Source organism: Burkholderia sp. AU27893, assembly GCF_002223205.1.
Lineage (GTDB): Bacteria > Pseudomonadota > Gammaproteobacteria > Burkholderiales > Burkholderiaceae > Burkholderia.
The window spans coordinates 1-57,503 of the sequence record NZ_NKFD01000005.1 but is presented as its reverse complement, the minus strand read 5'-3'; the positions used below and the strand labels follow the sequence as shown (position 1 = coordinate 57,503).

The window sequence follows — 57,503 nt, the reverse complement described above, 5'->3', positions numbered from 1 at the left end:
GCGGCCGCCGGCGTCATGTCAGGTAGAGGTTGATTCATGAACGTTCGTTTGTGTTTGGAATGGCGCCCGTGACAGGTTGCCGAATCGCCCGTCACGCGGCGTCTTCATTCTTCACGCGATCGGTTTCTCGTTGCATCTGTCCCGCCGTCAGCAATTGCCACGCGCCCTCCGCCTGAAGCCGGAGCACGTTCTGGTGGTACGCCAGCAGCGAATCGCGGTGGCCGACGCTGACGTACGTTGCACCGGCCAGCGCGAGTGCCCGATACAGCGACCGCTCGGTGGCCAGGTCGACAGCGCTCGTTGCCTCGTCGAGAAACACGTAACGGGCGCGCGCAGCCAGTGCGCGCGCGAAGCCGATCCGCTGCTGCTCTCCCAACGACAGCACTCTCGACCAATCGATCACCGTATTGAATCCCCCATGCCTGCGCGCGAGATCCGGCAGATTGACCTGCTCCAGCAAGGCCTGGAGCTGTTGATCCGTATGCGTGCTTTCCGTCTCCGGGTACAGGATCTGCTCGCGCAGGCTTCCCAGCAGCATGTACGGACGTTGCGGCAGGAACAACACATCCCGCGGCGGCGGCATCGTGATCGTTCCGCTGCCCGTTCGCCACAGTCCCGCTACGGCACGCAGCAATGAACTCTTGCCGACACCGGTTTGCCCCATGATCAGCAAGTGCTCGCCCCAGCCGATCGCCAGGCTCAAGCCTCGCAGCAGCGTGCGCTCGCGGCCAGGCGTCTGGAGCGTAAGACGCGTCAGTTGAATCGCGTTGCCTTCCTGATACGCGATGGTTTCCGCACGATCGGCATGGGCCGCGTTCACCGCATCGGCCTTTTCGACGATCTGGGCAAGCCGCACCACATGGGGCGCGGCGGACGCGAATATCGGCATGAACGTCGTCACGCGCTGGATGCCCTGAAGCAGCAGCGTTGCCGACGCCGTTCCTTGCGTCACCACGCCGAAACTGATCTTGCCGCTGAAGTAGAGCGGCACGAGGATGACGACCGGCAACAGCGTCCAGACGACGCCGACCAGCGACTCGGTCGACCGCATGATGAAGGCGTAGCGCGCCGTGCCCCTCGCGATGTCCACGACCTTGTCCAGCCGTCGCGCCACGCTGCGCGCCTCGGCGGATTCACCGCGGTAAAGCGCGACCGTCTCGCCATTGCTCCTGACATGCAGGATACCGAAGCGAAGCTCAGCCTCTGAAACGGTCAGGTCGAAATTCAGGCGAATGAGCGGCCGGTACAGCAGCCACGTCACCACGGCGGAAATGATGCCGTAGGCAATGACCCCATAGAACAAGAGGGGGGAAATCTGACGAAGCAGCAAGCCCTGGATGCCCAACGTGCCGGCCGAATAGATGGCGATGCGCGGCAACATCGCCGCCATGTTGCAGAACGGCCCCGCTTCCTGCTGAATGCGCTGGTCGACGTTGTCGACGTCGCCATCCTGTTCGATCCGGTAGTACGTCCGGGCCCCGAGATATCGGGACATCAGGTCATTCGTCATCCATGCGCGCCAGTGGATGGCGAGCCGGGTGTAGACGAAATCGAAGAACTGACTGAGGATGCCGTTGTTGATGACCAGGCCGATCGATGTCACGAGCAAGAACAGGCGCCAGTAAGACAGCTCGTGGCGCCCCACCAGCGCGTCACTCATCTGCCGGGTCAGGATCGAGACCTTGCCGCCAAGCAGGATCTCGAACAGCGAGAACGCGATGAAGATGCCGAGCGCCAGCCATGAGCGCGATGCGCCGGCTCTCGTCCAGTACGGGCGGGATATGTCGATGAAACGTCGAAAGAAGCGGCCGTTGAGACTGTAGTCCTTCGGGTCCGCTTGCGTGGTGGCAGTGAACATGTCTTTATTCGTACATTGATCGGGCGCGAAAGTCGTCGAAGCGAGCCGTATCGATCCTGGCTTAATGCGTTCCGCCGACCGTCACCTCGTCCAGCCGCAGTGTGGGCTGGCCGACGCCGACCGGCACGCCCTGGCCTTCCTTGCTGCACGTGCCGACACCCTTGTCGAGCGACAAGTCATTGCCGATCATGCTCACGTACTTCAGCGATTCCGGGCCGCTGCCGAGCAGCGTCGCGCCCTTCACCGGGTAGGTGATCTTGCCGTTTTCGATCATGTACGCCTCGGACGCCGAGAACACGAACTTGCCGTTCGTGATGTCGACCTGGCCGCCGGAGAAATTGACCGCGTACAAGCCGTTCTTCACCGACGCGATGATTTCCTGCGGATCCTTGTCGCCGTTCAGCATGTACGTGTTGGTCATGCGCGGCATTGGCAGCGCCGCGTACGACTCGCGCCGCGCGTTGCCGGTGACGGACATCTTCATCAGGCGCGCATTCAGCGTGTCCTGGATGTAGCCCGTCAGGATGCCGTCCTCGATCAGCGTCGTGCGCTGCGTCGGGTTGCCTTCGTCGTCGACGTTGAGCGAGCCGCGGCGGTTCGGCACCGTGCCGTCATCGACCACCGTCACGCCCTTCGCTGCAACCCGCTCGCCGATGCGGCCGGCGAACGCCGACGAGCCCTTGCGGTTGAAGTCGCCCTCGAGGCCGTGGCCGATCGCTTCGTGCAACAGAATCCCGGGCCAGCCGGCCCCGAGCACGACGGTCATCGTGCCGGCGGGCGCCGGGCGCGCGTCGAGGTTCACCAGCGCCGCGTGCACCGCGTCATCGACGTAGCGCGACAGCACGTCGTCGGTGAAGTAGCCGTAGTCGAAGCGGCCGCCGCCGCCGCCGGAGCCGCTCTCGCGGCGGCCGTTCTGCTCGGCGATCACGGTGACCGACACGCGCACGAGCGGGCGGATGTCGGCCGCGAGCGCGCCATCGCTGCGCGCGACCAGCACGACGTCATATTCGCCGGTGAGGCCCGCCATCACCTGCGTGATGCGCGGGTCGCGCCCGCGCGCCATCTGCTCGATGCGCTCGAGCAGTTTGACCTTGGCCGTCGCGTCGAGCGACGCGAGCGGATCGGACGGCAGGTACAGGTCGTGGCCCGTCACGCTCTTCAGCGAAGCGTCCGCCGTGACTTTCTGCATGCCGCCGCCGGCCGCCGCGATCGCCTTGGTGGCCGCGGCGGCTTGCGCGATCGCCGCAGGCGAGAGGTCATCGGAAAACGCGAACGCGGTGCGGTCATCCGCGACCGCGCGCACGCCCACGCCCTGGTCGATGCTGAAGCTGCCCGATTTCACGATGCCTTCCTCGAGGCGCCATGCTTCGCTGCGGCGTGCCTGGAAGTACAGGTCCGCGTAGTCGACGCGATGCGTGAAGATGTCGGCGATCGTGCGCGTGAGCAGGCTCTCGTCGACGCCGTAGGGCGTGAGCAGAATGTCCTTTGCGACGATCAGATTGCGCAAGGAGGGATCAACGGAGATCATGAATAATCGAAGGAAGGAAAGAGGTTCAAACGGAACGGGGCGCGTTCGCGCTCAGCCACGTCAACAGGGATTCCGCGACATCGGTACAGACGATTGCGGCTTGCCGCGCGCTATCCATGCTGACGACGTCGTATCGCTTCCAGAGGTCCGGGTCCTGCTCCCTGCACTGTTGAATGAATGCCCCGCGGCGCTCGATGAAGGCCGACACCCATGCCGCCCGCGCTGCGGCGTCGTCGCGCGGCGCACTTCCGATCTCGCTGTGCACCTGTTCGGTAGCGCGTTCGATCATCGCGGTGATTTTCTGCTCTTCGTCGTCACGCCAATCGGCCTTGCGGCGAAGCTCCCGATTCACGTACTTCAGGATCATGTGGAGTTTCCCATTGCCCGACCAGTCCGACATGGGACCGGCCAAGCCCTCGAGCATCTGGCTTGCCTCGAGGTCGGCCGACCCGTCACCCACGCCCAGCATCACGGCCGCGCGCTGCAACGCCTCCCATTCCTTTGCCGCGATCTTCTCGCCGGCGAGCTCGCGCGCGTGCGCTGCCTTGATGCGCAACACGATGCCGCGCTCGGTTTCACCCGTGAAGTACTGCGTGATCTCCCAGCGCGAGTGGTAAACGAGTTCATGGAGAACGTCGGTCGCGGCGCGCGCGAGATTCGCGCCCACCGGAATTGCGTGGAAGATCTTCAGCGCCGTCGCATCGGCTTCTTCCGCACCCTCCTTGACTCGGCTCAGGAACATCCAGATCGAATCGACGAGGTCCCCGAACTGCCGTGGTACCCCGACAACCTCCTCGAACTGACCCCGGGCGCCTGCCAGCCGCGTCGAGGGTTCCTGGGCGCGCTCACTGCCGCGCTGCGCATCCGAAAGCTCGTGATAGCGGCTGATGCATCTATCCTTGTGCGCTTCATCGCCGCCGAAGCTGCACCATTCCACGGCCGGTGCATCGACCGCGGCGGCCTCCGGCTCGTTGTTTCCGGCTTCGCTCGCGGCCGATTCCGGCGTCTCCAGCCCGCATTGCGCGAACCATTTCTCCATCGTCATGCGCATCCGTATGGTCGACGGTCCGGTCAGCCTGTCGTGCTCCTTGCCGTTCGCATAAAAGATCAGCGTCGGAATCGCCCTCACACCGAACTTCTTTCCGCCGTCCGGCTCGGAGTCGATGTTCAGCTTCAGGATCTTCAGTCGCCCCGCATAGTCCTTCGCAAGCCGATCCAGATGAGGTGCGAGCGCGCGGCAAGGTCCGCACCACGGTGCCCAGAAATCCACGAGTACGGCTGTTTCGCCCGACACGTCGTCGAGCAGCGTCGCGGCGGTCGTATCAAGAATTGACATCGTTCATATTCCTAAATTTATTTTGATTTCGGCTGCGTGACGAAATCGATTTTCACGAGGCCTGCGCGCTGGGCCGCCGAAAGCAGGTTGGCCACCGATTCATAACGCGCGGCCCGGTCGGCATACAGCTCGATCTCCGGCTGCGGTTGCTGGGCCGCCGCCTGATTCAGCCTGGCATCCAGTGCATCGGCTTCAACGGGCTTCTCGTCCCACATCACCGTGCCGCTCGCGTCGACCGATAAACTCACGTGCGCGGGCCGCGTATCGTTCGGACTGCTGTTCGCACTCGGCAAGTCGAGCTTGACCGCGTGATTGATCACCGGCAACGTCACCATGAACACAATCAGCAATACGAGCATCACGTCGATGAGCGGCGTCATGTTGATGTCGCTCATGACGTCGTCGTGGCTGTCGTCAAAGAACGCCATGTCAGCTCTCCTCGACCGTCGCGACGCGTTTCTGCTCGATCTTCACGCGCACGGAAGCCGTGCGATGGCGGTCCGAGTTCATCAGATACGCGTGCAACTCGTGGCGGAAGCGCGCGAGCTTGTGGACGATCATGCGATTGCCGCGGGACACCGCGTTGTAGCCGAGCACGGCCGGGATCGCGACAAACAGGCCGAACGCGGTCATGACCAGCGATTCGCCGACGGGCCCGGCCACTTGCGCGAGACTGCTCTGCCCCGCCTCGCTGATGCCGAGCAGCGCGTGATAGATCCCCCACACGGTGCCGAACAGGCCGACAAACGGCGCCGTGCTGCCGACCGATGCAAGCGCCCCAAGGCCGCTCGCCATTCGGGCAACCTGCTCTTCGAGCGCCACGCTCAGGCAGCGCTGCAGCCAGTCGTCCGGCGAGAGCACTTCCTTCAGGTGCGTATCGTTATGTCGCTCCGATGCTTCACGCGCGGCCTCCGCGAGATTCTGGTACGGGTTGCTGTGGTCGAAGCGACCCAGTGCCGCACACCCTTCCTCGATCGAACCCGCCTGCCAGAATTTTCGCTCGGCGGCTTTACTCTGCCTTCTCATGCGGATCAGTTGCGCGCCCTTGTAGAGCATGACCGCCCACGACGTCAGCGACATGACGACCAGGACCAGCGCGATGGCGTGACTGATCGTGTCGCCACGATTTACGATGTCTGCGATTCCGTAGTTCATTGCTGTACTCCTCGACGAGCTGCTTGCAGCTCAGTTGTCCAATCTGAATTCAAGTGGTTGAAGCGCACGAACGACGATCGGCGTCCCGTTCTCCAGGTACGGCTTGCAATGCCCGGCGAGCATCGCGGCACGCGCGGCCGCATCGAGTTCTTCGAAACCGCTCGATCCGGTGGTCGTCGCCTCCGTGATGCGGCCGTCGATGCCGATCGTCACGCGAAGCACCACCTTGCCTTCGTGACCCAGCCGGCGTGCAAGCGCGGGATACGGCGGACGCTCGATGTCGCATGAAACGTGCGCCACGCTCTTGGCGTCCTGCCCGCCGGCGAGCGCCATCATCTGCGCGGCTGGCGGCTGCGCCGACGGGGCGCTCTTCGCGCTTGTCTCGACGGGTTGGACGGCGGGCGGCGTAGGCACCGGCGGGTCCGGTTCATGCACTTGCGGGGTCGCCGCCTGGGCCGCACGGGGTGCGTCGTGATGCGTGGCGAGCACGGGCGCGCGGTGCGGCACGGGCGGCTTGCGCGTCACCGGCTTGACGGGTGGCCGCGGCGGAACGGGCGTCGGGGTCGGTTGCGGTGCGTTCACCAGCGTCACGCTGATCGACGATCCGGCCGACGCGAGCTTCCCGGCATGCAGGTCGAGATGGACGTCGGCCTTCCAGAACGCGACCAGCAGCAACGCATGCAGCGCCACTGCCACGCCGATTGCGACAGGCCGTCCATAACCGATACGAACCTTCCGGCCCGCTGCTGCAGGGCCGGATGCTTCCCTTGACGGCAATACGATCGAACTATCCACGACATGCCTCAGAAGTTGTAGCGTCCGGTCAGATAAATCAGTCGGCCTGGCTGCAGGCCGACGATCGCTGAAGTCATCTGGTTCTGATAGAGGGTGCGGTTGAACAGGTTCTTGACGCCCAGGGTCGCCGTCCATTGCTTCGCGTGGTAATACACGCTCGCATCGGTCTGCGCTTGCCCCGGAGCCTTGAATACCCCGAGGCGCGAGTTCGACACTTGATAGCCGCTGCGCGCCTCGACGCCCGCGCCCACCCCCCATCCATGCATACGCTCGCCCTGGAGGTCGTAAGTCATCCAGATCGTGCCGCTATGACGCGGCACTTCGCTCACACCGTCCGTGATTTGCTGCTGATTGCTGAAGGTGTAGTTCGCGAAAACGTTCAATCCTGGGAACAGACGGCCGGTGAGGCTGAGCTCTGCCCCGCGTACCACCATCCCCCCGCCTAGCGTGGCGAAGTTCGTGCCGGGAATGCCAACCAGGACGTTGCTTTGCGCCGTTCTGAATACGTCGGCCGTTGCGCTCAGGCGATCGTCGAAGAAGTTGAACTTGAAGCCTGCCTCGACCGATCGCCCGATTTGTGGAGGCGGCACACTGCCATCCAGCAGAAGCGTTCCATATTGCGGATAGAAACTGCGCAACGCGTTTGCATAAACGGCGACGTTATCCGTGAGCTGGTAAAGGATGCCGAGGTTCGGCGACCATTGCGATTGAGAGGCCGTATTGGTGCCCCATACCGTCCCGCGGGCGATGCTCGCGAGGATATGCAACCTGTCCCAGGTAATCTGATCCTGGAAGTAGACCGTGCTGGAGTACGATTTGACGGGGCTGCCGTAATATTTCGGCGTCCCGGGAATGGGCGGTGCCGAAGCCAGCGGGAATGGGGCAACGAGAAACTTCATGGGCAAACTGGTGAAATCTGTCCAATAGTCGCTGTTGCTCACGCCCACGAGAACGGTTTGCTTGACCGGGCCCAAAGAAAACTTCGCCTGTAGATGATTGTCCAGGTCGAAGCCGTAGGAACGCGAGTGGTCATTGAAGCCCAAAAAAACGGTCTTCCCGGATCCGATGCCGATCGGATCATAGAAATCACGCTGGGCAAAAGTCGATGCCTGATATTGCGCCTTGCTTTCAAACTTGAAGATCGATCCGAGTTGCTGTGTGAAATCGACCGACAGCGTGTCCATCTGGCTCAGTGAATTCTGGGATGGCGTGCTGCGCGAATGAACCGGCAGCGGGTCGTCGCCGACCCGAGGCTGTGTCAGCTGTATCGGCGGTCGGTTGACGACCTGATGCTGGTAGCCGAGAACGATGTCCGTGTTACCCGATTTCCATTCGATCGACGGCGCGACGTAGAAGTTTCTCTGGCCGTCGTAACCGCCGAAAGACTCACCGGCACGCTCGGCGGACAAGACGAACCGATAGCGGAGCGACTTGTCGCTCGTCAGTGCGCCACCCAGATCGATCGAGCTCATCCAGTCGCCATAGGAGCCCGTTTGCAGCGTCAGCTGCCGAACGGTTTCGGCGGTCGGTCTTTTGATCACGATGTTGACCACGCCACCCGGAACCATGGCCCCCGAAAGAATGGAGTCGGCACCTTTGAGCACTTCGATTCTTTCCACGCCGGCCACCGGAATATCCAGCGAATTGCTGGACCCCGTATCGTTGTGACCATTGCTCATCGTGGCCGCTGTGAAGCCCCGGACACTGACTTGAGCACCGCTACCCCAGTCCTGCACCGTGACACCGCTCACGTTGGCGAGTGCCTCGGACACCGTTTGAGTCTGCTTGCTGTTAAGCAGGTCCTTCGTGACGACCTGAATCGACTGCGCGGTCTGCGAAATCGGCGTATCGGTGCGCGTCGCCGTGCTGGTCGAGTCGGCCACGAAACCCTTATCGAGGCTGGCGCTGCTGGTGCTTTCACTGACCGTTATCGTCGGGAGTACTGAATCCTGCCCCGACTTCGACGCGCCCGGCGAAGGCGGCGGGTCGGACCGCTTGATGACGTAAGTCTTCGCGTCCACTTGCTCGACGCGCAGGCCCGTACCGTTCAACAGGCGCGCCAACGCGTCGTTCACGGTCAGCATCCCCGACACCGCCGGCGCGGCGCGGCCCGCCACGATGTTGTCGGGCGCGAGGATATTGACGCCGGCCTCGCGCGCGAGCTGTGACAACGTCGTGGAAAGCGACTGCGCGGGCAAATTGATCGACGTTTGCGCGTACAACGAAATGCTCGCCATGCCGACGACACTGGCCGCCACATGCCTTGCCAACGCCCTTGCCACAGGCTGCTTGAATTGCTTCATTGTCCCCTCTCTGTCAGTGCAAAGATGTGATTGAGCCGTGACGTTGCTATCGGTCAGGCTTCACCACTAAAGACGACGCAAGGAGCAAAAGAGACCAGCCGCGTGCTATTGAAATTTTTCATCGCGACGATAGCCAAATGCTTTTGAATCGCGCTGCCTGCGCGAGCCCGAAAGAACGGCTTGTCGGTTGCATGTCGCCATCGCGAAATCGCTCGGCGGCAGCAAGTTGTGTGGACTGGGGGGGGGTGGAGCGCCGCTGGAAGTTATCGTGCGTCGATGACGAGCGCGCGTCCGTGCTCGGGCGCACCGGGCGGTGCGACGACCGCGGACCAGGGCCGCCCGATGGAGAGCTGGCCCCTTGCCAGCGCGAAAGCATTCTTCGGCGTTTTCGTTATGCGAGGACGTGTAACGCCGGCGTCGCCTCGGCAGGCGCGAACATTGACGGCAGCGGCAACACGCGGAAGCGACGCTATCGACGCGATGCGATCACGGCGGTCCCGTCCGGCTGAAACTTCACCGTCACGGGGGCGACCATGGGCAACGATCTCAGCAAAACATCGGGATCCGAAATTGAAAACCCGCCCGTCACGCGAAACCGCGCCGCGACGTTATCCGCGAGCACGATGCGGGCGACCCGGTAGCGCTGCAATTCGCGTACGACGCCGGACAGCGGCGTGCCGTCGAATTGCAGGCGCCGATCCTTCCAGCTCACCATCGCGTCGAATTCCTGACTGTCGGATACTTCGACGATCTGCGTCCCGGTTGCCCTCGCCGCTTCGTTGGCGTCGAGATCGACGACAGGGCCGCCCGCGCGGAGCGACAGCTCGACGCGCCCTTCCAGTACCGCGACATCCACATCGGCGGGACGAACGCGTACGGAAAAGCGCGTGCCGACATCGCGGATATCGGTCGCGCCGGCAATCACATGAAAAGGACGCAGGGAATCGTGCTTGACGGCATAGAGCGCCTCGCCTTCGAGCATCGTCACTTCGCGGGACCGGAGCCGATTGACGAACCGTATCGACGTCGCGGTGTTGAGGCGCACATGGCTGCCGTCATCCAGAGCGGCGTCGACCTGCTCACCGACAGCCGACGAAAAACGCTGCTCCGACAGTACCGGATTGACCGCCCATGCGGCCACGGCGAATGCACACGCACTGAAACCGATTGCACTCGCGATTGCGGGCCATCTCGGCGCGCGTCGCGCAACTGCTTCCCGGGAAGGTGAAAGATGACGCCTGTAGCGACCGCGCAGTTCGTGCACGAAAGTGTCAACCTCTCGGTCGACGCTCATATGCTCGGCGATATACGCCAGACGTTTCGGATCGTCTCCCGCCCAGCGCTGGAGCGCAGCACGCGCAAGGGTTCGCTCCTCGCCCCGACCAAAATGGATCGTGACGAGGAGTTCGTCAGCCTCGTCCTTTTGCGACTCGGTCCATGTCATCGTTGAAAATGGCACAATCCGTAGCGAATCGAATGATTCATTCTACAGCAAGGCGATTCTGCATTCTTTCATCGCCTGGACCAGGTACTTGCGCACGACGGTCGTGCTGATTCCCATCTCCTGCGCGGTCTCGTCATACGAAAGACCGTGCAACTTGCACAACACGAATGCTTCCCTGCAACGGGGTGGCAACGCATCCAGCGCCTTGCCGAGAATCTCCATCCGCTGACGCGCAGCATAGCGTCGCTCCGGCGTGAGTTCGGACACGGGCAACTGGTCGGCGAGTCCGTCGACGTCGTCGAGTGACTGGTGCGGTACACGCTTCCTGCGTCGAGCGGAATCGATCTGCTGGTTGCGCGAGATGGCGAACAGCAGGCCGGCCGGCGACTCAACCGGGCGCTGCCCCGCATAGCGGAGCACCTGCTCGAAGGACGACTGCGCGATATCGGCGGCATCGTCAGCGCTCAACTCCCGGGTGAGAACACGGCGGAGATCGGCGTAGCCCCGCAAGAGATCATCGATAAAGCTAGCCATTTGCGTTGCTCCGTCCCACATCCAGCGATACATGGAGATCGTAAGAATTGACCGGCTGCCGCGCCGTGATCTGACCAAATCAATTTCAAGCGTTCGCCCCTAAGATGACGTCATCATAGCGACGCCAATTTAGAATGAATTTCTTTTTTTTGGCGCTTTTCACTTTTGTCGCGACATAATGTCCTACCACCTCCTCGATATATTACGTTTCACTTGATATGACGAATCAGGAACGCATAACTTCCGGCGCAACGGCTTCCGACAAGCGTGCAAGGAAAACCCCCAACGATAAGCGGCACGATCTTCATAAAGAAACATGGAAAGTATTTTTATTCTGAATCGCGTCGTCGTTACATCGATAAATTCGACATACGAATTGAAATCTTCCGAATTAAAATTAGTATGACCATGTGATTGCGTCGGCAATACAGAGCGGAGCTGTCCGACATTGCGTCACGTCTGTCGCGAGCGATGCGGGGCGCCGGCGTCTTCCGTCCTGGAGAAGTCCATTCGGTGACAAACGCTCCGCACATGATGGGCAGATACGTGACCGCCGCCGTCGGCATTGGCCATCGATCTGCAAGACGTATGGAATCCCGCACCACCGGACCAACTGAAATCGCCGACGCGTCCAACCGTCAAGCCAACGCCTTCTCGACGATCTCGCGCACGTCACGCGATTTCGCACCGGCGGCGACCTGCTCGAGCGCTTCGCGCATCCGGTCGCGCAGCGCCGGCGTGAAGCGGCGCCACAGTTCCAGCGAGCGCGCGAGGCGTGCGGCGACCTGCGGGTTGATCGCGTCGAGCGCGAGCACCTGTTCGGCCCAGAACGCGTAACCCGAACCGTCCGCCGCGTGGAATTGCGCGGGGTTGGCCGCGCAGAAGCTGAAGATCAGCGAGCGCGCGCGGTTCGGATTCTTCAGGTTGAACGCCGGATGCGCGAGCAGCTTGCGAACCTTTGCGAGCGTCGGCTGCGCGGGCGTGCCGCGTTGCGCGGCCTGCATCGCGAACCACTTGTCGATCACGAGCGCTTCCTTCTCGAAGCGACGATAGAAATCGTCGAGCGCGTGCTCGGCCGGTTCGGTCGCGCCGGCGGCCGCGGCGGACAGCAGCGCGCCGAGCGCGGCCGCGCGATCGGTCATATTGTTCGCCGCATCGTATTGCGCGCTCGCGATGCGCACCGCATCGGCCGGATCCTCGAGTTCGGCGAGATAGGCGAGCGCGAGGTTCTTCAGCGCGCGGCGGCCCGAGGCTTCCGGCGTCGGTTCGTAGGCGCCGGGCGTCTGGTGCTGCTCGTAGGCGGCGAGCCATTCCGCGCGCAGCGCGGTCGCGAGCCGGCGGCGCACGAACTGGCGTGCGCGATGCACGGCGGCCGGATCGGCTTCGGCCATCTGGTCGGCGAGGTAGGTTTCCGACGGCAGCGTCAGCGCGAGTTCGCGGAATGCCGGCGACAGGCTTTCATCAGTCAGCACGCGGCGGAATGCGGCGACGAAGTTCTCGCCGAGCGTGAGCGGCTCGTTCGCGGCCGCACGCGCGGCGAGCGTCAGCAGCGCGCGCGTCGCGAGGCGCTGGCCGGCCTCCCAGCGGTTGAACGGATCGCTGTCGTGCGCGAGCAGGAACGCGAGGTCATCGTCGCTGTAGTCGTATTCGACGATCACCGGCGACGAGAAATTGCGCAGCAGCGACGGCAGCGGTTGTTCCGGCACGTCGACGAACGTGAAGGTCTGCTCGGTGTCGGTGAAGTCGAGCACGCGCGTCGTGCCTGCGGCGGCGGCTTCGCCGTCGAGACGCAGCGGCAGGTCGCGGCCGTCGCGCCCGATCAGGCCGATCGCGAACGGGATCAGCAGCGGCCCTTGCTGCGTGTCGCGCGCGGCCGGAGACGCGTCGCCGTAGCCCTGCGCGAGCGTCACCGTGTAGCGGCGTGCGGCCGCGTCGTACGCGGTGCGCACCGACACGCGCGGCGTGCCGGCCTGGCTGTACCAGCGCTCGAACTGCGCGAGATCGCGCCCGTTCGCGTCGGCCATCGCGTGACGGAAGTCGTCGCAGGTCACCGCGTGCCCGTCGTGGCGCTTGAAATACAGGTCCATCCCCTTGCGGAAGCCGTCGCGGCCGAACAGCGTCTGGTACATCCGCACGACTTCCGAACCTTTCTCGTAGACGGTCATCGTGTAGAAGTTGTTGATCTCGACGTAGCTTTCCGGGCGCACCGGATGCGCCATCGGGCCCGCGTCCTCGGCGAACTGCAGCTGGCGCAGCACGCGCACGTCCTCGATGCGCTTGACCGCGCGGGCCGCCGATTCGAGGTCGTCGCCCGCGGCCATGTCGGCCGAGAACTCCTGGTCGCGGAATACCGTCAGGCCTTCCTTCAGGCTCAGCTGGAACCAGTCGCGGCAGGTCACGCGGTTGCCGGTCCAGTTGTGGAAGTACTCGTGGCCGACCACCGATTCGATGTTCGCGAAGTCGGTGTCGGTCGCGGTCTCGGGATTCGCCAGCACGTACTTCGTGTTGAAGATGTTGAGCCCCTTGTTCTCCATTGCGCCCATGTTGAAGTCGCCCACCGCGACGATCATGAAGCGGTCGAGATCGAGCTCGAGGCCGAAGCGTCGCTCGTCCCAGCGGATCGAGTGGATCAGCGAATCCATCGCATGACGCGTCTTATCGAGATCGGCCGGCTCGACCCACACCTGCAGCAGCTTCTCCTTGCCCGAGCCGGACGTGATCTTCTCCTCGATCGCGACGAGCTTGCCCGCGACCAGTGCGAACAGGTAGCTCGGCTTGCGGAACGGGTCTTCCCATTTCGCGAAGTGGCGCCCGTCGGGCAGGTCGCCCGAATCGACGAGGTTGCCGTTCGACAGCAGCACCGGGTACGCGGCCTTGTCGGCGCGCAGCGTCACCGTGTACGACGCCATCACGTCCGGGCGATCGAGGAAATAGGTGATGCGGCGAAAGCCTTCAGCTTCGCACTGCGTGAAGAAGTTGCCGCTCGACACATAGAGGCCCGACAGCGTCGTATTCTGGTCGGGTGCGCAGGCACTTTCGAGCGTCAGCTCGAACGTATCGGGGACGTTCTCGACCGTCAGCCCGTGTTCGTGCGCACGCACGGCGCCATGCGGCGCGCCGTCCAGCCAGGCGCCGACGAATTCGAGCGCTTCGCCCATCAGCTCCAGGTGCGGTGCGGGCGCGGCGTCCGGATTGCGGCGCACGCGCATCGTATTCCTGACGATCGTACGGGCCGGCGCGAGATCGAATTCGAGCGCGACGGCATCGATGAGGAAGGCCGGCGGCGTGTAGTCGGCGCGGCGGATCACGGTTTGGGCGATGTTTTCAGCCATGGTCATGCTTCAGGAAAGGGGTTCTCGCTCTGACATTGCTCGCATCGGCTTGGGCTGATGCGCCAGGAACGATCAAGCGGTCAACGCGAAATCGCGACGCCTGATCGGACCTTCACGCACCTGAGCATCGCGCCGTGCGCGAAACGCACTCGCGCCGCGCTCGCACGTTCAATGCGTGCTCCGAATCGCTAAAGACGATTCAGAACGGCCATTGGACCAGTCGCGCTCAATTGTAAATTTGGATTAAAAGCAGATATTTCATTTATTTTGGCTATTACGTGCCGCAGACCGCCCCTTCACAACCACTAACGCCCCTGCAGCCGTGCGCAATTACCCCGAGCTGCCGCCAGACACAAAAAAGACCGGCTCGGAAGCCGGGTCATAGTGTCGTCGGGCGCCCTCATGCCCGCGGCACGATCCGCATGCTTTGGAGCCAGGTTTCGTACGGCACGATGTATCGATGGTGGGTTTGGATGTCCGCCGCACGCGCCGAGCGGTGCTCAGCGCGCGTCATTCACAACATCCTACTTTGGCCTGGCCAGCACCCCGTTAGATCGCTCTAACCGAAAACATGCATGGAAATTACGATCTCCCCAAGTACCGCAGGCCATCCATGATCGCGATCAGGATAAGCGCACGATCGGCGGACGGGGCCGCTGCTTTTGTGCTGCGATGCTCGCCTCCGTGATCCAAGAAGCGCGCAATCATGTCGCATCGATCAACACACGTGGCCTCCACATGCTCGCGCAAGTACACATCGCGTCCTGCCTGCAGGCGGGCCTCGGCCCAAACGACTGAGTCGACGTTGCTCGAATGGCAGCGCGCATACAGCAAAGCGAGCTGCTGTTGAACAGCTCGGACGATACCGCGGCATCCTGCATTAACGTCTCCAGATTGTCTTGAATGTCGCGATGCTTGACGTGAAGCAGTTCGACGAAAAACCCGCTCGTACTCCTGGCGTTCGAGTAGAACGCGCCGCACGTGTACCCGGCGCGCGCCACGATGTCCACGACGCTCGATGCCGCCGGTCCCTTCTCGGCGATGCACGGCGCGGCAGCATCGAGCAGATCCCGACGGGTGAGCGAGCGGCTTTCCGCGCGTGTCATTCGCTTGGGCCGCATGTTCCAGAGCACGCATCGCACAAAGAACAGCGACGACGACGTCACGCCCCGCCAACGCGTCGGCACGTACGGCCGTTATCGACTGGCGACGGCCTCGGACGCCGGCCCTTGCCATCCACCGCCGAGCGCCTTGAACGCAGCCACCGACGCCCGGGCCGCTTCCGTTTTCGCCTGCACGCGCTCGTCCGACGCGCGCAGCAGGCTTTCATCGGCCTGCAACACCTCGATCAGGCTGACGACGCCTTTCTGGTAGGCCGCGAACGACGCGGCCCTCGCGCGGCCGAGCGAATCGACGCCGTCGGCGAGCACGGCCGCCTGTTCGTCGCGTTTGACGAGTGCCGAGAACGCGTTCTCGACGTCCTCGGTCGCATGCAGCGCGGCGAGCCGATACGCGGCCAGCATTTCGGCATCCTTCCCTTTGGCGTCGGCAATCTGCGCATTGATGCGCCCGAAGTCGAACAAACGCCAGCGCAGGCCGAGCACGCCGGCAGCCTGGTTCGCGCCGCCGGCAAACAGGTTGCCCGCGCCCATCGTCGTCGCGCTGCCGAGCAACCCGCTGAGCGAGAACTTCGGGTAATACTCGGCAATCGCCACGCCGATGCGCGCGTTCGACGCCGCGAGGCGCCGCTCGGCGACGATCAGGTCGGGCCGCCGCCTGAGGAGTTCGCCCGGCGCGCCCGTCGCCGCGATCCGAGGGGCAACCGGCACGTCGCCGCCGTCGAGCAATTCCGCGCGATACGTACCGGGTTGCGCGCCGAGCATCACGTCGAGCGCATTCATCGCCGTGTCCAGCGCCGCTTCGAGTACCGGCACCGTTGCGCGAACCTGAGCGAGCGCACCTTCGGCCTGCCTGACCTGAAGCTCCGCCGCGAGCCCCTTTCCATACAGCAGATTGATGGTCGACAACAGATCCTGTTCGGTCTGCACCTGATGCCGCGCGACCTTCAGCCGGCCCTGTAACCCGCGGATCGTGATGTAGATGTCCGCCGTCTGCGCGGCGACAGCCAGGCGCGTGGCGACCGCCGCTGCTTCGGAGGCCTGATAGTCGGCGAGCGCGGCTTCCCGCCCGCGGTGCAACCCGCCGAACACGTCCACCTCCCAGCTCGCGCTGAAGTCGGCCTCGTAGTCGCTGCCGTGACGGTCGAAACCGGGCGTCGAGTTCAGCACGCGCCCCAACGGCGTTTCGACCGACTGGTAGACGCGCGCGGCTTGACCCGTCACGTTGCCCGACGGCAGCAGCGCCGCATTGGCCGCACCGAGCCCGGCACGCGCTTGCGTGACGCGTGCCGCGACCTGCGCGAGATCGAGGTTCTGCGCGAGCGCGAGCGTGACGAACCGGGTCAACTGCGGATCGCCGAAGCCCGTCCACCACGTCGCGAGCTCGGCGTCGGCCGCCGCGCGCCGCTGCTCCACGGCGCCCTGGCCCTGGAAGCGCTGCGGCATCGCGAGCTCCGGCCGCACGTAGTCGGGGCCGACGGCGCATCCCGCCGACAAGAGCGCGGCAAGCACCGCGGCAACGATGGGTTTCGGTAGCATGACGGTTTCAGCCAAGATCAGGTAGTGACTATAATACCAAATAGTCACTCGTTGTCTATCCCTGCCAGCCGCAATCCATGAAAGAAAACACCGCTTCCCCCGCGCCCGCGCGCGGCCCGGCCGATCACGACGTGCGCGATCAGATCGTGGCCGCCGCCACCGAGCACTTCAGCCGGTATGGCTACGAGAAGACGACCGTGTCCGACCTCGCGAAGTCCATCGGTTTCTCGAAGGCCTATATCTACAAGTTCTTCGAGTCGAAACAGGCGATCGGCGAGATGATCTGCGCGAACTGCCTGCACGAAATCGAAACCGACGTGCGCACCGCCGTCGCCGAAGCGGAACGGCCCACCGAAAAGCTGCGGCGCATGTTCAAGGTCTTTACGGAAGCGAGCCTGCGGCTGTTCTTCCGCGACCGCAAGCTGTACGACATCGCCGCGTCGGCCGCCACCGGCAACTGGCAGTCGGTGCAGGCCTATGAGGCGCGCGTGCAGCAACTGCTGCAGGAGGTGCTGCAGGCGGGCCGGCAAAGCGGCGAGTTCGAGCGCAAGACGCCGCTGGACGAAACCGCGACGGCGATCTACCTCGTGATGCGGCCATACCTGAATCCGCTGCTGCTGCAGTACAACCTCGACACGACCGATGCCGCGCCCGCGCAGCTGTCGAGCCTGGTGCTCCGCAGCCTCGCCCCTTGAACCGGCATCGATTGTGACCATTGACTATATTGGTCACTAGATACACAATGAAAGCCCCGATCACTTCGTCAGTGGGTCTTTCATGGTTCGGCGTCGCCTCGCTCTCCTCGCAGTCGCTTCCGCACTGCCCCTCGCGCTAGCCGCCTGCAGCGGAAAAGCGCCGTCCGATCCGCGCACGGAGGCGCCGCTCGTGCGCACCGCCATCGTCCAGGCAGCCGCGCCCGCGTTCCGCTCCTTTACCGGCACCGTCGCCGCCCGGGTGCAGAGCGACCTCGGGTTCCGGGTGTCCGGCAAGGTGCTGGAGCGGCTCGTCGATACCGGGCAAACCGTCCGGCGCGGCCAGTTGCTGATGCGGATCGATCCCGTCGACCTGAAACTCGCGGCGCGCGCACGCGACGAAGCCGTGGCCGCGGCACGGGCACGCGCGCGGCAGACCGCCGAGGACGAAGCGCGCTACCGCGACCTGCGCGGCACCGGCGCGATATCGGCCTCCGCTTATGACCAGGTCAAGGCAGCGGCCGATGCCGCGCAAGCCCAGCTGAGCGCCGCCGAGGCCGACGCCAGCGTCGCGCGCAATGCGACCGGCTATGCGGAACTCGTCGCGGACGGCGACGGCGTCGTGATGGACACGCTCGCGGAGCCCGGCCAGGTCGTCAGCGCCGGCCAGCCGGTCGTGCGGCTCGCGCACGCCGGCAGCCGGGAAGCCGTGATCCAGTTGCCGGAAACCCTGCGCCCCGCGGTCGGCTCCGTCGCGCAGGCCGAGCTGTTCGGCAAGCCGGGCTCGAGTGTCCCCGCGACGCTGCGCCAGCTCTCCGATACCGCGGATGCGCGAACGCGCACGTTCGACGCGCGCTACGTGCTGCAAGGCCCGCTGGCCGCCGCGCCGCTGGGCGCGACCGTCACGATCCGCCTGCCGGACGACGCACGCGCGACGCCGCAGGCCGGCCTGCAGGTGCCGATCGGCGCGCTGCTGGACGGGGGCAAAGGGCCCGGCGTGTGGGTCGTCGCAGGCGAGCCGGCCAAGGTGGGATGGCGGCCGGTCACGGTCGAGCATGTGGATGACGACAGCGCACGCGTGTCCGGCGCACTCAGGCAAGGCGAGCGGGTCGTCGCGCTCGGCGCGCAGCTGCTGCATGACGGCGAAGCGGTCCGCGTGTCGGCACCGGCCGCCACGCTCGCGAGCGAAGGAGGACGGCCGTGAGCGAACGCCGCTTCAACCTGTCGGCGCTCGCGGTGCGCGAGCGCGCGGTCACGCTGTTCCTGATCTGCCTGATTTCGCTCGCGGGGCTCGTGTCGTTCTTCAAGCTCGGCCGCGCGGAGGATCCGGCCTTCACCGTCAAGGTGATGACCATCGTCACCGCGTGGCCGGGTGCGACCGCGCAAGAAATGCACGATCAGGTTACCGAAAAGATCGAAAAGCGTATGCAAGAGTTGCGCTGGTACGACCGCAGCGAAACCTACACGCGCCCCGGCCTCGCGTTCACGACGCTGACGTTGCTCGACAGCACGCCGCCGTCCGAGGTGCAGGAGCAGTTCTATCAGGCGCGCAAGAAGATCGGCGACGTGACGAACGATCTGCCGGCCGGCGTGATCGGACCGCTGGTCAACGACGAATACGCTGACGTCACGTTCGCGCTGTTCGCACTGAAGGCCAAGGGCGAACCGCAGCGCCTGCTGGTGCGCGATGCGGAGACGCAGCGCCAGCGCCTGCTGCATGTGACGGGCGTGAAGAAGGTCGACATCATCGGCGAACAGGCGGAACGCATCTACGTGCAGCTGTCGCACGACCGGCTCGCGACGCTCGGCGTGAGCCCGCAGGACGTGTTCGCCGCGCTCAACGGCCAGAACCTGCTGACGCCGGCCGGCTCCGTCGAGACGCGCGGGCCGGAGATCTTCATTCGCGTGGACGGCGCGTTCGACACGCTGCAGAAGATTCGCGACACGCCGATCGTCGCACAGGGCCGCACGCTGAAACTGTCCGACATCGCGACCGTCGAGCGCGGCTACGAAGATCCGTCCACGTTCCTGATTCGCAACAACGGCGAACCCGCGCTGCTACTAGGGGTCGTGATGCGCGACGGCTGGAACGGGCTCGAGCTCGGCCGCGCGCTGGACCGGGAAGTCGGTGCGATCAACGCGGCGCTGCCGCTCGGCATGAGCCTGACCAAGGTCACCGACCAGTCCGTGAACATCAGCTCCGCCGTCGACGAGTTCATGGTCAAGTTCTTCGCCGCACTGCTCGTCGTGATGCTGGTGAGCTTCGTCAGCATGGGCTGGCGCGTGGGCCTCGTCGTCGCCGCGGCCGTGCCGCTGACGCTGGCCGTGGTGTTCGTCGTGATGGCCGCCACCGGCAAGAACTTCGACCGCATCACGCTCGGCTCGCTGATCCTCGCGCTCGGGCTGCTGGTCGACGACGCGATCATCGCGATCGAAATGATGGTCGTGAAGATGGAGGAAGGCTACGACCGCGTGGCCGCGTCGGCGTATGCGTGGAGCCATACGGCCGCGCCGATGCTGGCCGGCACGCTGGTCACCGCGGTCGGCTTCATGCCGAACGGCTTCGCACGCTCCACCGCGGGCGAATACACCAGCAACATGTTCTGGATCGTCGGGATCGCGCTGATCGCATCGTGGGTCGTCGCCGTCGCGTTCACGCCGTACCTCGGCGTGAAGATGCTGCCGAACTTCAAGAAGTTCGAAGGCGGCCACGATGCGATCTACGACACGCCCCGCTACAACCGCTTCCGGCAACTGCTGACGCGCGTGATCGCCCGCAAATGGCTCGTCGCCGGGTCGGTCGTCGCCCTCTTCGTGCTCGCGATTCTCGGCATGGCGATCGTCAAGAAGCAGTTTTTCCCGATCTCCGATCGCCCCGAGGTGCTGATCGAGGTGCAGATGCCGTACGGCACGTCGATTTCGCAAACGAGCGCCGCCACGTCGAAGGTCGAGGCGTGGCTCGCGAAGCAAAAGGAAGCGAGGATCGTCACCGCGTACGTCGGCCAGGGCGCGCCGCGTTTTTATCTGGCGATGGGGCCGGAGCTGCCCGATCCGTCGTTCGCGAAGATCGTGATCCGCACGGACAGTCAGGACGAGCGCGACGCGTTGAAGGCGCGGCTGCGGCGCGCCATCGCCGACGGCCTCGCGCCCGAAGCGCAAGTGCGCGTGACGCAGCTCGTGTTCGGTCCGTATTCGCCGTTCCCGGTGGCCTACCGGATCACGGGCCCCGATCCGGACACGCTGCGCGGCATCGCGACGGATGTCGAGCGTGTGATGAACGGCAGCCCGATGATGCGCACGGTCAATGCCGACTGGGGCACGCGCGCGCCGACGCTGCACTTCACGTTGCAGCAGGACCGCCTGCAGGCAGTCGGGCTGACCTCCAGTGCGGTCGCGCAGCAACTGCAGTTCCTGCTGACCGGGGTGCCCGTTACCGCGGTGCGCGAGGATATCCGGACCGTACAGGTGATCGCGCGCTCGGGCGGCGACACGCGGCTCGACCCGGCGCGGCTCGACGACTTCACGCTCGCCGGCGCGAACGGGCAGCGCATCCCGCTGTCGCAGGTCGGCAAGGTCGACGTGCGGATGGAGGAGCCGATCATGCGCTGGCGCGACCGCGTGCCGACGCTCACGGTGCGCGGCGACATCGCCGACGGCCTGCAGCCGCCGGACGTGTCGGCTGCGATCACGAAGCAGCTTCAGCCGATCGTCGCCGCGCTGCCGAGCGGCTATCGAATCGAGGAGGCCGGCTCCATCGAGGAATCCGGCAAGGCCACGAAGGCGATGCTGCCGCTCTTCCCGATCATGCTGGCGGTCACGCTCGTCATCATCATCTTCCAGGTGCGCTCGATCTCCGCGATGGTGATGGTGTTCATGACGAGCCCGCTCGGCCTGATCGGCGTGGTGCCGACGCTGATCCTGTTCGGGCAGCCGTTCGGCATCAATGCGCTGGTCGGACTCATCGCGCTGTCGGGGATCCTGATGCGCAACACGTTGATCCTGATCGGCCAGATTCACCAGAACGAACAGGCGGGGCTGGATCCGTTCCACGCGGTCGTCGAAGCGACCGTGCAGCGGGCGCGCCCGGTGATTCTCACCGCGATGGCGGCCGTGCTCGCGTTCATTCCGCTCACGCATTCGGTGTTCTGGGGCACGCTTGCGTACACGCTGATCGGCGGCACGTTCGCCGGGACGGTCCTCACGCTCGTGTTCCTACCGGCGATGTATGCGATTTGGTTCAGGATCCGGCCGGGTCAGTCCGCCGCCGCGCGCCACGGCGGCCATGAACCGGCAGCGCCCGGCGAGACCGCACTTCTGCCCGCGCTGGACGCGCGCGATTGATTACTCCGCCCCATTCACCGTATCGAAGGAAACAGCCATGTCGAATTCCACCGTTGTCGTCGTGACCGGCGTTTCGTCGGGCATCGGGCGCGTCGCCGCAGAACAATTCGCCAAACGCGGGTGCCGCGTGTTCGGTACCGTGCGCAGCATCACGCGAACGGCGCCGGTTGCCGGCGTCGAGCTGATCGAGATGGACGTGCGTGACGACGCATCCGTTCGATCCGGAGTCCAGACGATCATCGACCGCGCCGCACGTATCGACGTGCTCGTGAACAATGCGGGCACGAGCCTGATCGGCGCGGTGGAGGAAACGTCGGTGGACGAGGCAGCGGCCCTGTTCGACACCAACGTATTCAGCATCATGCGTACGACCCATGCGGTGCTTCCGCACATGCGGGCGCAACGGCGCGGCCGGATCGTCAATGTCAGCTCGGTGCTCGGCTTCCTGCCGGCGCCGTACATGGGGCTTTATTCGGCATCCAAACATGCGGTGGAAGGTTTGACCGAATCGCTCGATCACGAGCTGCGCCAGTTCGGCATTCGCGCGACGCTGGTCGAGCCGTCGTTTACGCGGACCAACCTGGACGTCAATGCGCCGCAGGCAAGCACGCCGATTGCCGATTACGACCGCGAGCGCACGCTTGCGTCGCGCGCCGTCGTCGATAGCGTGAAAACCGCGCCGCCCCCCGAGGGCGTGGCCGCCACGATCGTCGACGCGGCGCTCGGCGCGTGGCGGATGCGGCATACACCCAACGGCGAGGCGTCGCTGCTGCGCAAGTTGCGGCGCTTCATGCCGGCCGGCCCGGTCGATGCGAGCCTGCGGAAGAAATTCCATCTCGCGTGACACGGCGGGCCGACGGAACAGTCTTGAGCGCGGTTCATACCCAAGGCTGCTTCGTTCTAATTTACTGAATCCGCTCCGGCATGCTGCAAGCGGAGTAATACACATGGCAGTTCGGATCACCCGAAGCGGTGCATGTCTTCATGCCCTTTTGGGCGGCAAAATCCGTTGTCACGCCTGTGGAAGTGTTATAGCCCTTATCGCTGACCACCATTGCCACGCACTGATTGCTGTACCAGATATCCAGCTTGCAGTTGGAGCCGCCGCCTCGTTTCCGGCACTCATTCATGGCGGTGTTTACAGCATCGGACTTGCTCGCCATGCCGGTGGCTTGACCCAAAACGCCGGCCGGCTCATAGGTTGCGATGGCCCCCCATCGCTCGGCCCACTTCACGAGCGGGGGTGGCGGAGTCGACGGCGATTGATAACTCGGATCCGCCCCGCAGACACTTTGATCGGTGCCGGTGCCGTAGGGAATCATCCCAGGAGGGCAAGCGACCTGCGCCCGCGCGGTGAAGTGATTGAATAGTGAGAACGACAAAGCCAGAAGCACCAGAAGAATCTTGAGACTACGTCGATTGAGAATAAGCATGCTGGGCCTCGGAATCCGTCTACTGTGTTCTGATCGCAAGACTGCAATTGGTGTAATAGACGCGACGGCAGTTATCGCCGGAGGCGCTGCAGGATTTGGCCGCAAATCCGATGGCCTCTTCAGTTGTTCTTCCAGTCTTAACGCTGTAGCCGCGATCGCCCACAATCATGGCAACGCAGCTATTTCCATACGAAACATCTAGAACACACTGCTCCCCACCTTTGTCTTTACAGTCCTTCATGGCTTGCTTCTCGGCGGAGCTTTGGCTCGACATATCGGAGGCCACACCCAGGGTTCCGCGATGGCCATCGGTCGCGACGGCACCCCAACGGGAAGCCCATTTGACAGGGGGTGCCTGCGGCTGCGGAGCCGGTATCGACGGCGATTGATAACCCGGATCCGCCCCGCAGACACTTTGGTTAGCGCCGGTGCCGTAGGGAATCATCCCCGGAGGGCAAGCGACCTGCGCCCGCGCAGGTAAGTGATGGCATAGCACGAACGACAAAACCAGCAGTAGCAAGAGAATCTTGGGACAACCTTGATTGAGAGCAAGCATGTTGGGCCTCGGAATCCATCTACTGTGTCCTGATCGGAAGGCTGCAATAGGTGTAGTGGACGTGACAGCTTTTAGCGGTCGTCACACAACAACGTGCGACGAAATCGCGAGCCAAATTGTACCTAGGCGAGCCGCTCCTGTTCGCTTTCCCTGAGCGTGGCCAGTATCTCAATGTCCTCTGCCTTCGTCTTGGCAGGGATGCCGAGCGGCTTTCTGGCGACTTCGGTTTGCTCCCCGGCGAGGCCTGCATAGGCGACATTGCTCGGGGCATTCGCAGCCTTATCCGTCGTGGCCCGAGCCTTTAGCTTGTTGCATGCGCCGACCAATCCTTCCAGGATGTCCAACCCATACGGAGCGTAGGCAAAGTCACCTTGGTTGTCGAGGCAGGCGCGAGCGCAGTGCGAGTCGAAGATGGCGATGTCCGACATGGGCTCGGGCGGCTCAGCGCTCGGCGTGATTCGCGACCGCAGTCAAACAACGTTCATTCCCCAGTCCGATTTGATCGGCAAGCCAAAGTCCGGATTCACTGCGCAACGCTACGAACACTAAAAAAACACTAAAAATCGCGGCGCGAACCGGTACTCGGTAAATATCGGCGGCTCACCCGCTCAAAGGCCCTTGCCCATTGGAGCTTCGACGGATTCCAGCAGATCCCCACGAAACACCTGAGACATCACAATTCATTTAACTTTCCGTGAGGACTTCGACACCGGCCGCTGACTACGATGGGCGCATATTTTCAGGACCTGCCGCCAGGAGCCCATCATGCCCACCCGCAGACATCTGCTGTTCGCCGGCGCCACCGGCCTCGCCGTGCTCGCGACGCTGTCGTCCGTCGGCCGCCGCGCGCTGGTCGGCCGTGCGTTCGCCGCATCGCCGACCACCCCGCAGACTGCCGCCCCTTTTGAAGTCACCCTCAGCGATGCCGAATGGCATCGCCGGCTCACGCCCGCCCAGTACGCGGTCCTGCGCGAAGCCGGCACCGAGCGGCCGTACACCAGCCCGCTGAACGACGAGCACCGGCAAGGCACGTTCGCGTGCGCCGGCTGCGCCCTCGCGCTGTTCTCGTCGGCCACCAAGTTCGACAGCCATACGGGCTGGCCGAGCTTCTGGAAGCCGCTCGACCACGCGGTCGCCACGAACACCGACGCATCGTTCGGGATGGTCCGCACCGAAGTGCACTGCCGCCGCTGCGGCGGCCATCTCGGCCACGTGTTCGACGACGGTCCGCAACCGACCGGCCTGCGCTACTGCATGAACGGCCTCGCGCTCACCTTCCACCCCGCCGCCGCCTGATCCGGCCCCGAACTCCCGACCGACTGGAGAACGCACCATGCTGCTCATCGTCCTTGCCTACCTCGGCGGCGTGCTCACGATCCTGAGCCCGTGCATCCTGCCCGTGCTGCCGTTCGTGTTCGCGCGCGCCGACCAGCCGTTCGTCCGCAGCGGCCTGCCGCTGCTGGTCGGCATGGCGCTCACGTTCGCCGTCGTCGCGACGCTCGCCGCCGTCGGCGGCGGCTGGGTCGCGCAGGCCAACCAGGCCGGCCGCTGGGTCGCGATCGTGCTGCTCGCGATCTTCGGCCTGACCCTGCTGATGCCGCGCCTCGCGGAACACCTGACGCGCCCGCTCGTCGCCGCCGGCAACCGGCTCACCGGCTTCGCGCAACGCGACGGCCGCCCGGCCGGCCCCGCGTCGTCGCTGCTGCTCGGCGTCGCGACCGGGCTGCTGTGGGCGCCGTGCGCGGGCCCGATCCTCGGGCTCGTGCTGACCGGGGCCGCGCTGCGCGGCGCCAGCGTCGGCACGACGCTGCTGCTGGTCGCGTATGCGGCCGGCGCGGCGACGTCGCTCGGCGTCGCGCTCGTGATCGGCGGCAAGGTGTTCGCCGCGATGAAGCGCTCGCTCGGCGCCGGCGAATGGATCAAGCGCGGGATCGGCGTGGCGCTGCTGGCCGGCGTCGGCGCGATCGCGCTCGGCCTCGATACGGGTGCGCTCGCGCAGCTGTCGACCGTCACGACGGGCGGGCTCGAGACGAAGCTCGTCGACCGGCTCGGCGGGCGTTCGAATGGCGCACCGGGCGCACCGGCGGCAATGGCCACCACCGGCAATGCCGCCGACAACGCGAACGGCGGCGCGATGATGGCCGCGGCTGCCGAGAGCGCGCAAGCCAACGGCGGGCCGATCGCCGGCGGCGCAATGATGCGCGCGGTGGAGACGACGCATGCGCCGGCCGCACTGCCCGTCGAAGGCACGCTGCCGTCGCTCGACGGCGCGGTGCAGTGGCTGAACTCGCCGCCGCTGACGGCGGCCAGCCTGCGCGGCAAGGTCGTGCTGGTCGATTTCTGGACGTATTCGTGCATCAACTGCCTGCGCACACTGCCGTATACGACTGCCTGGGCGCGCAAGTACGCGCCGTACGGGCTCGTCGTGATCGGTGTGCACGCACCCGAGTTCGCGTTCGAGCGCGACATCGGCAACGTGAAGAAAGCCGTGCACGACCTCGGCATCGACTTCCCGGTCGCGATCGACAACCGCTTCACGATCTGGCGCGCGTTCAACAACGAATACTGGCCCGCACACTACTTCGTCGACGCGCAGGGGCGCGTGCGCCGCCACCACTTCGGCGAAGGCGAATACGCGGAATCGGAGCGCGCGATCCAGTCGCTGCTCGCCGAGGCCGGCCATCCGGAAGCACTGAACGTGCCGATCGGGCTCGCCGGTGCGCCCGCGAAGGGGGCGCTCGCCGCGGCCGACAGCGCGGACGTCCGCTCGCCCGAGACCTACGTCGGCTACGCACGCGCCGAGGCTTTCATGTCGCCGGGCGGGGTGGTGCGCGACGCGGCGTACCACTACGCCGAGCCGGCCCAGCCCGATCTCAACGACTGGGGCCTCGCCGGCATGTGGCAGGTCGGCGCCGAACGCGCGACGCTCGCGGCGCCGGCCGGCCGCATCGTCTATCGCTTCCACGCACGCGACCTGCACCTGGTGCTGGGCCCCGGCGAGGACGGCAAGCCGGTGCGCTTTCGCGTGACGCTCGACGGCGCGGCGCCCGGTGCCGCGCACGGCAGCGACGTCGATGCGCAAGGCTACGGCACCGTGACCGGGCAGCGCCTGTACCAGCTGGTCCGGCAGCCCGGCGCGATCGCCGACCGCACGTTCTCAATCGAGTTTCTCGATCCCGGCGTGAATGCGTATGCGTTCACGTTCGGCTGATCCCGGCAGGACGCGGCGCACCGGCGCCGCGTCCGGGCCACCCGCTTCCCACACCGCCTTTCGAAGGAGCACACCGTGAACATCCCCTCCTCCCGCAGCCCGGCACCGCAACGGCGCACGGCGATGCTGCGCCGCATCGGCGCCATCGCCGTCGCGGCCGCCGCCGTGTTCGGCTACCAGCGCATCGTCAATTCCGCCGAGCCGATGCGCACCGTGCCCGCGCCGGCGCTCGACGAAACACCCGGCGCCTCGCACGACGAGACGGCCGTGCTCGCCGGCGGCTGCTTCTGGGGCGTGCAGGGCGTGTTCGAGCACGTGAAGGGCGTGAAGCAGGTCACGGCCGGCTATGCGGGCGGCGCGTCCGAAACCGCGCACTACGCGCTCGTCGGCTCGGGGCTGACCGGGCACGCCGAATCGGTGCGCATCGTCTACGACCCGACGCAGATCACGTACGGCCGGCTGCTACAGGTGTTCTTCTCGGTCGCGCACGACCCGACCGAGCTCAACCGGCAGGGCCCCGACGAAGGGTCGCAGTACCGGTCGGCGATCTTTCCGACCACTGCGCAGCAACGCGCGGTCGCGACCGCGTACATCGCGCAGCTCGGCACCGCGCACGTGTTTCCGGCGCCCGTCGTCACGCGCGTCGAGGACTACAAGGGGTTCTATCCGGCCGAGGCGTATCACCAGAACTACCTCGAACTGCACCCCGACGCGCCGTACATCGCGTACAACGACATGCCGAAGATCACCGGGCTGAAGCAGCACTTCCCGGCGCTGTACCGCACCGACGCGGTACTGTGGCGCGATGCGCGCTCGTGACCGGCAAGCGGCCGCGTGACGGGGTGACGGCGTGGTGCCCGCCGCGCGGCCTGTGCCCGTGCGGCCACCGCTGGCCACGTGCGCGCCGCCTTCGACCCGGTTTGCGCTGCATCAACGACACCGCGACCGCCGTGCCGGGGCAAACCCGCATCGCGTCCGCCGCGACCGGCAACTTCGCGTAGACTTCTCCAGATCCCCGCCGCATCATGCGGCGCCCGGAATCCCTGTTCAGCCTGGAGACGTCACGCATGCGCGCAGTGCCCATTCCTGACAGCGGCATCCTTGGAGAACCCTCTTCCGGCGCGGCCGTGCGCGACCTGCGCCGCGTGCCGATTCATCCCGATCACTGGTATCCGCTCGCGTGGTCGCGCGAGCTGAAACGCGGCAAGACGCTCGGCGTGCGCTTCGCCGGCGATCCGATCGTGCTCGTGCGCACCGAATCCGGCGCCGTGTATGCGCTCGAGGATCGTTGCGCGCACCGCCAGGTGCCGCTGCACGCAGGCGTCGTGAGCGGCGAGACACTGCGCTGCTGCTATCACGGCTGGACCTACGCGTGCGACAGCGGCCGCTGCGTCGACGTGCCGTACCTCGGCCGCGAGCGGCTGCCCAACGGCGTGCGTGCGTATCCGTGCCGCGAAGCGCACGGGCTGATCTTCGTGTTCCCGGGCGATGCGACGCTCGCCGATACCCGGCCGTTCCCCGCGCTCGAATCGGCGGACAACCGCGCATACAAGACGCGCCGCTTCGGCCGCGAGGTCAAGTGCCACTACTCGTTCATGCACGAGAACCTGATGGACATGAACCATCAGTTCCTGCATCGCAAGCAGATGGGGCAGATGCGCGCGCGCTCGGTGGGCCGGCGCCGCGGCGACGACTGGGTCGAGGTCGACTACACGTTCGCGCGGATGGAAGGCAAGCAGCCGGTGGGCGAAGCGCTCGTGTTCGGCGCCAGCAAGAAGCCGGCCGACCAGTCCGACAAGAGCGTGATGACGGTGCGCACCGGCTACCCGTACCAGACACTGCAGATCCGCTCGAGCGAAGGGACGCTCGTGATGGACCTGTGGATCGTCTACGTGCCGCTCGACGCCGAGCAGCGCACCAACCGCACGTTCGGACTGCTGTCGATCCACAAGCCCGGCATCCCGTTCGCGCTCGATCTCGCGTGGCCGCTGCTCGTCTGGTTCACCGAGCGCATCTTCCGCGAGGATCGCTGGATCGTCGAGCGCGAGCAGGAAGCGCACGACGCCCAGGGCGCCGACTGGAACCACGAGGTGTTTCCGGTCATCAATGAGCTGCGCGACCTGCTGCGCCAGTGCGGCGCACGCACGGTGATCCCGATCCGCGACGCGCGCGACGGTGCGTGATGCGGGCGGCGCGTGACTCGAGAAGCGCGCGCCGTTACAACCGGAACGCGCCCGGCAGCAATGCATGGGCCGTCGTGACCTCGACGGCCCCGTTCAGGTTGGCCAGGATCACTTCGATGTCGGGCGTGCCGATCTCGATGATCACCTGACGGCACGCGCCGCACGGCGCGATCGGGCCGTCCGTGTCGCCCACCACCGCGAGCCGCGTGAAATCCCCCGGACGATAACCGGCGGCGATGGCCGAAAACATCGCCGTGCGTTCCGCACAATTGCAGAGTCCGTAGGACGCGTTCTCGACGTTGCAGCCGTGAAAAACCGTCCCGTCGCGCGCCTGCAGCGCCGCGCCGACCTTGAAGCGCGAATACGGCGCATACGCGCGTTCGCGCGCCGCCTTCGCCGCGTCGATCAGTTCGTTTCGTTCCATCTCGTCATACCCTCGATTGTGTGCGGGAGGTATCGGCGCGACCAAGCCACGACCGTCGCGATACACCCGTGACGTCAAGCGAAGTGATCGCCTGTGCCTGTCGGTGCTTGCTCAGCCGATCTGCTGATAAATGGTCGGCGGCGCATCACCGGTTTCGCCCAGCACGTAGCTGCGCTGGAGCGCGTCCACCGCGTGCGCGGCGGCTGCGGCGTCACGGGCATGCACGTAGCCGAGCGGCTCGCCGGCCTCGACACGCTGCCCGATCTCCGCGAGCGCCGTCAGGCCGACACTGTAGTCGATCGCGTCCGCCGCGCGCGTGCGGCCGCCGCCGAGCGCGACGACCGCGAGCCCGAGCGCGCGGCAATCGACGCGCTGCACCACGCCGCTCGTGCGCGCCGGAACCGGCACGATCACCTCCGCCCGCGCGAGATGACGCGCAGGTGCGTCGATCAGGTCCGCAGGGCCGCCGAGCGCCGTGACCATCCTCGCGAAGCGTTCCGCTGCCGCACCCGTATCGAGCGCCTGCTGCAACTTCGCGCGCGCTTCTGCGACGTCGCGTGCCAGCCCGCCGGTGACGAGCAGCTCAGCGGAAAGCGCCATCGTGACCTCATGCAGGCGCGCCGGGCGCGACTCGCCCGTCAAATAGTCGATCGCGCACACCACTTCGAGTGCATTGCCCGCGCACGGCGCGAGCGACTGGTTCATGTCGGTGAGGATCGCGGTCGTCTTCATCCCGGCGCCGTTGCCGACGTCGACGATGCTGCGCGCCAGCTCCGCCGATTTCTCGGCGGTCGGCATGAAGGCGCCGGAGCCGACCTTGACGTCCATCACGAGCCCGTCGAGCCCGGCCGCGAGCTTCTTCGACAGGATCGATGCGGTGATCATCGCGACCGACTCGACGGTCGCCGTCACGTCGCGAATCGCATAGATGCGCATGTCGGCGGGCGCCAGCCGCGCGGTCTGCCCGATGATCGCGACGCCGACGTCGCGCACCGTGCGGCGAAACGCGTCCGTGTCGGGCGCCACGTTGTAGCCGGGAATCGCGCTCAGCTTGTCGAGCGTGCCGCCGGTGTGTCCGAGCCCCCGCCCCGAGATCATCGGTACGTAGCCGCCGCACGCGGCCACCATCGGCCCGAGCATCAGCGACACGACATCGCCGACGCCGCCGGTCGAATGCTTGTCGATCACCGGCCCGTCGAGATCCAGCGCGCGCCAGTCGAGCACGTCGCCCGAGTCGCGCTGCGCGAGCGTCAGCGCGACGCGCTCGTCGGTGCTCAGGTCGTTGAAATACACGGCCATCGCGAACGCGGCCACCTGACCCTCGGTCACGCTGCCGTCGGTCACGCCGCGCACGAACGCGGCGATCCCGTCGCGATCGAGCGGCTGGCCGTCGCGCTTCCGGCGAATGAATTCCTGCGGTAAGAACATCGTTGCCTCTCCTCGATCAATCGATGGCCGCTGCGGGCTCAATGCAGGGAAAAGAACAGGCCGGCGATCGCGGCGCTCATCAGGTTCGACAGCGTCGCGGCCGTCAATGCGCGCAGGCCGTGCCGCGCGACTTCCGAGCGGCGCTCGGGCGCGACCGCGCTGAAGCCGCCCGCGAGAATCGCGATCGACGAGAAGTTCGCGAAGCCGCACAGCGCGAACGACACGATCGCGAGCGTCTTCGGGTCGAGCACCTGCAGGCCGGCGGCCGCGACGTGCTCGCCGCCCTTCAGGTACGGCGACAGGTCGCCATACGCGACGAACTCGTTGAAGATCAGTTTCTCGCCGATGAAGTTGCCGGCCAGCGCCGCGTCGTGCCACGGCACGCCGATGATCCACGCGAGCGGCGCGAACAGGTGGCCGATGATACCCACCAGCGTGATCTGCGGAAAGCCCACGAACGCGGCCACGCCGCCGACGATCAGGTTCATCAGCGCGATGAGGCCGACGAACGCGATCAGCATCGCGCCGACGTTGATCGCGATCCGCAGCCCGACCGACGCGCCGGACGCCGCCGCCTCGATCACGTTGGCGGCCCGCTTGTCGTCGAAGTCGAGCCCGTCGACCACGACGCGACTCGGCTCGACCGTCGGATACAGCAGCTTGCCGAACAGCAGCCCGCCCGGCACCGCCATGAACGACGCGGCGAGCAGGTATTCCATCCGCACGCCGAGGCCGGCGTAGCCGACCAGCACCGACCCCGCGACCGACGCCATGCCGCTCGCCATCACCGTAAAGATCTCGGCGCTCGTCATGTTCCGCACGAACGGCTTCACGAGCGCGGGCATCTCGCTTTGCCCGAGAAAGATCGTCGCCACCGCCGAGCACGCCTCGATGCGGCTCACGCCGAGCACTTTCGCGAGCGCCGCGCCGAGGATCGCGACGATCCACTTCATCACGCCGATGTAGTACAGCACCGCGATCAGCGCGGTCACGAAGATGATCATCGGCAGCACGCGCAGGCCGAACACGAACCCGCCGTCGCCGAACAGCTGGAACATCCGGCTGTCGACGAGCCCACCGAATACGAATGCGATGCCGTGATTGCCCATGTCGAGCACGCGATTGACGCCGTTCGCGGCGCCCGCCAGCACCGCACGGCCCACCGGCACGAACAGCACCAGTGCACCGATCGCCAGCTGCGTGCACAGCGCCGCGATCAGGGTCCGGCCGCTCACCGCGCGCCGGTTGTTCGACAGCAGATAGGCCACCAGCAGCAGGAACAGCATACCCAGGAGACTGCGCAGAATATCCACCTCGTACTCCTTGCTCTCAATGTTGTTGGATTGTTCGGCGGGCGGCCCGGCACGCCTGCGCAACGCCGTCGGTGGATATTACTCGCGGGCATGCACGTCGACAACGCAAACAAAATGGTCGCATTTGCGCGACATCGCGTGTTGCGTTGATTTGCTCAGTTGTTCTATGTACCTGGAGATCGGAAAGGCGCGATCACGCTCCATCCGTCCCAAATATTGAGCGCATTGGCGTGATACGGGGAGGCGGCATGAGCGGTGCCGTCACGAACGGAGACGCACGCTCTAACATGCGCGGGGCGTGTCGTTCCAACCGACACGCCCCGCGCGACACGCAACGCTCAGCCGGCGCGCTCGACCGGATGCGGTTCGCGCAACCGGTTCGCGATCCGCGCGGCCTCGTAGTAACTCGCCGCCGGCGGGCGCTTCAGGTAGCGGCCCGCGCCGCGCACGGCACGCAGATCGCCGTCGGCCCACGCGAGTGCGCCGCGCGTGAGCGTGTGCGTTGCGACGCCCTGCACCGTCATCCCCTCGAACACGTTGAAATCGACCTGCTGATGATGGGTCTTCACCGAGATCGTCTTCGTCGCGGCTGGATCCCACACGACGAGATCGGCATCGGCACCCACCTGCACCGCGCCCTTGCGCGGATACAGGTTGAAGATCTGCGCGGCGTTCGTCGACGTGATCCGCACGAACTCGTTCGGCGTGATGCGGCCATGATTCACGCCGTGATGCCACAGCACCGACATGCGATCCTCGACACCGCCGCAGCCGTTCGGGATCTTCGTGAAATCCTCGCGGCCCATCGCCTTCTGCGATGCGCAGAACACGCAGTGATCGGTTGCCGTCGTATGCAGTTGCCCCGCCTGCAGCCCGCGCCACAGCGCCTCGCGATGCTCGGCCGAGCGGAACGGCGGGCTCATCACGTGCGCGGCCGCACGCGTCCAGTCCGGATCGCGATAGACGGCCTCGTCGATCACCAGGTGGCCCGGCAGCACCTCGCCGAACACGCGCAGCCCTTCGCTGCGCGCTTTGGTGATCGCATCGACCGCGTCCTTCGCGGACACATGCACGATATACACCGGCACGCCGAGCACCTGCGCGATGCGGATCGCGCGGTTCGCGGCCTCGCCCTCGACCTCCGGCGGCCGCGACAGCGGATGCGCCTCCGGCCCCGTCATCCCGCGTGCGAGCAGCGCCTTCTGCAACTGGAACACGAGCTCGCCGTTCTCCGCGTGCACGGTCGGCAACGCGCCGAGTTCGAGCGCACGCGAGAAGCTGTTCACGAGCACCTCGTCGTCGGCCATGATCGCGTTCTTGTACGCCATGAAGTGCTTGAAGCTCGACACGCCGTGCTCGCGCACGAGCGTGCCCATGTCGCGATGCACACTCTCGTCCCACCACGTCACGGCCACGTGGAAGCCGTAGTCGGCCGCCGCCTTCTCGGCCCAGCCGCGCCAGGCATGGAACGCATCCATCAGCGGCTGCTTCGGGCTCGGGATCACGAAGTCGATGATGCTCGTCGTGCCGCCCGCGAGCCCGGCGGCCGTGCCCGAGTAGAAATCGTCGCTCGCGGTCGTGCCCATGAACGGCAGTTCCATGTGCGTATGCGGATCGATGCCGCCCGGCATCACGTACTGGCCGTGCGCATCGACGACGGTCGCGCCGGCCGGTGCGTCGATCTGCTCGGCGATCTGCAGGATCGTGCCGCCGTCCTCCGGGGCTGCGCAGAGCACGTCCGCGCGGTAGGAGCGGTCCGCATCGACCACGGTGCCGCCACGAATCAGGATTGCCATGGGGTTGCCTCCTCGTTGACTGTCGGGTGCCGCATCAGGCGCGCGCGATCTGCGCGTGCTGTCCGGCGCGCCATTTCATCCAGGTGCCGTACACGCACGACGCCAGCACGAGGCCGACGAACCACGCGTACGTGTAAAGCGTGTTGAAGAAAGCCGGCACGTTCGGAAACGACGCCGGAAAGGCCGTATGCAGGAAGCCGGGCAGGTTCGGCAGCACGCCGACCGCGAGCGCGGCCAGCGCGGCCGGGTTCCAGCCGCGCGCGTAGCTGAAGCCGCCGCGCTCGTCGAACAGCGCGCGCGTGTCGAGCCGCGTGCCGCGAATCAGGAAGTAGTCGACCATCAAAATCCCCGCCACCGGCCCGAGCAGCGCCGAATAGCCGACGAGCCAGGTGAAGATGTAGCCGTCCGTCGTCGCGAGGATCTTCCACGGCATCATCACGATCGCGATCGTCGCGGTGATCATCCCGCCCGTGCGGTACGAGATCGCCTTCGGCCACAGGCTCGAGAAGTCGTAGGCCGGGCCGACGAGATTCGCGGCGAGGTTGCAGCACATCGTGTCGAGCGTGAGGATCACGAGCGCGATGCCCACGCCGATGCCCGTCATCCGGCTCGTCAGGTCGATCGGATCCCAGATCGCGTTGCCGTAGATCACGACGGTCGCCGACGTCACGACGACCGACACCACCGACAGCAGTGCCATCGGCAACGGCAGCCCGATCGACTGCCCGATCATCTGGTCGCGCTGCGAATGCGCGAAGCGCGTGAAGTCGGGAATGTTCAGCGCGAGTGTCGCCCAGAAGCCGACCATCGCGGTCAGCCCCGGCCAGAAGGTCGCCCAGAACAGCCCGGCCTTCTTGCCGCCCGCCGCGAACTGCGACGGCGCCGACAGCATCGTGCCGAAGCCGCCCGCCTTCGACGTCGCCCACCACACGAGCGCCACGCACATCACGACCTTGATCGGCGCGGACCAGCTCTCGAGCCAGCGGATCGAATCGGTGCCGTGCCAGATGAAGTAGAGCTGCAGCGCCCAGAACACGAGGAAGCACGCGAGCTGCCCGAACCCGATGCCGATGACCGGCAGCGCCGCGCCGTGCAGTGCATTGCCGGTCAGGATGTTCAGCAGCGTATAGATCGCGCTGCCGCCGAGCCAGGTCTGGATCCCGTACCAGCCGCACGCGACGATCGCCCGCAGCAGCGCCGGCAGCTTCGCGCCCTGCGTGCCGAACGACGCGCGCACGAGCACCGCGTAAGGAATCCCGTGCTTCGCGCCCGCATGGCCGATCAGCAGCATCGGCACGAGCACGATCAGGTTGCCGAGCAGCACGGTCGTCACCGCCTGCCACGGCGACATGCCTTCCTGGATCAACCCGGCCGCCAGCATGTACGACGCGATGTTCATCACCATCCCGACCCACAGCGCCGCGAAGTGATACCACTTCCACGTGCGCTGCGCCGGCGTCGTCGGCGCGAGGTCGTCGTTGTACAGGCTGCCGCCCTGCGCCGCGGCGCTGTCGGGATCGGCGGGATTCGCTGCGTGATTCATCGAACGCACTCCACTAAAACATCAGCGCCGGCATCGTCCGATGCCGGCCCGGGTGGAACGAAAGGCGGCGATGCAGGATGACCTGCGTCGCCGGACGCCGTCAAGCAGCCTTCTTCGCGTGCTTCTCGGGGGCCGACGCGCCTGCACTCGCCCCCGCGTCCGCGCTCGCCGGATTGTTCGGATGCGTGGTCCAGTTCGCGTAGTCACCCGAATCGACCCGCTCCATCGTGATGCATTGCTCGACCGGACACACATGCATGCAAAGATTGCACCCGACGCATGCCGAATCGACCACTTCGAAGTGGCGCACGCCATCCTTCGTCGCGGTGATCGCCTGGTGCGACGTGTCCTCGCACGCGATATGGCACAGCCCGCACTGGATGCAGCGGTCCTGGTCGATGCGCGCCTTGATGTCGTACTTCAGGTTCAGGTATTTCCAGTCGGTCACGTTCGGCACCGCGCGGCCGCGGATGTCGTCGAGCGTCGCGTAGCCCTTCTCGTCCATCCAGTTCGACAATCCGTCGGCCAGGTCCGACACGATCCGGAATCCGTAATGCATCGCGGCGGTGCACACCTGCACGCTGCCGGCGCCGAGCACCATGAACTCCGCCGCGTCGCGCCATGACGAGATGCCGCCGATGCCCGAGATCGGCAGGTTCGGCGTTTCCGGGTCACGTGCGATCTCCGCGACCATGTTCAATGCGATCGGCTTGACCGCCGGGCCGCAATAGCCGCCGTGCGTGCCCTTGCCGTCGACCATCGGCATCGGCGCCATGTGGTCGAGATCGACCGCGACGATCGAGTTGATCGTGTTGATCAGCGACACGCCGTCCGCGCCGCCCTTGTACGCGGCGCGCGATCCCATCCGGATGTCGCTGATGTTCGGCGTGAGCTTCACGAGGCACGGCAGCTTCGTGCCCTCCTTCACCCAGCGCGTGACCATCTCCACATATTCGGGGACTTGCCCGACCGCCGCGCCCATCCCGCGCTCGCTCATCCCGTGCGGACAGCCGAAGTTCAGCTCGACCGCGTCGGCGCCCGTGTCCTCGACGAGCGGCAGGATCCATTTCCAGTCGCGCTCGTTGCACGGCACCATCAGCGACACGATCAGCGCGCGGTCCGGCCAGTCGCGCTTCACCTGCGCGATCTCTCTCAGGTTCACGTCGAGCGGACGGTCGGTGATCAGCTCGATGTTGTTCAGCCCCGCGATGCGCTGGCCGTTCCACTGCACCGCGCCATAGCGCGAACTGACGTTGACGACGTGCGGATCGAGCCCGAGCGTCTTCCACACGACGCCGCCCCAGCCGGCCTCGAACGCGCGATTCACGTTGTAGGCCTTGTCGGTCGGCGGCGCGGACGCCAGCCAGAAGGGGTTCGGCGAAGTGATGCCCGCGATGGTGCAGCGAAGGTCGGCCATGGTCGGCTCCGTGAGAGTGGGGTCGTGTTGGTTGTGCTCGTGGTGGGTGACGCGCGTGGTGCGCTCACGCGGCCTTCGCGTCGCGCTGCGCGAGCGTCGCGTCGATCGACGCGGCCGCGCGCTTGCCGTCCTGCACGGCCTGCACCGTGAGGTCGACGCCGCCCGTCGCCGCGCAGTCGCCGCCGGCCCACACGTCGGGCCATGCGGTGCGCCCGTCGGCGTCCACCGCGATGCGCGCGCCGTCCGCCGTCAACAGCGCGGCGTCGATGGCGTCCGGCACCAGCGTCTGGCCGATCGCCTTCAGCACCATGTCCGCCTCGACGGTGAAACGCTCGCCCGATACCGCCTCGAACTCGACACCCGTCACCTGCCCGTTCTCCCCCGCCATGCACACCGGCTTCGCGTGCGTGACGAGCGTGACGCCGCTCTTCTGCGCGAACTCGCGCTCGGCCCACGTCGCGCTCATCGCCTCCACGCCGCGCCGGTACACCATCGTCACGCGCTCGGCGCCGAGCTTGCGGCTCTGCACCGCCGCATCGATGGCCGTATTGCCGCCGCCGATCACGACCACGCGCCGCCCGACCGCCACGTTCTCCAGCGCATCGGCCTGCCGCACCTGCTCGATGAAGTCGACCGCGTTCATCACGCCGTTCAGTTGCTCGCCGTCGATCGACAGCGCACGCACGCCGCCGAGCCCCATCGCGAGAAACACCGCGTCGTGCTGCTCACGCAGCGCGCCGAGCGTGATGTCGCGGCCCAGCGCGACGCCGGTTTGCAACGTGATGCCGCCCACCGACAGCAGCCACTCGACTTCACGCTGCGCGAAATCGTCGACGGTCTTGTATGCGGCGATCCCGTATTCGTTGAGGCCGCCGGCCTTCGGGCGCGCGTCGAACAGCGTGACGCGATGCCCGGCAAGCGCGAGCCGGTGCGCACACGCGAGTCCGGCCGGCCCCGCGCCGACCACCGCGACATGACGGCCCGTGTCCGGCGCGCGCGTGAAACGCACCGCGCCGGTTTCCATCGCCCAGTCGGTCGCGTGCCGCTGCAGCGCGCCGATCGCGACGGGCTGCGCATCCTGATGGTTGCGCACGCATGCGCCTTCGCACAGGATCTCGGTCGGACACACGCGGGCGCACATCCCGCCAAGCGGATTCGCCGACAGGATGTCGGTCGCGGCGCCCTTCAGGTTGCCGTTGCCGATCTTGCGGATGAAGCTCGGGATGTCGATCTGCGTCGGGCAGGCTTGCACGCACGGCGCGTCGTAGCAGTAGTGGCAGCGGCTGGCGGCGGCCGCCGCGGCAGTCGGATCGAGCAGCGGCGCGATGTCGGCGAATTCGCACGAGAGTTGCGTGGACGACAGGCGATGCGCGGCGATATCGCCGGTTGGCTGGGTGGTCATACGCGTTCCTTCGAATGGGTGGAGACAAAGCCGTCCCCGCCGGCTGCGAATGCACAGTCGGGGCGGTCGTTGTTAGGCATGCTACGGTCAGGCTGTCAGGCGTTGATCAGCCTGCCGGCTGCTACGGCCCTGGCGTCATGAAGCCGGCTCGCATGCGCGCGACAGCATCGCGTGCAGCAGCACGTTCGCGCCCGCCTCGATCCAGGCGGGCGTCGCGTCCTCGATCTCGTTGTGGCTGATGCCGTCGACACACGGCACGAACACCATCGACGTCGGCGCGACCTGCGCGAGGTAGCACGCATCATGGCCGGCACCCGACACGATGTCGCGATGCGAGAAACCGAAGCGGTCGGCTGCACTGCGCACGGCTTCCACGCAGGCAGAGTCGAACGCGACCGGCTTGTAATAGAAGATCTGCTCGAGTTCGGTCTCGAGCCCGATGTCGCCCGCGATGCGCGCCACACCTTCGCGCAGTGCTGCATCCATCTTCGCGAGCACCGCGTCGTCCGGATGTCGGAAATCCACGGTGAAGAACACGCGGCCCGGAATCACGTTGCGCGAGTTCGGGTAGACCTGCATCATGCCGACCGTCGCGCAGCCGAACGGCGCATGATCGAGGCCGATCCGGTTGACGAGATCGACCACGCGCGACGCGCCGAGCAGCGCGTCGCGCCGCCGCGGCATCGGCGTCGGCCCCGCGTGCGCTTCCTGGCCGGTGAACGTGATCTCGTACCAGCGCTGCCCCTGCGCGTCGGTCACGACGCCGATCGTCTTGCACTCCGCCTCGAGAATCGGCCCCTGCTCGATATGCAGTTCGAACGCCGCGTGCAGCTTGCGTCCGCCGCACGGCACGTCGCCCGCGTAGCCAATGCGCGCCAGCTCCTCGCCGATCGTCTTGCCGTCCACATCCTTGCGCGACAGCCCGTATTCGAGCGGGAACACGCCCGCGAACACGCCGGAGGCGACCATCGCCGGCGCGAAGCGCGAGCCCTCTTCATTGGTCCAGATCACGACCTCGACCGGATGCTCGGTCTCGATGCCGTGATCGTTGAGACTGCGAATTACTTCGAGGCCGCCGAGCACGCCGTAGATGCCGTCGAAGCGGCCGCCCGTCGGCTGCGAATCCGCGTGCGAGCCCGTGACGACCGGCGCCGCATCGGCCACGCGACCCGCGCGACGCATGAACACGTTGCCCATCGTATCGACCGTCACCGTGCAGCCGGCCGCCTTCGCCCAGCCGACGATCAGGTCGCGGCCGGCCTTGTCGAGATCGGTCAGCGCGAGACGGCACACGCCGCCCTTCGGCGTCGCGCCGATCTTCGCGACTTCCATCAGGCTGTCCCACAACCGCTTGCCGTCGACCTTGATCGACGTGTCGAAAGCTGCCCGCTTCACTGTTTCCGATACCGCGTTCATTCGTATCGCTCCTGTGGGGTCGGTGATGTCGTCGGCCCGGTCTGTGCCGGTGCGCGTCATGCCTGTTTCGGGGCAACGCCGCCCAAGCGCGGTGCATGCCCGGTCGTTCGCGAAGATCGTCCGACGAATCGGGCCGAAAGGTTTCTGCCGCTCGTCGAATCCTGTCCGATTGGACAGGTTTTAGACGATCAAAATGACCAAATCAATCTCTTTCTTGCATGAATGAATGGAGCGAGAAACGTGCCACCGCAACGCAGCATGGCGATGACTACGCGAGATCGGTTCGCGTGCGTTCGATGCGAATCAGCGGCTAGAATGAAGCCCAACGCGGCACCCCCGCCGCGCGAGGGCAACGATGAGACATGACGAGGCGGCAACCGCAGCCACCGACAGGGACGAAACGCCCGTGCCTTTGCGGCGACGCAAGGCGCACATCCGCGAGTCCAACGAAGCGCATCTGCTGGCCTGCGCGGAGGCCGTGTTCGCGGAGCGCGGGCTCGACGGCGCGAGCACCGCGATGATCGCGGAGCGCGCCGGCCTGCCGAAAGCCAACCTGCATTACTACTTCCCGACGAAGCTTGCGCTGTACCGCCGCGTGCTCGACGACCTGTTCGAGGACTGGCATCGCGCGGCCGGGACATTCGAGGCCGACGACGATCCGGTGGTAGCGATCAGCGGCTACGTGCGCGCGAAGATGGCGCTGTCGCGGCGGCGCCCGCTCGGCTCGAAGGTCTGGGCCAACGAGATCATCCACGGTGCGGAACACATGCAGGACATCCTGTCGGAACGCGTGAAGCCATGGTTCGATACGCGCGTGAAGGTCATCGACGGCTGGATCGCGCGAGGGCTGCTCGCGCCGATCGACGCGCATGCGCTGATGTACCTGATCTGGGCCACCACGCAGCACTACGCGGATTTCGACGCGCAGATCCGCGCGCTGAGCGGCAAGCGAACGTTCACGCAGAAGGCGTACGACGAGAAGACCGAACAGGTCGTGCAGCTCGTGATTCGCGCATGCGGAGCGGTGTCGCCGGAGGCGAAGGCGTAGCGCGGCAACGCGATCCGCCGAAAACAAAACGGGTATCGCACAGGTGTTTCCCGTGCGATACCCGTCGGCCGTGTCGCCGCATGCGGACGACGCGTGGCGCGCTGCGCGATACGTTACGCGACGCGCTCGATCGCGATCGCCGTCGCCTCGCCGCCGCCGATGCACAGCGACGCGACGCCGCGCTTCATCCCGTACGTTTCGAGCGCGGCCAGCAGCGTCACCATCACGCGCGCGCCCGATGCACCGATCGGATGCCCGAGCGCACACGCGCCGCCGTGCACGTTGACCTTCTCGTGCGGCAGGTCGAGGTCGCGCATCGCGGCCATCGGCACCACTGCGAACGCTTCGTTGATCTCGAACAGGTCGACGTCGCGCAGGTTCCAGCCGGTTTTCTCCGACAGCTTGCGCAGCGCGCCGATCGGCGCGGTCGCGAACAGGCCCGGCTTGTCCGCGTAGGTCGAATGCCCGACGATCACGGCCTTCGGCGTGAGGCCGAGGCGCTCGGCTTCCGAGCGGCGCATCATCACGAGCGCGGCCGCGCCGTCCGAGATCGACGACGCATTCGCGGCCGTCACCGTGCCGCCATCGCGGAACGCCGGCTTCAGCGTCGGGATCTTGTCGAGCTTCGCCTTGCCCGGCTGTTCGTCGATCGACACGACCGTTTCGGTCTTGCCGGCCTTCACGGTCACCGGCGTGATTTCCGACACGAAGTGCCCGTCGGCGATCGCCCGTTGCGCGCGCGTCAGCGATGCGATCGCGAACGCATCCTGCGCCTCGCGCGTGAACTGGTAGGCCTGCGCGCAATCCTCGGCGAACGTGCCCATCAGGCGGCCCTTCTCGTACGCGTCCTCGAGCCCGTCGAGGAACATGTGATCGAGTACCTGCCCGTGACCCATGCGCATCCCCGCGCGCGCCTTCGGCAGCAGGTACGGCGCATTCGTCATGCTCTCCATCCCGCCCGCGACGGCCACGGCTGCCGAGCCCGCGAGCAGCAGGTCATGCGCGAACATCGCGGCCTTCATCCCCGAGCCGCACATCTTGTTGACCGTGGTCGCACCCGCCGCGAGCGGCAGCCCGGCCTTCAGCGCGGCCTGCCGCGCCGGCGCCTGGCCCTGGCCCGCCGGCAACACGCAGCCGAACACGATTTCATCGATGCGCTCGGCCGGCACGTTCGCGCGCTCGAGCGCCGCGCGAATCGCTACCGCGCCAAGGTCGCTCGCGCTGGCGGCCGCCAGGTCGCCCTGGAAACCACCCATCGGCGTACGCGCCATACCCACGATTACGATCGGATCCTGAGTCGTCATGATTCGCTTCCTCCAGTGTCAGCGCGGTGCCATGCGCAACGCACCATCGAGACGGATGACTTCGCCGTTCAGCATCGTGTTCTCGGCGATGTGGCGCACCAGCGCCGCAAATTCTTCCGGGCGGCCAAGCCGCGGCGGGAACGGTACGCTCTTGCCGAGCGCATCCTGCACGTCCTGCGGCATGCCGGCCATCATCGGCGTCGCGAAGATGCCCGGCGCGACCGTCACGACGCGAATGCCGAACCGCGCGAGTTCGCGCGCGATCGGCAGCGTCATGCCGACCACACCGCTCTTCGACGCCGCATACGCGGCCTGCCCGATCTGCCCGTCGAACGCCGCGACCGACGCAGTGTTGACGATCACGCCGCGCTCGCCTTCGGCATTGGGCTCCTGCTTCGACATCGCGTCGGCGGCCAGCCGGATCATGTTGAACGTGCCGACCAGATTGATCGACACCGCGCGTGCGAAACGATCGAGCGAATGCGGACCCTCGCGGCCCACCACCTTCTCGCCCGGCGCGACGCCCGCGCAGTTGACGAGCGCGTCGATGCGGAAGAACGCGTCACGCGCGGCGGCGACGGCCGCCTGGCCGTCGGCTTCGCTCGTCACGTCGGTCTTCACGAAGCGTGCGGCCGCGCCAAGCTCGTGCGCGAGACCCGCGCCGGCCTCTTCGTTGACATCCAGCAGCACGGCCTTGCCGCCCTCCGCGACCACCATGCGCGCCACCGCGGCGCCGAGGCCGGAACCGGCGCCCGTGATCAGAAAAACGCGATCCTTGATATCCATTCGCAGTCCGTACAGGTTGTGTTCAGGGTTGAGCGGCCTTCTCGGCTTCCATCTTGCGCAATACGAAGCGCTGGATCTTGCCGCTCGGGGTTTTAGGCAGCGCGTCGACGAAGTCGATCGCGCGCGGATAGGCGTGAGCGGACAGCCGCCGCTTCACGTGCAGGCTCAGTTCGTCGGCCAGCGCCGGCGTGCCGTCATAGCCTTTCGACAGCACGACGAACGCCTTGACGATCTCCGTGCGCTCCGCGTCGGGCACGCCGATGACGGCGGCCTCGCTCACGGCCGGATGCTCGATCAGCGCGCTTTCCACGTCGAACGGGCCGATCCGGTAGCCGGACGACGTGATCACGTCGTCCGCGCGGCCGATGAAGCTCACGGTGCCGTCCGGCTCCAGCTCGACGTTGTCGCCGGTCCGGTAATAGCCGCCCGCGATCGCCGGCGTGTCCTGCTGCCAGTAGCCGTGGAACCACAGCAGCGGCGAGCGTGCGATGTCGATCGCGAGGTTGCCCGGCTCGCCGGGGCCGAGCTCGCGGCTCACGTCGTCGAGCACCGCGACGCGGTAGCCGGGCATCGCCAAGCCGGCCGACCCGGCGTGGACCGCATGCGCGAGGCCGTGGTGATTGTTCACGACCATCCCGAGTTCGGTCTGGCCGTAGTGATCGTAGATCGGCGCGCCGAGCGCCGCGTCGAACCAGCGCACGACTTCCGGATTCAACGGTTCGCCCGCGCTGCTGACCACGCGCAGCTTGCCCTTCAGCCGCGCCGCCGCGTCCGTGCCGGCCGCCATCAGCATCCGGTAGGCCGTCGGCGAGCCGGCGAGGCTTGTAATCCCGAGCCGTTCGATCAGGTCGTACGTGCTGTCGACCGTGAAGCTGCCTTCGTAGAGCGTCGTCGCGTGGCCCAGCAGCAGCGGGCCCGTGATCGCGTAATAGAGGCCGTATGCCCAGCCCGGATCGGCGATGTTCCAGAACCGGTCGCCGGCACGCAGGTCCACCGCGTCGCGCATGTATGCGCCGAACGCGAGCAGCGCACGCAGCGGCACCGGCACGCCCTTCGGCAAGCCCGTCGTGCCCGACGTCGACATCATCATGAACAGGTCCGTGCCCTTGCGCAGCACCGGCTCGAACACGTCGGACTGCGCCTCGAGCGCCACGCGGAAATCGATGTCGCTTTCCGCCAGCGCTTCACCCGGCTCGCGCACCGTCGCAACGGGCGGGCAACCGGCGATCTCGTCGAGCTTCGCGCGATTCGCGACGTTGGTCACGACCAGGCGTGCATCGCTCATGCGCAGCCGGTGCTCGATCGCTTTCGGGCCGAATGCGGTGAACAGCGGCTGGTAGACGGCGCCCGCGCGCCACGTGCCGAGGATCGTCGCGACGAGTTCGGGCGTGCGCGGCAACAGGCCCGCCACCACGTCGCCCGGCTTCACGCCCTGCGCGACCAGCAGGTTCGCGACGCGGGCCGACAGCGCCTTCATCTGCGCAAACGTGTAGCGATGGTGCTGGCCGCCCGCGTCGATCCAGTCGAGCGCGATCGCGTCCGCCGATGCGTGCCGGTCGCAGCATTCCACGCACGCGTTCAGGCCGCGCTCCAGGTCGCCGTGCAGTTGCTGCGCGGCGGTCTCGATACTGAACCGGGCCACGGCGTCGGCGTAGGCCGGCACCGCGCGGGCGGTAGCTCCATCAGACATGCGTGTCTCCTGTGCGTTATGGCCGCCGGCGAGCCAGAGGCGCGTCGGGGATAGTTCGATAGTAGACAGCCCGTACATTGCAATCAATGACAAACCGAATCTAGAATCGTGATCGCTTTTGCCATGTCGGGAGAATGTAGGAAAATGGGGCCGCAGATGATTTCGCCGGATTTCGTCGACGACGCGCTCGCATGCCTGCGCCGGCAAGGCCTTCCGACGGAGGCCGTGCTACGCGCCGCCGGCCTGCCGGCCGCCGTGCGCGAGCCCGTCACGCCGCAGCAGTACGGCCGGCTGTGGCTCGCGATCGCCGCTGCGCTCGACGACGAATTCTTCGGGCTCGCCGCGCGACCGATGCGGCGCGGCAGCTTCACGCTGCTGTGCCATGCGGTGCTGCATGCCGGCACGCTCGACAAGGCGCTGCGTCGCGCGCTGCAGTTCCTGCGCGTCGTACTGGACGAGCCGCATGGCGAGCTCACCGTGGCCGACGGGCAGGCGCAGATCGTGCTGACGCAGACGGGCGCGCCCTACCCGGCGTTCGCATACCGGACGTTCTGGCTGATCCTGCTCGGCGTCGCGTGCTGGCTGATCGGCCGGCGCATCCCGCTGCAGCGCATCGACTTCGCATGCCCGAGCCCCGACCAGCGCAGCGACTATCACCAGTTCTTCGGCGTGCCCGTGCATTTCGACCGGCCCGACAGCCGGCTCGCATTCAATGCCGCGTACCTCGCGCTGCCGACGATCCGCTCCGAGCAGGCGCTGAAGACGTTCCTGCGCGGTGCGCCCGGCAACCTGCTCGTCCGCTACCGGCACGATACGGGCTGGGTCGCGAAGACGCGTGCGCAGTTGAAGACGCTACCGGCCGCGGAGTGGCCCGACTTCGATACGCTGGCCGTGCGCCTCGGCACGACGCCCGCGACGCTGCGGCGGCGGCTGCGCAGCGAAGGGCAAAGCTTCGCGGCAATCAAGGACGAGCTGCGCGGCGCGCTGGCCCAGTCGCTGCTGCGCGGGCATGCGCTCAGCGTCGCGGAGATCGCGGCCGAGCTCGGCTTCACCGAGCCGAGCGCGTTTCATCGCGCATTCCGCAAGTGGACGGGCACGAGCCCCGGTGCGTTCCGGCGGGACGTCCATGCGGCGGAGGGAGAGCCGGGCGTGGCGAACGGATGATGCGGCACGTAGCCGTCGACACTGCGTGCCCGGCCGACCCGGAAACGCTCACGCGACGCGCTGCAGCGGCCGCGAGAACAGCTTGCATCCCGCGTAGTAGACGAGCGACGTCAGCGACAAACCGACGATCCACGACACGTCCGCGCCACCGAGCCGGCTCGCCAGTTCTCCCGTATAGAGATCAGTCGCCATGAACGGCGCCTGCGCGACGGTGCCGATGACATACGAGCCAACGGCGATCGTATTGAAGCGTCCGTAGATGCCACCGTCCTGCCGGAAGAACGAATCGACGTCGTAGTCGCCGTGACACACGAGGTAATAGTCGACGAGGTTGATCGCGGTCCACGGTACGAGCACGTACAGCAGCAGCAGGATGAAGTTCGTGTAACCGGCGAGGAAATTGTCCTGCCCGAACAGCGCGATCGCGAGCGCGATGCCGCACAGCACGATCGCGGTCATCGCCCGCGCACGCGCCTTGCCCGACCACGACGGAAAGAGCGTCTGCAGCACGGTGATGGCCGATAGCGCGCCGCAATACAGTTCCATCGCATTGCTGGCCGCGATGCCGAACGACAGCACGACGATCACGAGCACGCTGATCCCTTGCGTGAGGCCCGTGAGGCCGCTCACGACATTGCCGTCGGGCGTCGCGAGCCCCACCAGGCAACCGAGCAGCATCGGGAAGAACGAACCGAGTACGCAGCCCCAGTAACTCGACCAGAATGCCGTGCGCGGTCCGGTATCGGGCGGCAGGTAGCGCGAATAGTCCGATACGTAAGGCGCATAGGCAATCTGCCACAGCGCGGCGACCGACATCGCGCCCAGGAAGCCCGACAGGTTCAGCGAATGCTTCGAGAACGTATCGGCGGGCAGTCCGTGCACGAAGATGATCCACACGAACGCCAGCACGAGCACGCTGCCCGAGCACCAGCTCAACAGCCGCGCATACGCGTGGATCAGCTTGTAGCCGTAGATCGATCCGAGCAGGCTGATCAGGCCGATCACCACGACGCCCGCATCGAGCGGGATGTCGGCGCTCAGGCTGTGCAGCGCCTGCCCGCCGAACACGCAGTTCGATGCGAAGAAGCCCACATACATCACGACCACCAGCCCGACCACGAGCAGCGCGCCGAACGACCCGAACTGCCCGCGGGTCTGGATCATCTGCGGCACGCCGAGCTGCGGCCCCTGCGCGGAATGCAACGCCATGAACACCGCGCCGATCAGGCTGCCGACCAGCGTGGCGAGCGCCGCCCACCAGAACGGCTGCTTGAACACCGTGGTCGCGAGCGATCCGGTGACGATCGTCAGCATCATGATGTTCGACCCGAACCAGATCGTGAACAGGTCCTTCGCGCTGCCGTGCCGCTCGGTCAACGGAATCGGCTGGATGGTGCTTTCCTCGAGATGAGCAATGGACTCGCCGTGACTCATTTCGTCTCCTTGTTTCTGTTGTGATGTTCGTGGATTCGGGGGCTACAGGGTGACCGGGAATACGTGGCCGGCTCAAAGCCGTGCGGACTTCAACACACGAGCCGTACCATTTGCATTCCTTACCAATACGCAGTCGGCGGCACATCGCCTTATCGCGACCACCGACCACGACGCCCAGTCTTCAACTTGTCGGATAGCCGCCGCGGTGGCTGCACGCAGCGGTCCCCATGATTCGATCCGCTCCCGCCCGACTCTCATCGGACGGAAGTGCGTCGCTCAACGATCAGCAGTCGATCCCGAGCACTTCGCGCGCGGTGGCATCCACGGCCTTGCGCATCGTGTCGACCAGTTCATCGATTTGCGCGTGATCGATCACCAGCGGCGGCGCAACGATCAGTCGGCCGTTCGTCGAACGCACGATCGCGCCGAGTTCGAACCCGACCGTCCGGCTGTGCCAGGTCAGGTCGGCCTCGTTCGCAAAGCGCTCGCGCGTCGCCTTGTTCTTCGCGAACTGGATCGCGCCGACCGCACCCACCCCCTGGATCTCGCCGACGAGCGGATGATTGCCGAACGCATCGCGCAGCGCCTTCTGCAGGTACGGCCCGGTATCCGTCTTCGTGCGCTCGACGAGGCCTTCGCGCTCGAGCACGTCGAGGTTGGCCAGCGCAACGGCGGCCGCGACCGGGTGCCCCGAATAAGTCAACCCGTGCGCGTAGACACCCCCCTTGTCGACCAGCGCATCACCGACGCGTCGGCTCATGATCAGCCCGCCCATCGGCACGTAGCCCGAGGTCAGCCCCTTGGCCATGCAGATCAGGTCCGGTTCGAAGCCGAAGTGACGATGCGCGAACCACTCACCGGTGCGGCCGAAGCCGCCGATCACTTCATCCGCGCACAGCAGCACGTCGTACTGACGGCAGATGCGCTCGATTTCCTGCCAGTAGCCGTCCGGCGGAAAAATCATCCCGCCCGCGCCCTGGAACGGCTCCGCGACGAACGCGGCCACGCGCTCCGCGCCGATCTCGAGGATCTTGCGCTCGAGCGACAGCGCCGCCTGCTTGCCGAATGCCTCGGGGCTCAGGTCGCCGCCATTCGCGTACCAGTACGGTTCGTCCACGTGCGTGATGTTCGGAATCGGCAGGTCGCCCATTTCATGCATGAACGCCATGCCGCCCAGCGACGCGCTGCCCACCGTGGACCCGTGATAGCCGTTCACGCGGCCGATCAGCACCTTCTTCTGCGGCTTGCCCATCACGTCCCAGAACCGCCGCACGGTGCGAATCAGCACTTCATTCGATTCGGATCCCGAATTGGTATACACCACATGACTGAAGCGGTTGCCGAGCAGCGCGAACAGCCGCTCCGACAGTTCGATCACCGACGGGTGCGTCGTATGAAAGAACATGTTGTAGTAGGACAGTTCCTTCATCTGCCTCGCGGCGGCGTCGACCAGCTCCGGCCGCCCATAGCCGACGTTGGTGCACCACAGCCCGGACATGCCGTCCAGGTAGCGGTTGCCGTCGTTGTCCCATAGATGGATACCTTCGCCGCGCACCATCACGCGCGCGCCTTCCTCGTTCAGCGCCTTCTGGTCGACGAACGCATGCAGGTGATGGGCGGCGTCGCTGCGTTGATAGTCCTGCGTCGTACGATGCGGAAAGTTGGGCGCGTTCATGGGCGAGTCTCCGGTTCGTTGTGGGGATAAAAAGCGTTGTCGTGTTGCGCGGCGCAACCGCGTACGGCCTGCCGCGTCGAATCAGTAACTGATCCAGGTCGTCTTGAGGCCCGTGTACTTGTCGATCGCATGCAGCGAAAGATCGCGGCCGAAGCCCGACTGGCGAAACCCGCCGAACGGCGTCTGCGCGCTCAGCGCATCGACCGTGTTGACGGACACCGTGCCGGCACGCAGCCGGCCCGATACACGGTGCGCACGCGACAGGCTGCCGGTCCAGAGCGATGCGGCCAGCCCATAGATCGAATCGTTCGCGAGCCGGACGGCCTCGTCCTCGGTGTCGAACGCCATCACCGACAGCACCGGCCCGAAGATCTCCTCGCGCGCGATGGCGTCGTCGTGCTTCACGTCGATGAAGATCGTCGGCTCGATGAAGTAGCCCTTGCCGTCGACACGCGGCGCGCCTCCGCCGATCGCGAGCGTCGCGCTATCGCGGCCGCGTGCGATCCACTCGCGCACGCGCCGATGCTGCTGCTCGTCGACGATGGCGCCCATCCCGCTCGCCGGATCGAGCGGATCGCCCGGCATGAACGCGGCGGCATGCGCAATCAGCCGGTCGACGAACGCATCGTGAATCGAACGCTGGACCAGCAGCCGCGAGTTGGCGGAACACACCTCGCCCTGGTTGAAGAAAATGCCGAAGCACGCCTTGCGTGCGGCCAGGTCGAGATCGTCCGTATCGTCGAAGACCAGGTTCGGGCTCTTGCCGCCGCACTCGAGCCACACCTGCTTCATGTTCGACTGCGCGGCGTATTCGAGGAATTTCTTGCCGACGGCCGTCGATCCGGTGAAGGCGAGCACGTCCACGTCGGGATGCAGCCCGAGCGCACGCCCCGCGGTTTCGCCGTAGCCCGGCACGACGTTCAGCACGCCCGGCGGCAGGCCGGCCTCGAGCGCCAGTTCCGCGAGCCGCAATGCCGACAGCGGCGATTGTTCCGCCGGCTTCAGCACGACGCTGTTGCCGGCCGCCAGCGCCGGCGCCACTTTCCACGCGACCATGTCGAGCGGAAAATTCCACGGCACCACGGCGCCGACCACGCCCAACGGTTCGCGCGTGACGACCGCGAGGTTGCCGGGGTCGGTCGACGCGACTTCGCCATGCAGCTTGTCGACGGCTTCGCCGTACCAGCTGAACAGGCCGCCGGCGGCCGGCACGTCGATGCTGAACGCGTCGGCCACGCGCTTGCCCATGTTGAGCGAGTCGAGCAGCGCGAGCTCCGCACCGTGCGCTGCGATGAGTTCGCCGAGCCGGCAAAGCACGCGCTTGCGCTCGGCCGGCGCGCAACGCGACCAGGCGCCGGATTCGAACGCGTGACGCGCGGCACGCACCGCGTCGTCGACGTCCGGTGCATCGCACGACGCGACTTCCGCGATGACGGCCTCCGTCGCCGGATTGATCGCGGCGAACGTCCGGCCGCTTCGAGCCGCCACGCCGCGCCCGCCGATATGCGCGAGCGTTCTCGGGACCACTTGCGCCGCGAGACGTCTCCAGTCCGCGTGCTGATGAGTTTCTGCTGAAGTTGGGTTCATTCGAGACTCCGTTTTGACGACCAGGCGTGTATGCGTTGTTCTGCGCCTGAACTCGACCCGACGAAAGCGCCAGCGGGCACGACCGATGCCCATGACCGCCGCGCATCGCCGCAGTCGTCCGGTTGGCAAACTGTCGGTCGTCAAAAAGAGATTTGAAAGAACAGTTTTTCTTCTCATTGAAGAGGTTATTTCTATTCATTCTGCGATCGTGCAGTGGGCTTTCCTGCCACGTCGCAATCCCGGTGCCGTTTGTTTGCGAGTGCTCGCATCGGCTTTCCAGTGCGATGCGATGTGACACCCGCTGCGACATCTGGCCGGCACGACATTGCGCGCCGGCCCATCCGACCACATACTGGTCGGCCTGCGCGAACGAGGATGCGTCGATGATCAGTGTCGATCAGGGCACCGCTTCAATCTTTGGCGTGATCGGAACGGCCGTGTCTTTGCTGGCGGCGATTCCGTATGCGCTCGCCATCTACCGGCGCACGGTTCGCCCGCATCTGTTCACCTGGCTCGTGTGGTCGGTCGTCACGGCGATCGCGGCGGCCGGCCAGTTCGTCGCGGGTGCCGGGCCGTCCGCGTGGTGCACGGCGGCCATTGCCGTCACCTGCTTTCTGACGCTGGTGGCGAGCATCTTTCGGGGCGAACGCGGCTGGACACGTGTCGACTGGTTTTTCCTGGTCGCGGCCCTGTCGGCCATTCCGCTGTGGATGCTGACCGACGACCCGACGATCTCGATCTGTCTGGTCACGCTGATCGAGCTGGCCGGACTCGGCCCGACCGTCCGCAAGACGATCCGCGATCCGTGGAGCGAGAGCCTCGCGTATTTCGCGCTGTGCGTGCTCAAGTACGCGCTGGCCTTGCTGGCGTTGAGCACGTGGAGCGTCGCGGTCGCGTTCTATCCGGCCGTCAACGTCATCGCGTCGATCGGCATCTGCGTGGTGATGCTCGTCCGGCGTCAATCGCTGTCGAACGCGCGGTAGACGGTATTCGTCGGTGCGGCATGTTCGTTGCTGCTGTTGCTCACCGGTATGAGCGGAACCACAACCCTTCAGAGACGATGCGAGGCCCTGACATGGATGCAATCCGTACAGCGATCGAACTCAGTGAAATCGCCCTTCGTGCCGCGATGCTGGCCAACGATGTCGAAGCGCTCGATGCATTGCTGGACGACGACCTGGTGTTTACCGTTCCGACCGGCCAGATCATCTCGAAGGAGGACGACCTGGCCGCGCATCGCGCGAAGCTGCTGCGCCTCGACAGGCTCGATGTGCAGGAAACACACGCATACGCGATCGGCGAAATGATCCTGACCACGACGAAGGCAAGACTCGCCGGCCATTTCGACGGCACGGCGTTCGACGGCATGTTTGCCTATACTCGGCTCTGGCGCCGATCATCTGCCGGCTGGCGCGTCGCCGCCGGGCATGCATCGCAGGTCGCGTAGCCGCGCCGAGCCCGGCCTTCGTTCGAGTCGGCAAGCTGCGAATCCGGCGTTGGGTCGATGCATGCCGGGCGATACCTCCAACCAAGGGGGCGGCCATCACAGGAGACGAGATGCACCAAGCATTCACCGTACGCGCTGCCCGTGCCGCGGACGCGGACGCCCTCACGCAACTGGCTCGCATGTCGAAGGCACACTGGGGCTATCCGCAGGACTGGCTCGACTTGTGGCAGAGCGATCTCACGATTACGCCGGAGACGATCGACGGGTCGATCGGATACGTTGCGGAATCCGGCGCGGCAATCATCGGGTTCTGGGTCCGCGCGTCGTCGGCATCGGATCGCCCGACGCCCGGATGGCTGTTCGTCCATCCCGACCACATGGGCCGCGGTGTCGCCCGGGCATTGTGGGAAGAGGTCCGCAGGGAAAGCGCCGCGAGAGGGATCAGAAGCTTCGTGATCGAAGCAGACCCCAATGCGGTTCCGTTCTATCTGGCGCTCGGCGCCGAAAAGATCGGCGAAAAGGAATCGAGCGTCGTCCCGGGCAGGTTCTTCCCGATCTTGAGGATCACGATCTGATTGCAGCGTCCGTCGGCACCGCCGCCGGACGTACCCGGTATCGCCCTTCTCACGCTGGCTGCGACGTCATCGCACGGCGGTCCTCGAGCTTGAACTCGCCGACCGTCTGCGCGAGCCGGGCAGCCTGCTCGCGCAGCAACGTCGCGGCCGCCGCGGACTGCTCGACGAGCGCCGCGTTCTGCTGCGTCGCATTGTCGAGATGCGACACCGCCTGATTCACCTGCTCGATCCCCGTGCTCTGCTCCTTGGCGGCAACGGTAATTTCCGCAATCACGCTCGTGATGCTGCGCACGCCCTCGACGATTTCGTTCATCGTCGTGCCGGCCGTCTGGACGAGTCCCGAGCCTCCCTCGATCTTCTCGACCGACGAGTGAATCAACTGCTTGATTTCCTTGGCCGCCTGCGCGCTGCGCTGCGCGAGCGCACGCACCTCGCCCGCGACGACCGCAAAGCCCCGGCCGTGCTCGTTCGCACGTGCGGCCTCGACGGCAGCGTTCAACGCAAGAATGTTGGTCTGGAACGCGATACCGTCGATCACGCCGACGATGTTGGCGATCTCGCTCGACGCCTGCGTGATCTCGCTCATCGTCGACACGACTTCGCTGACGACCGTGCCGCCGCGCACCGCGACGTCCGACGCCGATTCCGCCAGACGGCTCACCTGGCTCGCGGCATCGGCGGAATTGCGGGCCGTGCCGGCGATTTCCTCGAGCGCGGCGGCGGTTTCCTGCAAGCTCGATGCAGCATGTTCGGTACGGCCGGACAGATCCTGGTTGCCCTGCGCGATCTCGGCGCTCGCGAGGTTGACGGATTCGCTGAACTCGCGAATCTGCAGCAGGATCGTACTGATCTTTTCGGCGAACAGGTTGAACGCATGCGCGATCTGCGCGGCTTCGTCCGCGCCATCGGCCGGCAGGCGTTTCGTCAGGTCGCCGCTACCGGTCGACACATCCGTCAGCGCGTCGCGCACCAGCAGGATCCGCTTGAAGGCCGCGTTCGTCATCGCACCGACGAGTGCGGCCGCGATCACGGCCACGATCAGGATCGCCGCCAGCGTCGTCGTCGCGACCGCGCGCATGCCGGCCGTCACGTCGGCCTTGTCGAGCGCGAGCACGAGGGACCAGTCGGTACCGGCGATCGGCTGGGCCCGCAGCAGCTTGGTGGCGCCGTCGATGTCGACCGCGACGGGCTCGGACGCGGTTTGCAGCGCGCCGAGGTGGTCGGCGTCGAGTGCCGGCGAAAGACCGGTTGCCGGCTTCATGATCAGGTCGGTCTTGGCCGACGCAATCACGCGCCCGCTCTTGTCCACCAGAAATGCGAAGCTCGCGGGCGTCGGATGTACCGAGGTCACGATCGAGCTCACACTTTCCATGAACAGGCTGGCGGCCAGCACGCCCTTCACCGTGCCGTCGCGCACCACGGGTACCGCGAACGCAACCGCCGGCTTGCCGGTCGTTGCGTCACGATAGAGTGCCGTCACGACCAGGCTGCCGGCGCTGACGGCCTGCTTGTACCACGGACGTGCTGTCGGGTCGTAGCCGGGCGCGAGCGGCACGTTCGAGAACGCGGTCTTGTCCGGCAGGCCGAGCGTCAACACCTCGAAGCCGCCCGACTTCCCAAGCAGCTTCAGCGCGGGCAGCGGATCACCCTCGCCGATCGCGATCGTGTCCGCGAGTGCCTGCGTTTCCCGGCCTCTGCTGGCCACCCATTCGTTGATCGCCAGCGCGTGCCCGGCGAGGATCGACTTGTGATTCTGGTCGATTGTCTCGTCGTTGTGTTGCTTGACGACGTAATAGACCAGGCCGCCTGTCACGGCCAACGCCGTTACCACGATGGCGACGCAGGTCGCGAGTATCCGTGCACGAATCGAGGACAACATGATGACTTCGATCTCCGTTACCGCGTTATATGAATGGGGTCGCCGAAAGCGGGCAACGTCCTGTTTAACGACAGCGGCTGCGGGAACTTAAGGCCTGACTGGCCAGACCAGTGTGGGCAACGGGATCGGCAGTACCGTGGATGGGAAGACGGACGGGCCGATCCGACAAGATCGGATACCGTGTGGACTGACCGGGGCGTGTAGCAGGGAGCCCTGAAGAGCTGGCAACGCTCGTCCGGATACGCGGAAGGTTGCCGAGTTCCGGTTCGCCGAAGGGTTGACGGTCTATCTGCATCGCGATCCGGTCGACTGCCTCACGGGCAACTGCGGGCGCGCACCGGGTTCTGCGTATCGAAGCAAGAGGACGAGACGAGGTATCCGTTCCTTTCTGGCAAGCGTGCTGGATGGGTCGCCTACGATGGCTATCCCCTTGGCGCGTGGCCGGCGGTAATGGGTATTTCGCAACGCCGACGCGTTCAGCAGCAGATTTTTTTCTCTGGCCACAATATTCGCGCGCCTGAAACGTCTTCAGGCACATGGAATCGCCACTCACTTCGCACACGATGACCGACCCAGACCGCGACATCACAGCGACAGTGATGCGTGAACGATCGAGGCTAGTGAATTTCATCCGGCGTCGGATTCGCGACCCGGACGATGCCGAGGATATCCTGCAGGATGTGTTTCACGAATTCGTACAGGCGTATCGACTTCCTGCGCCAATCGAGCAGGCGAGTGCATGGCTTTTCCGTGCCGCGCGCAACCGCATCGTTGACCGCTTTCGCAAAAAGAAGGAACAGCCGCTGACCGATCTGTCCGAGGTCGACGATGACACAAACGGTGAGTATCGCCTGGACCTCGCGCTACCGGCGCATGATGCCGGCCCCGAAGCACGCTACGTGCGCACGCTGGTGCTCAAGGCCTTGCAGGATGCGCTCGACGAGTTGCCGACGAATCAGCGGGAGGTCTTCATCGCACACGAGCTGGAGGGCCAGTCTTTCAAGGAAATGGCCGCACAAAGCGGTGTCGCGCTCAATACGCTGCTCGCTCGCAAACGCTATGCGGTCTTGCATTTGCGTGCCCGACTGCAGCCCATTTATGACGAACTGGATAACACCTAGAGGAATCGACAGATGAATTTTCGAATCAGATGTGCGGGCAAGGCGCTTCTCGTGTTGATCGCGATAGGCGTGCTCGGATGGGTCGTCATGATGTTATGGAACTGGGTCATGCCGGCGCTATTCGTCGGCGCCCGTACGATCGACTTCGCGCACGCGCTGGGCCTGCTCGTGTTGAGCCGCATCCTGTTCGGCGGATTCCGCGGTCATCGCGGCTGGCGCGGTCGACGCCACTGGCGCAAGTGGGAGTCCATGACACCCGAGGAACGCGAGCAGTTCCGAACCGCGTGGCGATCCGGCAGCAACCGGCCCACGGGAGAATGACTATGCCCGACAAATCAACGGGCGACTGCAAACAGAAGCCGGGGGTGATTGCGCCGGTCGTCGATCTGAAGCGCTGCGAAGGCAAAGGGGATTGTGTCGCTGTGTGCCCCGAGCATGTGTTCGAGATCCGGCGCATCGACAAAGTCGATTACCTCGGCCTGGATCTGATGCATCGCCTGAAGCAGCGCGTGCATGGAATGAAGGTCGCCTATACGCCGAATGCGGATGCGTGCCGGTCATGCGGAGTGTGTGTGACGGCGTGCCCCGAACGCGCAATCACGCTCGCCCGAACGGTATAGCAACTCCGTGTATCGCCGATATCGAGCGACGGCGCGGCATCTCTGATGATAGATGCCGCCGCTGAATACGTCGTCGACCGAATCAATCTCTTCAAGGAAACGCACATGGCGTCACCCACCATCGCTCTTCTGCAGCGGCTCCACGAAGAAAGCCGGACCGAAATCGTCGCCCGCGCCCGCGCGCAGTTCCAGGGATCGAACGAGGATTTTCTGTCGCTAACCGAGGAATACGAAGCGATCGCGCCCCGTCTGCGGGGGCGATTTCTCGAAACGCTCGGGCTGTCCAGCGACGACTTCGATTCCCCCGAAGGTAGTCCGCTATCGTTGGCCGTGTCGCCGGAAACGGGCGGATTCTTGCGCAACATGGTGCTCTCGCAACGACCGGCCAGAATCCTTGAACTCGGCAGTTCATGCGGCGTATCCACGCTGTATTTCGCCGAGGCACTGCGCACGTTGGGCCGTGGCGTGGTCGTCGCGACCGAACGCGATGCGCTCAAGTTCACGCGCTTGCGCGATCACGTCAGGACGGCGGGCCTGAATGCCTATGTCGACATGCGGGAGGGCGATGTATTCGAGACGGTTGCCAAACTGGACGGTACGTTCGACATGGTGTTTATCGACGTATGGGCCGACGCCTATCTGAGGCTCTTCAAGCAGGTTGAGCGCCTGCTGCGCCCGGGATCGGTCGTACTGGCCGACAACATGTACACAGCCGAAGACGCCGTTCGACCGTACAAGCACTACCTCGACAACGACCCGCGGTTTTCGACCACGACCCTGAACTTTGAATCGGGGGTTGAATTTACGGTCGTCGTTTCTTGAATGGGGAGTCTGTCGAAGCGTTTCTTCCGTGTGGTCTCGGGCTAAAGAACACCGCCACCCGCTTCGATTTCTTGTGCATTTCTGCCGCGCAAATGCAAAAACCCCCGCCTTTTGGGCGGGGGTTTCTGGCTTAGGGAGCCTGACGATTACCTACTTTCACACGGGAATCCGCACTATCATCGGCGTAGAGTCGTTTCACGGTCCTGTTCGGGATGGGAAGGGGTGGGACCGACTCGCTATGGTCATCAGGCAAA

At 65.7% G+C, this 57,503-nt stretch carries 50 protein-coding genes and 1 rRNA gene (1 of these 51 running past the window's edge); 19 read left to right on the top strand and 32 right to left on the bottom strand.

The features are described 5' to 3' along the window. The 13 genes from CFB47_RS32505 to CFB47_RS32445 all read right to left on the bottom strand — a co-directional run. Positions 1 to 38, bottom strand: partial view of an aminopeptidase P family protein gene (locus tag CFB47_RS32505; protein WP_089463648.1) — the 5' portion only. It extends 1,777 nt beyond the left edge of the window; 38 of the gene's 1,815 nt are visible here — the first part of the coding sequence; its start codon is at positions 36 to 38; the stop codon falls past the left edge of the window. A gap of 53 nt (positions 39 to 91) precedes the next feature. Next, complete coding sequence (locus tag CFB47_RS32500; RefSeq protein WP_089463647.1) at positions 92 to 1,858, bottom strand: ABC transporter ATP-binding protein/permease; 1,767 nt, start codon at positions 1,856 to 1,858, stop codon at positions 92 to 94. A gap of 61 nt (positions 1,859 to 1,919) precedes the next feature. Then, on the bottom strand, positions 1,920 to 3,386 hold the full coding sequence (gene tldD, locus CFB47_RS32495; RefSeq protein ID WP_089463646.1) for a metalloprotease TldD: 1,467 nt from the start codon (positions 3,384 to 3,386) through the stop codon (positions 1,920 to 1,922). 25 nt (positions 3,387 to 3,411) lie between these two features. Beyond that, on the bottom strand, positions 3,412 to 4,722 hold the full coding sequence (locus CFB47_RS32490) for a co-chaperone YbbN (RefSeq protein ID WP_089463645.1): 1,311 nt from the start codon (positions 4,720 to 4,722) through the stop codon (positions 3,412 to 3,414). A 17-nt stretch (positions 4,723 to 4,739) separates the two neighbouring features. Further along, the gene (locus CFB47_RS32485; protein ID WP_071335577.1) at positions 4,740 to 5,150 is read right to left on the bottom strand and encodes a biopolymer transporter ExbD; all 411 of its coding nucleotides are present in this window, start codon (positions 5,148 to 5,150) and stop codon (positions 4,740 to 4,742) included. Between the two features lies 1 nt (position 5,151). Further along, positions 5,152 to 5,877, bottom strand: coding sequence for a MotA/TolQ/ExbB proton channel family protein (locus CFB47_RS32480; protein WP_089459807.1), 726 nt, complete (start codon positions 5,875 to 5,877; stop codon positions 5,152 to 5,154). A gap of 30 nt (positions 5,878 to 5,907) precedes the next feature. Continuing rightward, positions 5,908 to 6,573 carry an energy transducer TonB gene (locus CFB47_RS32475; RefSeq protein WP_143330895.1) on the bottom strand — a complete coding sequence of 222 codons (666 nt, stop codon included), beginning with the start codon at positions 6,571 to 6,573 and terminating at the stop codon, positions 5,908 to 5,910. Between the two features lie 107 nt (positions 6,574 to 6,680). Next, entirely contained in the window at positions 6,681 to 8,975 is a 2,295-nt protein-coding gene (locus CFB47_RS32470; protein WP_089463643.1) for a TonB-dependent receptor, read from the bottom strand. 469 nt (positions 8,976 to 9,444) lie between these two features. Then, positions 9,445 to 10,419, bottom strand: coding sequence for a FecR family protein (locus tag CFB47_RS32465; RefSeq protein WP_089463642.1), 975 nt, complete (start codon positions 10,417 to 10,419; stop codon positions 9,445 to 9,447). 42 nt (positions 10,420 to 10,461) lie between these two features. Next, positions 10,462 to 10,953, bottom strand: coding sequence for an RNA polymerase sigma factor (locus CFB47_RS32460; protein WP_071335583.1), 492 nt, complete (start codon positions 10,951 to 10,953; stop codon positions 10,462 to 10,464). A gap of 638 nt (positions 10,954 to 11,591) precedes the next feature. Further along, a complete protein-coding gene (gene pepN, locus CFB47_RS32455; RefSeq protein WP_089463641.1) occupies positions 11,592 to 14,285 on the bottom strand; it encodes an aminopeptidase N in 2,694 nt (897 codons plus the stop codon). Positions 14,286 to 14,989: 704 nt separating this feature from the next. Continuing rightward, a complete protein-coding gene (locus tag CFB47_RS32450) occupies positions 14,990 to 15,472 on the bottom strand; it encodes a TetR/AcrR family transcriptional regulator (protein WP_143330894.1) in 483 nt (160 codons plus the stop codon). Positions 15,473 to 15,481: 9 nt separating this feature from the next. Beyond that, the gene (locus CFB47_RS32445) at positions 15,482 to 16,942 is read right to left on the bottom strand and encodes an efflux transporter outer membrane subunit (protein WP_089463639.1); all 1,461 of its coding nucleotides are present in this window, start codon (positions 16,940 to 16,942) and stop codon (positions 15,482 to 15,484) included. A gap of 77 nt (positions 16,943 to 17,019) precedes the next feature. On the opposite strand from CFB47_RS32445, the gene CFB47_RS32440 reads away from it, so the two are divergent. From CFB47_RS32440 to CFB47_RS32425, 4 genes are all read left to right on the top strand, one after another. After that, entirely contained in the window at positions 17,020 to 17,637 is a 618-nt protein-coding gene (locus CFB47_RS32440) for a TetR/AcrR family transcriptional regulator (RefSeq protein ID WP_089443812.1), read from the top strand. A gap of 82 nt (positions 17,638 to 17,719) precedes the next feature. Further along, positions 17,720 to 18,838 carry an efflux RND transporter periplasmic adaptor subunit gene (locus CFB47_RS32435; protein ID WP_089463638.1) on the top strand — a complete coding sequence of 373 codons (1,119 nt, stop codon included), beginning with the start codon at positions 17,720 to 17,722 and terminating at the stop codon, positions 18,836 to 18,838. Beyond that, positions 18,835 to 21,975 (top strand): efflux RND transporter permease subunit, encoded by a 3,141-nt coding sequence (locus CFB47_RS32430; protein ID WP_089463637.1) that lies wholly within the window; start codon positions 18,835 to 18,837, stop codon positions 21,973 to 21,975. The genes CFB47_RS32435 and CFB47_RS32430 overlap by 4 nt, the downstream gene beginning before the upstream one ends. A gap of 37 nt (positions 21,976 to 22,012) precedes the next feature. Further along, entirely contained in the window at positions 22,013 to 22,819 is an 807-nt protein-coding gene (locus CFB47_RS32425) for an oxidoreductase (protein WP_089463636.1), read from the top strand. Between the two features lie 61 nt (positions 22,820 to 22,880). On the opposite strand, the gene CFB47_RS32420 is transcribed toward CFB47_RS32425, so the two are convergent. The 3 genes from CFB47_RS32420 to CFB47_RS32410 all read right to left on the bottom strand — a co-directional run bounded on the left by CFB47_RS32420 (position 22,881) and on the right by CFB47_RS32410 (position 24,392). After that, on the bottom strand, positions 22,881 to 23,408 hold the full coding sequence (locus tag CFB47_RS32420; protein WP_089463635.1) for a DUF4189 domain-containing protein: 528 nt from the start codon (positions 23,406 to 23,408) through the stop codon (positions 22,881 to 22,883). A gap of 19 nt (positions 23,409 to 23,427) precedes the next feature. Continuing rightward, positions 23,428 to 23,964, bottom strand: coding sequence for a DUF4189 domain-containing protein (locus CFB47_RS32415; protein ID WP_089463634.1), 537 nt, complete (start codon positions 23,962 to 23,964; stop codon positions 23,428 to 23,430). A gap of 122 nt (positions 23,965 to 24,086) precedes the next feature. Then, positions 24,087 to 24,392: a hypothetical protein gene (locus CFB47_RS32410; protein WP_218829435.1), complete on the bottom strand. Its 306-nt coding sequence runs from the start codon at positions 24,390 to 24,392 to the stop codon at positions 24,087 to 24,089. Between CFB47_RS32410 and CFB47_RS41895 the strand changes: the two genes are divergently transcribed. From CFB47_RS41895 to CFB47_RS32390, 5 genes are all read left to right on the top strand, one after another. Beyond that, positions 24,382 to 24,513: a hypothetical protein gene (locus tag CFB47_RS41895; RefSeq protein WP_256946804.1), complete on the top strand. Its 132-nt coding sequence runs from the start codon at positions 24,382 to 24,384 to the stop codon at positions 24,511 to 24,513. The two genes, CFB47_RS32410 and CFB47_RS41895, sit on opposite strands and share 11 nt — an antisense overlap. Positions 24,514 to 24,729: 216 nt before the next feature. Next, positions 24,730 to 25,260 (top strand): peptide-methionine (R)-S-oxide reductase MsrB, encoded by a 531-nt coding sequence (gene msrB, locus CFB47_RS32405; RefSeq protein WP_089463633.1) that lies wholly within the window; start codon positions 24,730 to 24,732, stop codon positions 25,258 to 25,260. Between the two features lie 37 nt (positions 25,261 to 25,297). Then, positions 25,298 to 27,175, top strand: coding sequence for a cytochrome c biogenesis protein DipZ (locus CFB47_RS32400; protein WP_089463632.1), 1,878 nt, complete (start codon positions 25,298 to 25,300; stop codon positions 27,173 to 27,175). Between the two features lie 123 nt (positions 27,176 to 27,298). Beyond that, positions 27,299 to 27,994: a peptide-methionine (S)-S-oxide reductase MsrA gene (gene msrA / locus CFB47_RS32395; protein ID WP_089463631.1), complete on the top strand. Its 696-nt coding sequence runs from the start codon at positions 27,299 to 27,301 to the stop codon at positions 27,992 to 27,994. Positions 27,995 to 28,242: 248 nt separating this feature from the next. Then, positions 28,243 to 29,358, top strand: a complete 1,116-nt coding sequence (locus CFB47_RS32390) for an aromatic ring-hydroxylating dioxygenase subunit alpha (RefSeq protein WP_089443805.1) — start codon at positions 28,243 to 28,245, stop codon at positions 29,356 to 29,358. Positions 29,359 to 29,392: 34 nt separating this feature from the next. Here the strand turns inward: CFB47_RS32390 and CFB47_RS32385 are convergent, their stop codons facing one another. The 8 genes from CFB47_RS32385 to CFB47_RS32350 all read right to left on the bottom strand — a co-directional run bounded on the left by CFB47_RS32385 (position 29,393) and on the right by CFB47_RS32350 (position 40,097). Next, positions 29,393 to 29,782, bottom strand: a complete 390-nt coding sequence (locus CFB47_RS32385) for a cytidine deaminase (RefSeq protein ID WP_089463630.1) — start codon at positions 29,780 to 29,782, stop codon at positions 29,393 to 29,395. 111 nt (positions 29,783 to 29,893) lie between these two features. Then, the gene (gene deoA / locus CFB47_RS32380; protein ID WP_089463629.1) at positions 29,894 to 31,210 is read right to left on the bottom strand and encodes a thymidine phosphorylase; all 1,317 of its coding nucleotides are present in this window, start codon (positions 31,208 to 31,210) and stop codon (positions 29,894 to 29,896) included. Positions 31,211 to 31,248: 38 nt separating this feature from the next. Next, positions 31,249 to 32,523: a NupC/NupG family nucleoside CNT transporter gene (locus CFB47_RS32375; RefSeq protein ID WP_089443802.1), complete on the bottom strand. Its 1,275-nt coding sequence runs from the start codon at positions 32,521 to 32,523 to the stop codon at positions 31,249 to 31,251. Between the two features lie 338 nt (positions 32,524 to 32,861). Then, the gene (gene hydA / locus CFB47_RS32370; protein WP_089463628.1) at positions 32,862 to 34,319 is read right to left on the bottom strand and encodes a dihydropyrimidinase; all 1,458 of its coding nucleotides are present in this window, start codon (positions 34,317 to 34,319) and stop codon (positions 32,862 to 32,864) included. 34 nt (positions 34,320 to 34,353) lie between these two features. Beyond that, complete coding sequence (locus CFB47_RS32365; RefSeq protein WP_089464264.1) at positions 34,354 to 35,862, bottom strand: NCS1 family nucleobase:cation symporter-1; 1,509 nt, start codon at positions 35,860 to 35,862, stop codon at positions 34,354 to 34,356. Positions 35,863 to 35,962: 100 nt separating this feature from the next. After that, positions 35,963 to 37,279, bottom strand: a complete 1,317-nt coding sequence (gene preA / locus CFB47_RS32360; RefSeq protein ID WP_089463627.1) for an NAD-dependent dihydropyrimidine dehydrogenase subunit PreA — start codon at positions 37,277 to 37,279, stop codon at positions 35,963 to 35,965. Positions 37,280 to 37,343: 64 nt separating this feature from the next. Continuing rightward, positions 37,344 to 38,681: an NAD(P)-dependent oxidoreductase gene (locus CFB47_RS32355; RefSeq protein ID WP_089463626.1), complete on the bottom strand. Its 1,338-nt coding sequence runs from the start codon at positions 38,679 to 38,681 to the stop codon at positions 37,344 to 37,346. A gap of 135 nt (positions 38,682 to 38,816) precedes the next feature. Beyond that, entirely contained in the window at positions 38,817 to 40,097 is a 1,281-nt protein-coding gene (locus CFB47_RS32350) for a Zn-dependent hydrolase (RefSeq protein WP_089463625.1), read from the bottom strand. A gap of 355 nt (positions 40,098 to 40,452) precedes the next feature. On the opposite strand from CFB47_RS32350, the gene CFB47_RS32345 reads away from it, so the two are divergent. Beyond that, the gene (locus CFB47_RS32345; protein ID WP_089463624.1) at positions 40,453 to 41,145 is read left to right on the top strand and encodes a TetR/AcrR family transcriptional regulator; all 693 of its coding nucleotides are present in this window, start codon (positions 40,453 to 40,455) and stop codon (positions 41,143 to 41,145) included. A 113-nt stretch (positions 41,146 to 41,258) separates the two neighbouring features. On the opposite strand, the gene CFB47_RS32340 is transcribed toward CFB47_RS32345, so the two are convergent. The 3 genes from CFB47_RS32340 to CFB47_RS32330 are packed head-to-tail and all read right to left on the bottom strand — an operon-like array spanning position 41,259 to position 44,925. Further along, entirely contained in the window at positions 41,259 to 42,449 is a 1,191-nt protein-coding gene (locus CFB47_RS32340; RefSeq protein WP_089463623.1) for an acetyl-CoA C-acetyltransferase, read from the bottom strand. Positions 42,450 to 42,467: 18 nt separating this feature from the next. Next, positions 42,468 to 43,235: a 3-hydroxyacyl-CoA dehydrogenase gene (locus tag CFB47_RS32335; RefSeq protein ID WP_089463622.1), complete on the bottom strand. Its 768-nt coding sequence runs from the start codon at positions 43,233 to 43,235 to the stop codon at positions 42,468 to 42,470. A 22-nt stretch (positions 43,236 to 43,257) separates the two neighbouring features. Further along, complete coding sequence (locus tag CFB47_RS32330) at positions 43,258 to 44,925, bottom strand: acyl-CoA synthetase (protein WP_089463621.1); 1,668 nt, start codon at positions 44,923 to 44,925, stop codon at positions 43,258 to 43,260. Positions 44,926 to 45,069: 144 nt separating this feature from the next. Here CFB47_RS32330 and CFB47_RS32320 point away from each other — a divergent pair, with 144 nt between their 5' ends. Then, positions 45,070 to 46,089, top strand: a complete 1,020-nt coding sequence (locus CFB47_RS32320; RefSeq protein WP_089459782.1) for an AraC family transcriptional regulator — start codon at positions 45,070 to 45,072, stop codon at positions 46,087 to 46,089. A 48-nt stretch (positions 46,090 to 46,137) separates the two neighbouring features. Here the strand turns inward: CFB47_RS32320 and CFB47_RS32315 are convergent, their stop codons facing one another. The 3 genes from CFB47_RS32315 to CFB47_RS32305 form a co-directional block, all read right to left on the bottom strand. Beyond that, on the bottom strand, positions 46,138 to 47,523 hold the full coding sequence (locus CFB47_RS32315) for a cytosine permease (RefSeq protein ID WP_089463620.1): 1,386 nt from the start codon (positions 47,521 to 47,523) through the stop codon (positions 46,138 to 46,140). A gap of 283 nt (positions 47,524 to 47,806) precedes the next feature. After that, entirely contained in the window at positions 47,807 to 49,198 is a 1,392-nt protein-coding gene (locus CFB47_RS32310) for an aspartate aminotransferase family protein (RefSeq protein WP_089443790.1), read from the bottom strand. An 81-nt stretch (positions 49,199 to 49,279) separates the two neighbouring features. Next, positions 49,280 to 50,785, bottom strand: coding sequence for an aldehyde dehydrogenase (locus CFB47_RS32305; protein ID WP_089459780.1), 1,506 nt, complete (start codon positions 50,783 to 50,785; stop codon positions 49,280 to 49,282). Between the two features lie 91 nt (positions 50,786 to 50,876). Between CFB47_RS32305 and CFB47_RS40825 the strand changes: the two genes are divergently transcribed. The 4 genes from CFB47_RS40825 to CFB47_RS32290 all read left to right on the top strand — a co-directional run bounded on the left by CFB47_RS40825 (position 50,877) and on the right by CFB47_RS32290 (position 52,807). Then, positions 50,877 to 51,080 (top strand): hypothetical protein, encoded by a 204-nt coding sequence (locus tag CFB47_RS40825; RefSeq protein WP_143330893.1) that lies wholly within the window; start codon positions 50,877 to 50,879, stop codon positions 51,078 to 51,080. Positions 51,081 to 51,168: 88 nt separating this feature from the next. Beyond that, positions 51,169 to 51,768, top strand: a complete 600-nt coding sequence (locus CFB47_RS32300) for a hypothetical protein (protein ID WP_089459779.1) — start codon at positions 51,169 to 51,171, stop codon at positions 51,766 to 51,768. A 92-nt stretch (positions 51,769 to 51,860) separates the two neighbouring features. Next, entirely contained in the window at positions 51,861 to 52,232 is a 372-nt protein-coding gene (locus CFB47_RS32295; protein ID WP_089463619.1) for a nuclear transport factor 2 family protein, read from the top strand. Between the two features lie 110 nt (positions 52,233 to 52,342). Further along, entirely contained in the window at positions 52,343 to 52,807 is a 465-nt protein-coding gene (locus tag CFB47_RS32290; RefSeq protein WP_089463618.1) for a GNAT family N-acetyltransferase, read from the top strand. Between the two features lie 49 nt (positions 52,808 to 52,856). On the opposite strand, the gene CFB47_RS32285 is transcribed toward CFB47_RS32290, so the two are convergent. Continuing rightward, positions 52,857 to 54,686: a methyl-accepting chemotaxis protein gene (locus CFB47_RS32285; protein WP_089463617.1), complete on the bottom strand. Its 1,830-nt coding sequence runs from the start codon at positions 54,684 to 54,686 to the stop codon at positions 52,857 to 52,859. Positions 54,687 to 55,222: 536 nt separating this feature from the next. Between CFB47_RS32285 and CFB47_RS32280 the strand changes: the two genes are divergently transcribed. From CFB47_RS32280 to CFB47_RS32265, 4 genes are all read left to right on the top strand, one after another. Further along, positions 55,223 to 55,807, top strand: a complete 585-nt coding sequence (locus CFB47_RS32280; protein ID WP_089463616.1) for an RNA polymerase sigma factor — start codon at positions 55,223 to 55,225, stop codon at positions 55,805 to 55,807. Between the two features lie 12 nt (positions 55,808 to 55,819). Continuing rightward, entirely contained in the window at positions 55,820 to 56,128 is a 309-nt protein-coding gene (locus CFB47_RS32275) for a hypothetical protein (protein WP_089443783.1), read from the top strand. Positions 56,129 to 56,130: 2 nt separating this feature from the next. Continuing rightward, positions 56,131 to 56,427: a 4Fe-4S dicluster domain-containing protein gene (locus CFB47_RS32270; protein ID WP_089463615.1), complete on the top strand. Its 297-nt coding sequence runs from the start codon at positions 56,131 to 56,133 to the stop codon at positions 56,425 to 56,427. A 105-nt stretch (positions 56,428 to 56,532) separates the two neighbouring features. Continuing rightward, positions 56,533 to 57,249 (top strand): O-methyltransferase, encoded by a 717-nt coding sequence (locus CFB47_RS32265; protein WP_089460119.1) that lies wholly within the window; start codon positions 56,533 to 56,535, stop codon positions 57,247 to 57,249. A 137-nt stretch (positions 57,250 to 57,386) separates the two neighbouring features. Here the strand turns inward: CFB47_RS32265 and rrf are convergent. Continuing rightward, a 5S ribosomal RNA gene (rrf, locus tag CFB47_RS32260) occupies positions 57,387 to 57,499 on the bottom strand. Between the last annotated feature and the right edge of the window lie 4 nt (positions 57,500 to 57,503).

Bases quoted from the DNA above. Each gene is read 5' to 3' on its own strand.
- CFB47_RS32275 (WP_089443783.1), top strand. From the start codon at position 55,820: ATGAATTTTCGAATCAGATGTGCGGGCAAGGCGCTTCTCGTGTTGATC.
- CFB47_RS32400 (WP_089463632.1), top strand. From the start codon at position 25,298: ATGCTGCTCATCGTCCTTGCCTACCTCGGCGGCGTGCTCACGATCCTG.
- CFB47_RS32315 (WP_089463620.1), bottom strand. From the start codon at position 47,523: ATGAGTCACGGCGAGTCCATTGCTCATCTCGAGGAAAGCACCATCCAG.
- preA (WP_089463627.1), bottom strand. From the start codon at position 37,279: ATGGCCGACCTTCGCTGCACCATCGCGGGCATCACTTCGCCGAACCCC.
- CFB47_RS32390 (WP_089443805.1), top strand. From the start codon at position 28,243: ATGCGCGCAGTGCCCATTCCTGACAGCGGCATCCTTGGAGAACCCTCT.
- CFB47_RS32425 (WP_089463636.1), top strand. From the start codon at position 22,013: ATGTCGAATTCCACCGTTGTCGTCGTGACCGGCGTTTCGTCGGGCATC.
- CFB47_RS32480 (WP_089459807.1), bottom strand. From the start codon at position 5,877: ATGAACTACGGAATCGCAGACATCGTAAATCGTGGCGACACGATCAGT.
- CFB47_RS32335 (WP_089463622.1), bottom strand. From the start codon at position 43,235: ATGGATATCAAGGATCGCGTTTTTCTGATCACGGGCGCCGGTTCCGGC.
- CFB47_RS32310 (WP_089443790.1), bottom strand. From the start codon at position 49,198: ATGAACGCGCCCAACTTTCCGCATCGTACGACGCAGGACTATCAACGC.
- CFB47_RS32330 (WP_089463621.1), bottom strand. From the start codon at position 44,925: ATGTCTGATGGAGCTACCGCCCGCGCGGTGCCGGCCTACGCCGACGCC.
- msrA (WP_089463631.1), top strand. From the start codon at position 27,299: ATGCTGCGCCGCATCGGCGCCATCGCCGTCGCGGCCGCCGCCGTGTTC.
- CFB47_RS32320 (WP_089459782.1), top strand. From the start codon at position 45,070: ATGGGGCCGCAGATGATTTCGCCGGATTTCGTCGACGACGCGCTCGCA.
- CFB47_RS32490 (WP_089463645.1), bottom strand. From the start codon at position 4,722: ATGTCAATTCTTGATACGACCGCCGCGACGCTGCTCGACGACGTGTCG.
- CFB47_RS40825 (WP_143330893.1), top strand. From the start codon at position 50,877: ATGACCGCCGCGCATCGCCGCAGTCGTCCGGTTGGCAAACTGTCGGTC.
- CFB47_RS32340 (WP_089463623.1), bottom strand. From the start codon at position 42,449: ATGACGACTCAGGATCCGATCGTAATCGTGGGTATGGCGCGTACGCCG.
- tldD (WP_089463646.1), bottom strand. From the start codon at position 3,386: ATGATCTCCGTTGATCCCTCCTTGCGCAATCTGATCGTCGCAAAGGAC.
- CFB47_RS41895 (WP_256946804.1), top strand. From the start codon at position 24,382: ATGTCCGACATGGGCTCGGGCGGCTCAGCGCTCGGCGTGATTCGCGAC.
- CFB47_RS32420 (WP_089463635.1), bottom strand. From the start codon at position 23,408: ATGCTTATTCTCAATCGACGTAGTCTCAAGATTCTTCTGGTGCTTCTG.
- CFB47_RS32485 (WP_071335577.1), bottom strand. From the start codon at position 5,150: ATGGCGTTCTTTGACGACAGCCACGACGACGTCATGAGCGACATCAAC.
- CFB47_RS32365 (WP_089464264.1), bottom strand. From the start codon at position 35,862: ATGAATCACGCAGCGAATCCCGCCGATCCCGACAGCGCCGCGGCGCAG.
- CFB47_RS32355 (WP_089463626.1), bottom strand. From the start codon at position 38,681: ATGACCACCCAGCCAACCGGCGATATCGCCGCGCATCGCCTGTCGTCC.
- msrB (WP_089463633.1), top strand. From the start codon at position 24,730: ATGCCCACCCGCAGACATCTGCTGTTCGCCGGCGCCACCGGCCTCGCC.
- deoA (WP_089463629.1), bottom strand. From the start codon at position 31,210: ATGTTCTTACCGCAGGAATTCATTCGCCGGAAGCGCGACGGCCAGCCG.
- CFB47_RS32385 (WP_089463630.1), bottom strand. From the start codon at position 29,782: ATGGAACGAAACGAACTGATCGACGCGGCGAAGGCGGCGCGCGAACGC.
- CFB47_RS32435 (WP_089463638.1), top strand. From the start codon at position 17,720: ATGGTTCGGCGTCGCCTCGCTCTCCTCGCAGTCGCTTCCGCACTGCCC.
- pepN (WP_089463641.1), bottom strand. From the start codon at position 14,285: ATGGCTGAAAACATCGCCCAAACCGTGATCCGCCGCGCCGACTACACG.
- CFB47_RS32470 (WP_089463643.1), bottom strand. From the start codon at position 8,975: ATGAAGCAATTCAAGCAGCCTGTGGCAAGGGCGTTGGCAAGGCATGTG.
- CFB47_RS32440 (WP_089443812.1), top strand. From the start codon at position 17,020: ATGAAAGAAAACACCGCTTCCCCCGCGCCCGCGCGCGGCCCGGCCGAT.
- hydA (WP_089463628.1), bottom strand. From the start codon at position 34,319: ATGGCAATCCTGATTCGTGGCGGCACCGTGGTCGATGCGGACCGCTCC.
- CFB47_RS32415 (WP_089463634.1), bottom strand. From the start codon at position 23,964: ATGCTTGCTCTCAATCAAGGTTGTCCCAAGATTCTCTTGCTACTGCTG.
- CFB47_RS32295 (WP_089463619.1), top strand. From the start codon at position 51,861: ATGGATGCAATCCGTACAGCGATCGAACTCAGTGAAATCGCCCTTCGT.
- CFB47_RS32280 (WP_089463616.1), top strand. From the start codon at position 55,223: ATGGAATCGCCACTCACTTCGCACACGATGACCGACCCAGACCGCGAC.
- CFB47_RS32460 (WP_071335583.1), bottom strand. From the start codon at position 10,953: ATGGCTAGCTTTATCGATGATCTCTTGCGGGGCTACGCCGATCTCCGC.
- CFB47_RS32265 (WP_089460119.1), top strand. From the start codon at position 56,533: ATGGCGTCACCCACCATCGCTCTTCTGCAGCGGCTCCACGAAGAAAGC.
- CFB47_RS32270 (WP_089463615.1), top strand. From the start codon at position 56,131: ATGCCCGACAAATCAACGGGCGACTGCAAACAGAAGCCGGGGGTGATT.
- CFB47_RS32445 (WP_089463639.1), bottom strand. From the start codon at position 16,942: ATGCTACCGAAACCCATCGTTGCCGCGGTGCTTGCCGCGCTCTTGTCG.
- CFB47_RS32285 (WP_089463617.1), bottom strand. From the start codon at position 54,686: ATGTTGTCCTCGATTCGTGCACGGATACTCGCGACCTGCGTCGCCATC.
- CFB47_RS32300 (WP_089459779.1), top strand. From the start codon at position 51,169: ATGATCAGTGTCGATCAGGGCACCGCTTCAATCTTTGGCGTGATCGGA.
- CFB47_RS32410 (WP_218829435.1), bottom strand. From the start codon at position 24,392: ATGTCGGACATCGCCATCTTCGACTCGCACTGCGCTCGCGCCTGCCTC.
- CFB47_RS32290 (WP_089463618.1), top strand. From the start codon at position 52,343: ATGCACCAAGCATTCACCGTACGCGCTGCCCGTGCCGCGGACGCGGAC.
- CFB47_RS32350 (WP_089463625.1), bottom strand. From the start codon at position 40,097: ATGAACGCGGTATCGGAAACAGTGAAGCGGGCAGCTTTCGACACGTCG.
- CFB47_RS32500 (WP_089463647.1), bottom strand. From the start codon at position 1,858: ATGTTCACTGCCACCACGCAAGCGGACCCGAAGGACTACAGTCTCAAC.
- CFB47_RS32345 (WP_089463624.1), top strand. From the start codon at position 40,453: ATGAGACATGACGAGGCGGCAACCGCAGCCACCGACAGGGACGAAACG.
- CFB47_RS32465 (WP_089463642.1), bottom strand. From the start codon at position 10,419: ATGACATGGACCGAGTCGCAAAAGGACGAGGCTGACGAACTCCTCGTC.
- CFB47_RS32305 (WP_089459780.1), bottom strand. From the start codon at position 50,785: ATGAACCCAACTTCAGCAGAAACTCATCAGCACGCGGACTGGAGACGT.